The organism is Actinomadura sp. NPDC048021 (assembly GCF_040653135.1).
GTDB classification, from domain to species: domain Bacteria; phylum Actinomycetota; class Actinomycetes; order Streptosporangiales; family Streptosporangiaceae; genus Spirillospora; species Spirillospora verrucosospora.
In genome coordinates, this window is the sequence record NZ_JBEZJQ010000027.1 from 1 (window position 1) to 55,077 (window position 55,077).

54 protein-coding genes and 2 pseudogenes (1 of these 56 only partly in view) are annotated in these 55,077 nt (G+C 71.4%); 25 read left to right on the plus strand and 31 right to left on the minus strand.

All coding sequences use genetic code 11. The features are described from left to right. Positions 1-134 precede the first annotated feature (134 nt). Positions 135-1,172 carry a saccharopine dehydrogenase NADP-binding domain-containing protein gene (locus AB0C87_RS33745; RefSeq protein WP_360581230.1) on the minus strand — a complete coding sequence of 346 codons (1,038 nt, stop codon included), beginning with the start codon at positions 1,170-1,172 and terminating at the stop codon, positions 135-137. 98 nt (positions 1,173-1,270) lie between these two features. Between AB0C87_RS33745 and AB0C87_RS33750 the strand changes: the two genes are divergently transcribed. After that, entirely contained in the window at positions 1,271-2,272 is a 1,002-nt protein-coding gene (locus tag AB0C87_RS33750) for a helix-turn-helix domain-containing protein (RefSeq protein WP_345181970.1), read from the plus strand. A 174-nt stretch (positions 2,273-2,446) separates the two neighbouring features. Beyond that, on the plus strand, positions 2,447-3,988 hold the full coding sequence (locus tag AB0C87_RS33755) for an FAD-dependent monooxygenase (RefSeq protein WP_360581232.1): 1,542 nt from the start codon (positions 2,447-2,449) through the stop codon (positions 3,986-3,988). A 104-nt stretch (positions 3,989-4,092) separates the two neighbouring features. Here AB0C87_RS33755 and AB0C87_RS33760 read toward each other — a convergent pair whose 3' ends face one another. The 3 genes from AB0C87_RS33760 to AB0C87_RS33770 form a co-directional block, all read right to left on the minus strand. Then, positions 4,093-5,394, minus strand: a complete 1,302-nt coding sequence (locus AB0C87_RS33760) for an MFS transporter (RefSeq protein WP_360581234.1) — start codon at positions 5,392-5,394, stop codon at positions 4,093-4,095. Between the two features lie 123 nt (positions 5,395-5,517). Beyond that, positions 5,518-6,402 (minus strand): LLM class F420-dependent oxidoreductase, encoded by an 885-nt coding sequence (locus AB0C87_RS33765; protein WP_360581236.1) that lies wholly within the window; start codon positions 6,400-6,402, stop codon positions 5,518-5,520. A gap of 104 nt (positions 6,403-6,506) precedes the next feature. Then, positions 6,507-8,036 carry a carboxylesterase family protein gene (locus tag AB0C87_RS33770; RefSeq protein ID WP_360581238.1) on the minus strand — a complete coding sequence of 510 codons (1,530 nt, stop codon included), beginning with the start codon at positions 8,034-8,036 and terminating at the stop codon, positions 6,507-6,509. A gap of 249 nt (positions 8,037-8,285) precedes the next feature. On the opposite strand from AB0C87_RS33770, the gene AB0C87_RS33775 reads away from it, so the two are divergent. The 3 genes from AB0C87_RS33775 to AB0C87_RS33785 are packed head-to-tail and all read left to right on the plus strand — an operon-like array spanning position 8,286 to position 13,251. Continuing rightward, positions 8,286-9,068, plus strand: a complete 783-nt coding sequence (locus AB0C87_RS33775; protein WP_360581239.1) for an SDR family oxidoreductase — start codon at positions 8,286-8,288, stop codon at positions 9,066-9,068. 26 nt (positions 9,069-9,094) lie between these two features. Continuing rightward, complete coding sequence (locus AB0C87_RS33780; protein ID WP_360581241.1) at positions 9,095-12,019, plus strand: BTAD domain-containing putative transcriptional regulator; 2,925 nt, start codon at positions 9,095-9,097, stop codon at positions 12,017-12,019. A gap of 35 nt (positions 12,020-12,054) precedes the next feature. Next, complete coding sequence (locus AB0C87_RS33785; protein WP_360581243.1) at positions 12,055-13,251, plus strand: FAD-dependent monooxygenase; 1,197 nt, start codon at positions 12,055-12,057, stop codon at positions 13,249-13,251. Positions 13,252-13,268: 17 nt separating this feature from the next. On the opposite strand, the gene AB0C87_RS33790 is transcribed toward AB0C87_RS33785, so the two are convergent. After that, on the minus strand, positions 13,269-14,873 hold the full coding sequence (locus AB0C87_RS33790; protein WP_360581245.1) for an ATP-binding cassette domain-containing protein: 1,605 nt from the start codon (positions 14,871-14,873) through the stop codon (positions 13,269-13,271). 75 nt (positions 14,874-14,948) lie between these two features. Between AB0C87_RS33790 and AB0C87_RS33795 the strand changes: the two genes are divergently transcribed. Both AB0C87_RS33795 and AB0C87_RS33800 read left to right on the plus strand, forming a co-directional pair. After that, on the plus strand, positions 14,949-15,626 hold the full coding sequence (locus AB0C87_RS33795; RefSeq protein ID WP_345181948.1) for a TetR/AcrR family transcriptional regulator: 678 nt from the start codon (positions 14,949-14,951) through the stop codon (positions 15,624-15,626). A 74-nt stretch (positions 15,627-15,700) separates the two neighbouring features. Next, positions 15,701-16,096, plus strand: a complete 396-nt coding sequence (locus tag AB0C87_RS33800) for a hypothetical protein (RefSeq protein ID WP_360581246.1) — start codon at positions 15,701-15,703, stop codon at positions 16,094-16,096. An 85-nt stretch (positions 16,097-16,181) separates the two neighbouring features. On the opposite strand, the gene AB0C87_RS33805 is transcribed toward AB0C87_RS33800, so the two are convergent. The 3 genes from AB0C87_RS33805 to AB0C87_RS33815 all read right to left on the minus strand — a co-directional run bounded on the left by AB0C87_RS33805 (position 16,182) and on the right by AB0C87_RS33815 (position 19,520). Next, positions 16,182-17,735 (minus strand): FAD-binding protein, encoded by a 1,554-nt coding sequence (locus AB0C87_RS33805; RefSeq protein ID WP_360581247.1) that lies wholly within the window; start codon positions 17,733-17,735, stop codon positions 16,182-16,184. A gap of 60 nt (positions 17,736-17,795) precedes the next feature. Next, positions 17,796-18,344: a hypothetical protein gene (locus tag AB0C87_RS33810; protein WP_360581248.1), complete on the minus strand. Its 549-nt coding sequence runs from the start codon at positions 18,342-18,344 to the stop codon at positions 17,796-17,798. Between the two features lie 195 nt (positions 18,345-18,539). Then, positions 18,540-19,520, minus strand: a complete 981-nt coding sequence (locus AB0C87_RS33815; RefSeq protein ID WP_360581249.1) for a hypothetical protein — start codon at positions 19,518-19,520, stop codon at positions 18,540-18,542. 353 nt (positions 19,521-19,873) lie between these two features. Here AB0C87_RS33815 and AB0C87_RS33820 point away from each other — a divergent pair, with 353 nt between their 5' ends. From AB0C87_RS33820 to AB0C87_RS33830, 3 genes are read left to right on the plus strand one after another with little or no spacing between them, the layout of a single operon-like run. Further along, positions 19,874-20,128 carry a DUF4158 domain-containing protein gene (locus AB0C87_RS33820; protein WP_360581250.1) on the plus strand — a complete coding sequence of 85 codons (255 nt, stop codon included), beginning with the start codon at positions 19,874-19,876 and terminating at the stop codon, positions 20,126-20,128. A 19-nt stretch (positions 20,129-20,147) separates the two neighbouring features. Continuing rightward, a complete protein-coding gene (locus tag AB0C87_RS33825; RefSeq protein ID WP_360581319.1) occupies positions 20,148-20,990 on the plus strand; it encodes a hypothetical protein in 843 nt (280 codons plus the stop codon). Continuing rightward, positions 20,909-21,595: an RIO1 family regulatory kinase/ATPase gene (locus AB0C87_RS33830; protein ID WP_360581314.1), complete on the plus strand. Its 687-nt coding sequence runs from the start codon at positions 20,909-20,911 to the stop codon at positions 21,593-21,595. Before AB0C87_RS33825 ends, AB0C87_RS33830 begins: the two co-directional genes overlap by 82 nt. On the opposite strand, the gene AB0C87_RS33835 is transcribed toward AB0C87_RS33830, so the two are convergent. Next, positions 21,498-21,947, minus strand: coding sequence for a dihydrofolate reductase family protein (locus AB0C87_RS33835; RefSeq protein ID WP_360581251.1), 450 nt, complete (start codon positions 21,945-21,947; stop codon positions 21,498-21,500). The two genes, AB0C87_RS33830 and AB0C87_RS33835, sit on opposite strands and share 98 nt — an antisense overlap. A 231-nt stretch (positions 21,948-22,178) precedes the next feature. Between AB0C87_RS33835 and AB0C87_RS33840 the strand changes: the two genes are divergently transcribed. Together AB0C87_RS33840 and AB0C87_RS33845 are read left to right on the plus strand one after the other, a co-directional pair. After that, positions 22,179-22,274 (plus strand): helix-turn-helix transcriptional regulator, encoded by a 96-nt coding sequence (locus AB0C87_RS33840; protein ID WP_360581315.1) that lies wholly within the window; start codon positions 22,179-22,181, stop codon positions 22,272-22,274. Continuing rightward, positions 22,274-22,705: a cupin domain-containing protein gene (locus AB0C87_RS33845; protein ID WP_360581252.1), complete on the plus strand. Its 432-nt coding sequence runs from the start codon at positions 22,274-22,276 to the stop codon at positions 22,703-22,705. The genes AB0C87_RS33840 and AB0C87_RS33845 overlap by 1 nt, the downstream gene beginning before the upstream one ends. A gap of 416 nt (positions 22,706-23,121) precedes the next feature. Here the strand turns inward: AB0C87_RS33845 and AB0C87_RS33850 are convergent, their stop codons facing one another. The 5 genes from AB0C87_RS33850 to AB0C87_RS33870 form a co-directional block, all read right to left on the minus strand. After that, positions 23,122-23,679, minus strand: a complete 558-nt coding sequence (locus AB0C87_RS33850; protein ID WP_353833555.1) for a dihydrofolate reductase family protein — start codon at positions 23,677-23,679, stop codon at positions 23,122-23,124. A 444-nt stretch (positions 23,680-24,123) separates the two neighbouring features. Then, the gene (locus tag AB0C87_RS33855) at positions 24,124-24,774 is read right to left on the minus strand and encodes an SAM-dependent methyltransferase (protein WP_353833574.1); all 651 of its coding nucleotides are present in this window, start codon (positions 24,772-24,774) and stop codon (positions 24,124-24,126) included. After that, positions 24,693-25,064, minus strand: a complete 372-nt coding sequence (locus tag AB0C87_RS33860; RefSeq protein WP_353833556.1) for an SAM-dependent methyltransferase — start codon at positions 25,062-25,064, stop codon at positions 24,693-24,695. The genes AB0C87_RS33855 and AB0C87_RS33860 overlap by 82 nt, the downstream gene beginning before the upstream one ends. 389 nt (positions 25,065-25,453) lie before the next feature. Continuing rightward, entirely contained in the window at positions 25,454-26,347 is an 894-nt protein-coding gene (locus AB0C87_RS33865; RefSeq protein WP_360581253.1) for a nuclear transport factor 2 family protein, read from the minus strand. Positions 26,348-26,505: 158 nt separating this feature from the next. Further along, positions 26,506-27,084, minus strand: a complete 579-nt coding sequence (locus tag AB0C87_RS33870; protein ID WP_360581254.1) for an SDR family NAD(P)-dependent oxidoreductase — start codon at positions 27,082-27,084, stop codon at positions 26,506-26,508. Between the two features lie 107 nt (positions 27,085-27,191). Here AB0C87_RS33870 and AB0C87_RS33875 point away from each other — a divergent pair, with 107 nt between their 5' ends. Further along, complete coding sequence (locus tag AB0C87_RS33875; protein WP_345181923.1) at positions 27,192-27,434, plus strand: hypothetical protein; 243 nt, start codon at positions 27,192-27,194, stop codon at positions 27,432-27,434. A gap of 115 nt (positions 27,435-27,549) precedes the next feature. On the opposite strand, the gene AB0C87_RS33880 is transcribed toward AB0C87_RS33875, so the two are convergent. From AB0C87_RS33880 to AB0C87_RS33905, 6 genes are all read right to left on the minus strand, one after another. Beyond that, the gene (locus AB0C87_RS33880) at positions 27,550-28,488 is read right to left on the minus strand and encodes an RNA polymerase sigma-70 factor (protein WP_360581255.1); all 939 of its coding nucleotides are present in this window, start codon (positions 28,486-28,488) and stop codon (positions 27,550-27,552) included. 156 nt (positions 28,489-28,644) lie between these two features. Then, on the minus strand, positions 28,645-29,739 hold the full coding sequence (locus tag AB0C87_RS33885) for a ferritin-like protein (RefSeq protein ID WP_345181919.1): 1,095 nt from the start codon (positions 29,737-29,739) through the stop codon (positions 28,645-28,647). A 38-nt stretch (positions 29,740-29,777) separates the two neighbouring features. Then, positions 29,778-30,806 (minus strand): methyltransferase domain-containing protein, encoded by a 1,029-nt coding sequence (locus AB0C87_RS33890; RefSeq protein ID WP_360581256.1) that lies wholly within the window; start codon positions 30,804-30,806, stop codon positions 29,778-29,780. A 71-nt stretch (positions 30,807-30,877) separates the two neighbouring features. Then, entirely contained in the window at positions 30,878-31,315 is a 438-nt protein-coding gene (locus AB0C87_RS33895) for a cupin domain-containing protein (RefSeq protein WP_345181915.1), read from the minus strand. Positions 31,316-31,351: 36 nt separating this feature from the next. Further along, positions 31,352-32,110 (minus strand): SDR family oxidoreductase, encoded by a 759-nt coding sequence (locus tag AB0C87_RS33900; RefSeq protein WP_345181913.1) that lies wholly within the window; start codon positions 32,108-32,110, stop codon positions 31,352-31,354. Positions 32,111-32,487: 377 nt separating this feature from the next. After that, on the minus strand, positions 32,488-33,066 hold the full coding sequence (locus AB0C87_RS33905; protein WP_345181912.1) for a TetR/AcrR family transcriptional regulator: 579 nt from the start codon (positions 33,064-33,066) through the stop codon (positions 32,488-32,490). A 113-nt stretch (positions 33,067-33,179) separates the two neighbouring features. Here AB0C87_RS33905 and AB0C87_RS33910 point away from each other — a divergent pair, with 113 nt between their 5' ends. After that, complete coding sequence (locus AB0C87_RS33910; protein WP_360581257.1) at positions 33,180-34,259, plus strand: Gfo/Idh/MocA family oxidoreductase; 1,080 nt, start codon at positions 33,180-33,182, stop codon at positions 34,257-34,259. Between the two features lie 120 nt (positions 34,260-34,379). On the opposite strand, the gene AB0C87_RS33915 is transcribed toward AB0C87_RS33910, so the two are convergent. Both AB0C87_RS33915 and AB0C87_RS33920 read right to left on the minus strand, forming a co-directional pair. After that, complete coding sequence (locus AB0C87_RS33915) at positions 34,380-35,156, minus strand: recombinase family protein (RefSeq protein WP_353833568.1); 777 nt, start codon at positions 35,154-35,156, stop codon at positions 34,380-34,382. Between the two features lie 12 nt (positions 35,157-35,168). Next, positions 35,169-35,768 (minus strand): TetR/AcrR family transcriptional regulator, encoded by a 600-nt coding sequence (locus tag AB0C87_RS33920; protein ID WP_345181909.1) that lies wholly within the window; start codon positions 35,766-35,768, stop codon positions 35,169-35,171. Between the two features lie 15 nt (positions 35,769-35,783). On the opposite strand from AB0C87_RS33920, the gene AB0C87_RS33925 reads away from it, so the two are divergent. The 3 genes from AB0C87_RS33925 (at position 35,784) to AB0C87_RS33935 (ending at position 37,504) form a co-directional block, all read left to right on the plus strand. Beyond that, on the plus strand, positions 35,784-36,413 hold the full coding sequence (locus AB0C87_RS33925) for an MFS transporter (protein WP_345181907.1): 630 nt from the start codon (positions 35,784-35,786) through the stop codon (positions 36,411-36,413). Next, positions 36,359-37,114, plus strand: coding sequence for an MFS transporter (locus tag AB0C87_RS33930; RefSeq protein WP_360581258.1), 756 nt, complete (start codon positions 36,359-36,361; stop codon positions 37,112-37,114). Before AB0C87_RS33925 ends, AB0C87_RS33930 begins: the two co-directional genes overlap by 55 nt. A 222-nt stretch (positions 37,115-37,336) precedes the next feature. Beyond that, positions 37,337-37,504, plus strand: coding sequence for a hypothetical protein (locus AB0C87_RS33935; protein ID WP_258939711.1), 168 nt, complete (start codon positions 37,337-37,339; stop codon positions 37,502-37,504). 123 nt (positions 37,505-37,627) lie between these two features. On the opposite strand, the pseudogene AB0C87_RS33940 reads toward AB0C87_RS33935, so the two are convergent. Further along, positions 37,628-37,738 (minus strand): annotated as a pseudogene (locus AB0C87_RS33940) (type I methionyl aminopeptidase); the annotation flags it as partial. A 220-nt stretch (positions 37,739-37,958) separates the two neighbouring features. On the opposite strand from AB0C87_RS33940, the pseudogene AB0C87_RS33945 reads away from it, so the two are divergent. Both AB0C87_RS33945 and AB0C87_RS33950 read left to right on the plus strand, forming a co-directional pair. Continuing rightward, positions 37,959-38,238: pseudogene (locus AB0C87_RS33945) on the plus strand (glycosyltransferase family 2 protein); the annotation flags it as partial. 667 nt (positions 38,239-38,905) lie between these two features. Then, positions 38,906-39,289 carry a peptidase inhibitor family I36 protein gene (locus AB0C87_RS33950; RefSeq protein WP_345181903.1) on the plus strand — a complete coding sequence of 128 codons (384 nt, stop codon included), beginning with the start codon at positions 38,906-38,908 and terminating at the stop codon, positions 39,287-39,289. Positions 39,290-39,329: 40 nt separating this feature from the next. Here AB0C87_RS33950 and AB0C87_RS33955 read toward each other — a convergent pair whose 3' ends face one another. After that, a complete protein-coding gene (locus AB0C87_RS33955) occupies positions 39,330-39,635 on the minus strand; it encodes a hypothetical protein (protein WP_360581259.1) in 306 nt (101 codons plus the stop codon). A 459-nt stretch (positions 39,636-40,094) separates the two neighbouring features. Beyond that, positions 40,095-41,330: a hypothetical protein gene (locus AB0C87_RS33960; RefSeq protein WP_360581260.1), complete on the minus strand. Its 1,236-nt coding sequence runs from the start codon at positions 41,328-41,330 to the stop codon at positions 40,095-40,097. A gap of 339 nt (positions 41,331-41,669) precedes the next feature. Here AB0C87_RS33960 and AB0C87_RS33965 point away from each other — a divergent pair, with 339 nt between their 5' ends. The 3 genes from AB0C87_RS33965 to AB0C87_RS33975 all read left to right on the plus strand — a co-directional run bounded on the left by AB0C87_RS33965 (position 41,670) and on the right by AB0C87_RS33975 (position 44,147). Further along, positions 41,670-42,278, plus strand: coding sequence for a carboxylesterase family protein (locus AB0C87_RS33965; RefSeq protein ID WP_360581261.1), 609 nt, complete (start codon positions 41,670-41,672; stop codon positions 42,276-42,278). A gap of 346 nt (positions 42,279-42,624) precedes the next feature. Then, on the plus strand, positions 42,625-42,900 hold the full coding sequence (locus AB0C87_RS33970; protein ID WP_360581262.1) for a hypothetical protein: 276 nt from the start codon (positions 42,625-42,627) through the stop codon (positions 42,898-42,900). A gap of 224 nt (positions 42,901-43,124) precedes the next feature. Then, entirely contained in the window at positions 43,125-44,147 is a 1,023-nt protein-coding gene (locus AB0C87_RS33975) for a tyrosine-type recombinase/integrase (RefSeq protein WP_360581263.1), read from the plus strand. Between the two features lie 30 nt (positions 44,148-44,177). On the opposite strand, the gene AB0C87_RS33980 is transcribed toward AB0C87_RS33975, so the two are convergent. Continuing rightward, on the minus strand, positions 44,178-44,921 hold the full coding sequence (locus AB0C87_RS33980; RefSeq protein ID WP_360581264.1) for a hypothetical protein: 744 nt from the start codon (positions 44,919-44,921) through the stop codon (positions 44,178-44,180). 702 nt (positions 44,922-45,623) lie between these two features. On the opposite strand from AB0C87_RS33980, the gene AB0C87_RS33985 reads away from it, so the two are divergent. Continuing rightward, positions 45,624-46,325 carry a VOC family protein gene (locus AB0C87_RS33985; RefSeq protein ID WP_360581265.1) on the plus strand — a complete coding sequence of 234 codons (702 nt, stop codon included), beginning with the start codon at positions 45,624-45,626 and terminating at the stop codon, positions 46,323-46,325. A 160-nt stretch (positions 46,326-46,485) separates the two neighbouring features. Here the strand turns inward: AB0C87_RS33985 and AB0C87_RS33990 are convergent, their stop codons facing one another. Genes AB0C87_RS33990 through AB0C87_RS34005 form a run of 4 tightly spaced genes read right to left on the minus strand, consistent with a single transcriptional unit; the run spans position 46,486 to position 51,758 of the window. Then, a complete protein-coding gene (locus AB0C87_RS33990) occupies positions 46,486-47,919 on the minus strand; it encodes an aldehyde dehydrogenase (RefSeq protein WP_360581266.1) in 1,434 nt (477 codons plus the stop codon). Between the two features lie 44 nt (positions 47,920-47,963). Continuing rightward, entirely contained in the window at positions 47,964-49,421 is a 1,458-nt protein-coding gene (locus AB0C87_RS33995; RefSeq protein ID WP_360581267.1) for an oligopeptide:H+ symporter, read from the minus strand. 14 nt (positions 49,422-49,435) lie between these two features. Further along, on the minus strand, positions 49,436-50,503 hold the full coding sequence (locus AB0C87_RS34000; RefSeq protein WP_360581268.1) for a beta-eliminating lyase-related protein: 1,068 nt from the start codon (positions 50,501-50,503) through the stop codon (positions 49,436-49,438). After that, complete coding sequence (locus AB0C87_RS34005; RefSeq protein WP_360581269.1) at positions 50,496-51,758, minus strand: amidohydrolase; 1,263 nt, start codon at positions 51,756-51,758, stop codon at positions 50,496-50,498. Before AB0C87_RS34005 ends, AB0C87_RS34000 begins: the two co-directional genes overlap by 8 nt. 195 nt (positions 51,759-51,953) lie before the next feature. Here AB0C87_RS34005 and AB0C87_RS34010 point away from each other — a divergent pair, with 195 nt between their 5' ends. Both AB0C87_RS34010 and AB0C87_RS34015 read left to right on the plus strand, forming a co-directional pair. Continuing rightward, positions 51,954-53,519, plus strand: a complete 1,566-nt coding sequence (locus AB0C87_RS34010) for a GMC family oxidoreductase (RefSeq protein WP_360581270.1) — start codon at positions 51,954-51,956, stop codon at positions 53,517-53,519. Positions 53,520-53,535: 16 nt separating this feature from the next. Continuing rightward, positions 53,536-54,957, plus strand: a complete 1,422-nt coding sequence (locus AB0C87_RS34015) for an aldehyde dehydrogenase family protein (RefSeq protein ID WP_360581271.1) — start codon at positions 53,536-53,538, stop codon at positions 54,955-54,957. On the opposite strand, the gene AB0C87_RS34020 is transcribed toward AB0C87_RS34015, so the two are convergent. Continuing rightward, positions 54,945-55,077: the end of an IclR family transcriptional regulator C-terminal domain-containing protein gene (locus tag AB0C87_RS34020; RefSeq protein WP_353833197.1), read on the minus strand. 659 nt of this gene lie beyond the right edge of the window; only the last 133 of its 792 coding nucleotides appear in the window; the start codon falls outside the window, past its right edge; its stop codon occupies positions 54,945-54,947. The genes AB0C87_RS34015 and AB0C87_RS34020 overlap by 13 nt on opposite strands.

A 55,077-nucleotide genomic window follows, 5' to 3' on the forward strand; every position in this document is an offset into this window, starting at 1 on the left:
GTCCATCGAGATGCGCGACACCGACGAGGACGTCTTCCGCGCCGCGGAGGAGCTCGGCATCGACCTCTCCCGCCGTCCGAACGAGGGCGCGATGAACGTCGACGAGATCTGAGAGGCGGCGGCCCCGGGGACGGTCATCGGCGCAGGTCGACCGACAGGTGCGCGGACAGCGCGCGCAGGAGGTCGGCGGCGTCGAAGACCTCCCCGGCGGAGGCGGCGCCGGTCGCCCTGGTGCGGCCGCCGAGGATGCGGTCGACCGCCTCCACCGCCAGCGGCGCACTGACGGCGTAGATGTCCCGGCCGCTGGCCGTGGCGCGCCGCTCCTCGCCGCCGGAGCGCACGACGACGTCGACCAGGAACGTCTGGTCGGAGCGTCCGCGCTCGTCGGCCGCGGCCGACGCCGGCGTGCCGGGGGCCGACAGGTCCTCGGCCGCCTCGACGGTCATGTACGAGCGCACCTCGGGCACCGCCAGGTGGCTGGGGATCGTGACGACGTCGGCCATGCTGAACTCCCCGAGCACGGACCGGACGCCCATCGGCTCGGGGAACGTCCACTTCAACGAGGGGAGCGCGTCCTGGTGGTACTCCAGCTTCCCGCCGGTGTAGCGGACCCGCCGCCCGTCGCGCCGCTCGTGGGAGACCGTGCCCGAGGCGCGCGTGCCCGCGGTGGGGTGCCAGCTGCTCAGCCCGTAGGCGACGTGCACCTCGTCGGCGGCGGTCCAGTCGCCCATCGCCGCGGTGGCCAGCAGGTCGGCGAGCCCGCCGAAGAAGGCCATCGCGGGGACGACGGTGGCTCCCGCGTCGCGGGCGGTCCGGGCGAAGTGCGCGAGCGTGTCGGCGTTGGCCTCGATCTCGGCCGCCACGTCCACGTAGGGGACGCCGGCGCGCAGCGCCGCCTCGATCACCGGGGCGGCCGTCGCGGCGAAGGGCCCCGCGCAGTTGATCACCGCGGCGGCGCCGGCCAGCGCGCGGTCCAGCGACGCCGGGTCGTCGGCCGACGCGGGCCGGACGTCCAGCCCCGGAAAGGACTCCGCCAGTGCTCGAAGCCTCCCGGCGTCGCGGCCGGACGCCAGCGGGACGTACCCGCGGTCCCGCAGCTCCGCCACCACGAACCGCCCGGTGTGCCCGTACGCGCCGAACACCGCGACCGCCTGACCCGATCCCGTCATCATCTCTCCCGTTGCCCTCGGTCCGACCAGTGGATCGATCATGGCGGCGGCGGCCGTCCCGCACGAGCGTCTGGAACGCCATGCCTCGTACAATTCCGGACATGACGACGGTCGCGGTCGCGGTCACCGACGGGATGCTGCACTTCGAGCTGTCGGTGGCCTACGAGGTGTTCGGCAGCGCGCCGGCCGATGTGGCCGGGCCCTGGTACCGCCTCCTCGGCTGCGGAACGGGGACCGTGCGGGCCGGCGGCTTCCGGCTGGAGCCCGACCACGGGTTCGACCGGCTGCCGACCGCCGACACGGTGATCGTCCCAGGGTGGGCCGACGTCGACGTGGATCCGCCCGGCGACCTCGTCGACGCGGTGCGCGCCGCCCACCGGGCGGGCGCGCGCGTGGCCTCGCTCTGCACCGGCGCGTTCGTGCTGGCCGCCGCGGGACTGCTCGACGGGCGCCGCGCGACCACGCACTGGGCGCACACCGAGGCGCTGGCCGCGCGCTATCCCCGCGTGGAGGTCGATCCGGACGTCCTCTACGTGGACAACGGCAGCGTTCTCACCTCGGCCGGCAAGGCCGCCGCGATGGACCTGTGCCTGCACCTGGTCCGTCTCGACCGCGGCTCCGCGGTCGCGAACGCGGTCGCGCGCCGCCTGGTCGTGCCGCCGCACCGGGCCGGCGGCCAGGCCCAGTTCGTGCCCTCCCCGGTGCCCGCGCAGGAGGACCACCCGCTCGCGGAGCTGTTCCCGTGGGCGATCGAACGGCTGGAGCACCCGCTGACCGTGGAGGACCTGGCCCGCCGGGCCGCCATGAGTTCGCGCAACCTCGGCCGCCGGTTCAGGTCGGTGACCGGTACCACCCCGCTGCAGTGGCTGCTGACCCAGCGGATCCGCCGCGCGCAGGAACTGCTGGAGACCACCGACGACAGCGTCGAGGCGATCGCGGCCGCCACCGGCATGGGCACCGCAACGACGCTGCGCCGCCACTTCAACCGCACGGTCGGCGTCCCGCCCGACACCTACCGCCGCACCTTCCGCCGCTCCCACGCCGGGGGCGCTGCGGGCACGACCGCGATCAGCGAACGGCAGGACGCGCCATCCCAGACGTAGCGGCCCCCGTTCCTGGACGCCTCCCGGCGGACCCGCCCCGGAGGACCTTCTCGCGCCTGGGTTAGGCGATCCGCCTGCCCGGCTTCAACGCGGACCGTCTCACGGCCGCGATCAGGACACGACCCGGCTCGTGCCGCATGCGCGGCGCGATGCCGTTCAATCGAGGGAGAGCGCATGGACGCCGATGTGATCATCGTGGGCGCCGGTCCGACCGGCCTGATGCTGGCCTGCGAGCTGCGATCGGCGGGGGTGAGGCCGCTGGTCCTGGAGCGCCGGCCGCAGCGCCGCGACACCCCGAAGGCCGGGGGACTGGGCGGGCAGATCCTGGAGCTGCTGCGCTACCGGGGGCTGCTGGAACGCTTCGAAGAGGCCTGCACCGACCCTGTTCCGGCGCCCCGGTTCCCGTTCGGCGGAGTGCACCTGGACTTCACCCGCCTGCCGGACCCTCCGATGCACGCCCTGCCGCTGCCGCAGCAGCTGCTGGAGCGGCTGCTCGACGAGCGCGTGGAAGAGCTCGGCGCCGAGGTCCGCCGCGGGCACCCGGTGACCGGGGTGAGCCAGGACGACGCCGAGGTGACGGCGGAGGTGCGCGGCCCGGACGGGACCTACCAGGTGAGCGCCCGCTACCTGGTGGGGTGCGACGGTGCGCGCAGCCGCGTCCGCGACCTGGCCGGGATCGGCTTCCCCGGCACGACCTATCCGGAGGTCAACCGGCTGGCCCAGGTCACCTTGCCCGACACGGTGACCGTGCTGGGCGACGGCGGCCTCGACGTTCCCGGGTTCGGCACGATCCGTCCGGGGTTCACCCAGACCGACCGCGGCATGTTCGGGCTCGGTTCGTCCCCGGACTCCAGGATCGTCTCCCTCTACACCAACGAGGACGAGGCCACCGAGTACGACGACGACGCGCCGATGACCGTGGCCGAGCTCCAGGCCAGCCTCCGCCGCGTGCTCGGCGCGGACCTGCCCGTCGGAGAGGCGCACCGGCTGTCGCGGTTCACCTTCCAGGCGCGGCAGGCCGAGCGCTACCGCCACGGGCGGATCCTTCTGGCCGGTGACGCGGCGCACCTGTTCCCCGCCACCGGCGTCGCGATCAACGCGGGCATGCTGGACGCGGTCAACCTCGCCTGGAAGCTCGCCGCCGCCGTCCACGGCCGGGCGCCGTCCGGCCTGCTGGACACCTACCACCGCGAACGCCACCTCGCCGGCGCACGCACCCTGCTGCACACCCGCGCCCAGGTGGCGCTGCGGCGCGCGCACGATCCCGCCGCCGAGGCGCTGCGCGAGCTCTTCCAGGAACTGCTGACCGACGAGCAGCCGCTGCGCCGCATGGGGGCGCTCCTGTCCGGCGCCGACATCCGCTACCCGATGCCCGGCGCCGCCCCTCACCCGCTGGCCGGTGCTTTCGCGCCCGACCTCACCCTGCACACCGACCAGGGCATCACCAGCGTCGCCGAACTCATGCGCTCCGCACGGCCCGTCCTGCTCGACCTCGCCGACCGGTCGGACCTGCGCGAGGCGGCCCGCGGCTGGGAGGACCGCGTCGACGTCCGCACCGCCAAGGCCGGTGACCGCCCGGCCGACGTCCTCCTGATCCGCCCGGACGCCCACGTCGCCTGGGTCGCGGCCGTCGACGAACCCGCCGGTACTGCGGCGCCTGCGCTGCGCCAAGCGTTGTCCGACTGGTTCGGCGCCCCGGACGCCGACGGCGCCTGAGGCGGGAGCAGCAGGGACCTCGTGCGTTCACGTCGGGGACGGGGCATCGGGCCTGGTGGGGCGCCAGCTGGCGGGCCCCGTCGTCGACACCTTCACTGGCCTGCTCATCCACGGCCTTGCCGGCCTCGCGGGCCCCCGCCCCTGAACAACCCGGGTTTCGGCGCCGCCGAGGCCCGGCCGGGCACGCGACCTTCACGGGCTTCGCCCACGCGACCTTCACGGGCTTCGCCCGCCCAGGCGGCGAGCCCGGCGGCCATGAACGCCGCGCCGGTCGCCGAGACCGCGCCCCAGCCGCCGGAGCGGTAGGCGACCGCGCCCGCGGCGGAGCCCGCCACGCCACCGAGGGTGTAGAAGGTCATGTACACCGAGGCGACCCGCGACCGCGCCCCGTCGACGAGGCCGTAGACCACGCTCATGTTCAGCAGATGGGTGCCGTGGACCGCGACGTCCAGCACCAGGAGCCCCGCGATGAGCCATGCCAGGCCGTGGCTCCCGGCCGCCGTCGCGCCGAATGAGACCGCGCCCGCGACGAGGAGCACGCCGGTGGACGCGCGCTGCCGGCCCCGGTCCGCGGCCCGGCCCGCGACCTTCGCCGCGAACGCGCCCGCGACCCCGACCAGCGTGAACAGACCGATCTCCGCTTCGCCGAACCGGTACGGCGGCCCCGCCAGCATGAACGCCACGGTCGTCCAGAAGACCCCGAAGGCTCCGAAGACGCAGGCGCCGATCAGCGACCGGCGTCTCAGCATCGGCTCGCTCGTCGCCAGGCGGAGGGTCGCCCGCAGTTGCGCGGCATAGCCGATCGGAACCTCCGCGGCGGACGGCGGCATGACGCGCGCGAGCGCGGCGGTGAGCAGCAGCGTGCCCGCCGCGGCGGCCAGGTAGAGCGCGCGCCAGCCGAAGACCTCGGCGGTCAGACCGGCGACCGTGCGCGAGAGCAGGATGCCCGCCAGTCCGCCGCTGAGCATCGTCGCGACCGCCCGGCCGCGTTCGTGGTCGGCGGCGACGGTGGCCGCGTAGGGCACCAGGATGTTCACCACGCCCGCGCTCGCGAGGCCGATCACCGTCCCCGCGAGGAGGACTACCCCGGCCGTGGGCGCCGTCGCGGTCGCCGCCAGCGCCGCCGTCTCGGCGAGAAGCAGCAGGCAGACCAGCGGGCGCCTGCGGACGATGTCGCCGAGCGGCACGACCAGCACCAGCGCCAGCGCGTAGCCCACCTGCCCGACGGTGGGCAGGTACCCGACGGAGGAGGCCGCGTACGAGCGCGCCATCTGCGGAAGCAGCGGCTGGCAGTAGTACAGGTTGGCGATGGTGAGGCCGTAGACGACGGCCAGCAGCCAGACCGTGCGGCGCGGCGTGCGGCGCGCCCCGCCGGACCACCGTCCCAGCACCTCAGCAATGATCACGAGCGCGACGCTACGGCGGGTACGGGACGACGATAAGGTCCGCTTCCGTGTCAGGATCTTGGCCCACTTCGGGCGTCGGCCTGCATTCGGGTCTCGACCCAGCAACCGCCCGCGCGGGTGTCCTCAGCGCGTGTCCGGCGTGGCACCGTCGCCGGGGGAGAGGCCGAAGCGCCGGGCGAAGGCGGACATCTGCTCGCGCTGCTGCTCCGGCTCGGGCGCGGTGGCGCTGACGACGATGCGGGTCACGCCGTGCCGGGCGAACTCCTCGACCCGTTCCTCGGACATGTCCATCGATCCCCAGCGCGTGTACTCCAGGGCCGCCGGATCGCGGCCCGCTTCGCTCGCGGCCGACCGGGCGATGTCCAGCTGGGCGGCCCGCTGGTCCGGGGTGAGCGAACCGCCGGGGAAGAAGCCGTCCCCGTGGCGTCCGGCGCGGCGGGCGGCCGCCGGGCTCGAACCGCCGACATGGATCGGCAGACCGGCGCCGCCGAAGGGCTTGGGGAAGCTGCACAGGTTCTCGAAGGAGAAGAACTCCCCGTCGAAACCGACCCCGTCGCCGTCCCCGGCCCACAGCAGCCGCAGCACCTGGATGGCCTCGTCGGCGCGCCGGCCGCGGGTGCGGAAGTCGACCCCGACCGCCCGCGCCTCGCCGGGCAGCGAGCCGAGCCCCACGGTCAGCAGCCGCATCCGGCCCCTGGACAGCTGGTCGATCGTCGCCAGGCGCTTGGCGAGCGTCACCGGATGGTGGTACGGCAGCAGCAGGACGCCCGTGCCGAGGAGGATTCGCTCGGTCGCGGCCGCCGCGAAGTTCAGGCAGTCCAGCGGGTCGCCGTAGGGCAGCGTCGGAGGGAGGGCCGTCGCGCCCACCTGCGCGCCGGGGTAGAGGGCGATGTGCTCGGGCACGTAGAGCGCCTCGAAGCCGCACTCCTCGGCGTGCCGGGCGTAGGCGGTGATCCGGTCGGGATCCACCCCGAAGAAGGGCGTGCTGTAACTGATCGCGAATTTCACGTCGTCCCCGTCTTCCACTGCGACCAGGGCCAGGTCCCTGATCTCGGTGTGGGACGGTATCCGTTGACGTCAATGTCAAGGTCAACCCCGGCAGCCGGGGGACGCTACCGCGCGAGCAGGGGCAGCGCCGGGAAGGCGTGGTCCTGCCACAGCCGCCGCGAGGCCTCCTCGGGGTAGGCGCTGACCGTCGACGGGGTGTCGAAGATCTGGGCGAGGCGGCGCCGGGCGTCGTAGGCGGGCCAGCCCGGGTCGCCGTGGGCGGCGAACCCCGTCCACGCTCGCCGGATCCGCGCGGACAGCTCCTCCGCCGCGGGGGAGGGCGGTTCGCCGATCAGCATGGCGGGTTGTCCGCTGGTCAGGTTGCCGAAGACGAGCGGCACGTCCAGGCCGTGGCAGGCGCCGAGGCCGCCGCCGGCTCCCGGCGCGGGCCAGGTCAGCTCGTAGAGGTGGGCCCGCCCGCCCCCGGCGGTCTGCGCGACGGCGAGGTGGAGGCTCGGCATGCGGAACAGCCAGTCCGCGTTGACCAGCTCGTACAGCTCCTCGTCGGTCGCGGACGGGTAGGCCTCGCGGTACCCGCGTGCGCCGTCCTGGCCGGGGGCGAGCAGGCGGAGGGCGGTCTCGGCCTGCTCGCGCGTGACCTGGCCGAGCACGCCGTCGATCAGGCTGAACAGCCGGTGCTCGTCACGGGTGTGCCCGACGAGGAGCGCGACGTCGCGGGCGGCGCCGCCGGCCAGTGCCCGCCACGGCGTGTCCGGCAGGACGTCGCCGTCGACGACCGGCGCGAACGGGATCGGCCGGTGGGTGATCGGTCCCCACCGCTCCCGCCACCGGGCCATCTTCGCGGAGACCGCGTCGCCCGCGGCGGGCAGCCGTGCCGGGGCCACCGCCGACAGGTCGGACACCGTGGGACTCAGGCCCAGTTCGGCGGCGCAGGCGGCGGCGATGTCGGCGGCCAGTTCGGGGGAGAAGAACGTGCCCGGCACGCTCTGCGCGACCGTCCGGCGGAAGAGCCCGGCGGCGCGCGGCATGGCCAGCAGCGCGGCGACCGATCCGCCGCCCGCCGACTGCCCGAAGACCGTGACCCGGTCCGGGTCGCCGCCGAACACCCGGATGTTGTCCCGCACCCACTGCAATGCCGCGACCTGGTCGAGCAGCCCCCGGTTTGCCGGGGCTCCGTCGATCTGCGCGAAACCCTCGACACCGACGCGGTAACCGAGGGACACGACCACGGCGCCGCTTTCGGCCAGGTGCCCGGCGTCGTACTCCGGGAGGCCGGAGTCGCCCATGACGTAACCGCCGCCGGGGATCCAGACCATCACCGGGAGCCTCGCCGCGGCGTCCGGCTCCGGTGTCCAGACGTTGACCGTCAGCCAGTCGTCGCCGGCGGCGTCCTGGGACGCCCCGAGCATGCCGGACTGCGGGGGCGGCGGGCCGAACGCCGCCGCCGGGCGCACCCCGTCCCACCCGCGCACCGGCCGAGGGGCGGCGAAGCGGAGGTCGCCGACCGGCGGCTCGGCGAACGGGACGCCGCGGAAGACCGCCAGGCCCGCCTCCCGCCTGCCGCGCAGAACGCCTGCCGCCGTGCGGACTTCCGGCTCGGACCCCGAGGGCTTGCTGGACGCGGTGACGGCCATTTCGCGGCTTCCTTCCCTCCCGGTTCGGCAGAGCATCGCCATGCGCACTGTCGGCAGGCAAGCGATTTAGCCGTCCGGCGCTCGCGGGAGGTCCTCGGGATTCCTGGGCCGTCGCCTCCGCGGTGACGCCTCCGACCGGCGTCGACGCGCGCGCCGGTGAGCTCGCGGTGAGCATCCGGTGAGTCCCCTTCGCGACGGTTGGTCCATCGCCGGGTCCGCCGCGGACCGGCCGCTGAACAGGGAGCGACGATGAACGTTCTGACCGGCAAGACGGCACTGGTGACGGGCGGCTCGCGGGGGATCGGCCGTGCGGTCGCGCTGCGGCTGGCGGCCGAAGGCGCGCTGGTCGCCGTCCACTACGGCGGCGACGAGGAGGCGGCCGGGACGACCGTCGCGCGGATCGAGGAGGCGGGAGGCCGCGCGTTCGCGATCCGGGCGCGGTTCGGCGAGGACGGCGCGGTGGACCGGCTGTTCGACGAGCTGGCCGCGGGGCTGGCGCGGGCCGGGAGGGAAGGGGCCGGGCTGGACATCCTGGTCAACAACGCGGGCATCAGCTCGACCACCCCGATCTCGCAGGTCACCGCGGCGGAGCTCGGCCGGCTGCTGGAGATCAACGTCGCCGTCCCGTTCTTCGTGGTCCAGCGCGCGATGGCGCTGCTCAACGACGGCGGCCGCATCATCAACATGGGCTCGACGGCCAGCCGGTTCGCGGTCTCCACCCAGATCGGCTACACGATCAGCAAGGCGGCGCTGGCGTCGATGGCGCCGTCGCTGGCCAACGAGCTCGGCCGCCGCGGCATCACGGTGAACACCGTCGCGCCCGGCGCGGTGCGCACCGACATGACCGCGGGCTACACCTCCATCCCCGAAGTGGTCGCCGGGCTGGAGTCCATCACCGCGCTGGGGCGGCTGGGCGAGCCCGAGGACGTCGCCGACGTCGTCGGATTCCTGGCGGGCCCGCAGGGCCGGTGGGTGACCGGCCAGACCGTCGACGTCTCGGGCGGGACGTTCCTCGGCCCGATCGCTCCGTGATCGCGTGCCGGTGAATAATCGCCGGCATGCGGTTCGGAATCCTCGGCGAGACCAGGGCCTGGCACGGCGACGGCGGCGAGGTCCCGCTGGGCGGCCCGGCCCGCCGGGCGCTGCTGGCCCTGCTCCTGCTGCGTCCCGGAGAGGTCGTCTCCTCGGACCGGCTCGCCGACGAGATCGACCCCGCCGGGGCGCTCTCGGCGCACTCCCTGCAGTCCCAGGTGTCACGGCTCCGCGCGGCTCTGGGCGCCGGAGCCGTGATCGAACGGGCCGGAGCGGGATACCGGATCGCGGTCGACCCGGACGACGTGGACGCCTCCCGGTTCGAGCGGCTGGCCGCGGAGGGCCGGGCGGCGCTGGCCGGCGGCGACGCCGGGCGGGCGGCCGCCCTGCTGCGCGAGGCCCTGGAGCTGTGGCGGGGACCGGCGCTCGCCGACCTGCCCGACGGCGAGACGGCCCGGGCCGCCGCCGCACGGCTGGAAGAGCGCCGGCTCGATGCGCTCGAAGACCGCATCGAGGCCGCTCTCCGGCTCGGTGAGCACGGGACGGCCGTCCCCGAGCTGCGCGAGCTGGTCGGCCGCCATCCGCTCCGGGAACGGCTGGCCGGGCTGCTGATGCGGGCGCTGTTCGCCGCGGGCCGGCAGGCCGAGGCGCTCGTGGTGTTCGAGGAGACACGCCGGCGTCTGGCCGACGAGCTGGGCGCCGACCCGTCGGCCGAGCTGACCGGGCTGCACCGGGAACTGCTCAGTGCCGATCCGGCGCCCGCGCCCGCCGCGCCGCCCGCCCAGCTGACGAACGTCGTGGGCCGGGACGGCGAGGTGAGCGACGTCGCCGGGCTGCTCCGCGTGGCCCGGCTGGTCACCCTGACAGGCCCCGGCGGCGTCGGCAAGACCCGGCTCGCGGTCGAGGTCGCGGGCACCGCGACGGCGGAGGGCGCGGCCGGCGAGGTGTGCTTCGTGGAACTGGCGCCGCTGCGCGACGGAGCCGGGCTGCCGCAGGCGCTGCTGGGCGCCCTCGGCCTGCGCGAGAGCGGTCTCCAGATGGACGGCGGCGCGAGGACGCCGGTCGACCGCCTGATCGCGGCACTGTCGGACCGGGTGCTGCTGCTCGTCCTGGACAACTGCGAGCACGTCGTCGACGAGGTCGCGAGGCTGGCGGCGCGGCTTCTGGCGACGTGCCCGCGGCTGCGCGTGCTGGCGACGAGCCGGGAGCCGCTCGGCATCATCGGCGAGCACCTCTTCCAGGTGCGCCCGCTCGACGCCGACTCGGCCGTCCGGCTGTTCACCGAGCGGGCCGCCGCCGTGCGGCGGGGCTTCACCGCCGCCCCCGAGCTCCTGCGGCGGATCTGCGCGGCGCTCGACAACCTGCCGCTGGCCATCGAGCTCGCGGCGGCGCGGTCGCGCACCCTCGACATCGACGACCTCGCGGGACGCCTGGACGACCTGCTCGGCGTCGCCGCCCGCGGCAACCGCACGGCCGACGAGCGGCACCGCACGCTGCGCGCGGTGGTCGCGTGGAGCTGGGACCTGCTGTCCGAGCCCGAGCAGCGGGCGGCGCGGCGGTTCACGGTCTTCGCCGGGGGCGCGACCGCCGAGTCCGCGCTGCGGGTGTGCGGCACCGACGGTGAGACGCTGGAGTCGCTGGTCGACAAGTCGCTGCTGGAGTTCGCCGGCGGCCGCTACCGGATGCTGGAGACGATCCGCGCGTACGGCGCCGAACTGCTCGACGCGGCGGGCGAACGCACGTCCGTCCGGCGCGACCACGCCCGGCGCCTCCTGGAGCTGGTGCGGACGGCCGACCCGCATCTGCGGCGGGCCGAGCAGCTGGAGTGGCTGCCCGTCCTCGCCGCCGAGCATGGCGACCTCGTGGCCGCGCTGCACTGGGCGGTCGAGGAGCCGGAGGTGGAAACGGCCTTCGAGCTGCTCGCCTCGGCGTTCAACTACCTGTGGATCCGAGGCGCGTCCGCGTCGGCCGCGCCGCAGGCGACCGCGCTGCTCGCACGGACGGGCGAGGCGATCCCCGCCGGGCTCGGCGAGGAGTACGCGGCGTGCGCGCTGCTCGCCGCGTCGGCGCCGGCCTCGGGCGACGCGGGGCAGCGGATATGGCAGCGCCATCGCGCGTCGGCCGCGAAGGCGCTCGCGGCCGCGTGGCCCGGCGACCGGCCGGGCCGCTACCCGGTCGTCCTGCTGCTGTGGATGATGCGGAACGCGATGGGACCCGATCCGGAGGGCGCTTTCGCGCTCGTCTCGTCCCAGCGCGACTGCGGCGAGCCGTGGGCTCGGGCAGCCGCCCACTACGTTTCAGGGTTCGGGCACCTCGGCGAGGGGGACGCCGCGAGGGCCGAGGACGCCTTCGGTGAGGCCCTGCGGGGCTTCCGTTCCCTCGGTGACCGATGGGGCATCGCCCTCGCCCTGGACACGCTCGCCGGAGCGGCGGGCGCCCGCGGCGACCGCGGGCGGGCGGTCGCGTTGACCGACGAGGCGCTCGTCCTCACCGAACGGCTCGGCGCCCTGGAGGACAGCGCCGACCTGCTGGTCAACCGGGGCGACCACCTCGCCGCCGAGGACGCGGCCGCGGCCCGCGCCGACTACGCGCAGGCCGCCGAGCTCGCCCGCCGCACCGGCGGCTCCACCTACCTGGCGGCGGCCCTGCGCGGCCTCGGCGACATCGCCCTGCAGGAGGGCGGCCTGGCCGAGGCCGAACGGCTGTACGCGGAGGCGCTCGAACTGATCGACCCGCACTGGATCAAAAGCCTCGGTCCCCGGCTGCGAACGCTCATCGGGCTGGGGCGCGTCGCCGAAGCCCGTGGCCATGACGCCGAGGCACGCAGGCGCTACCGGGAGGCCGCCGCGGCCGCGGACGGGATGGGGGCGCCCGCGCGGGAGGTGCTGCGGATGCTGGGGCTGTCCGAGGACGTCGTGGACGCCGCCCTGAGCGCGGTGAGCGCACGGTGAGCCCGCGGTGAGCGCTCCCTTGGAGGCTCCGGGGCATGACGAACCTCAAGGTATTGATCTCCGGTGCCTCCGTCGCCGGCCCCGCGCTCGCCTACTGGCTCCACCGGCACGGCTTCCAGGCCACCATCGTGGAACGCGCCCCCGCCCTCCGCGACGGCGGCTACGCCGTCGACTTCCGCGGCGAGGCCCACCTGACGGTCCTGCGCCGCATGGGCATCCTGGCCGACATCGAGCGCGCCCGCACCGGCATGGGCTCCATGTCGTACGTCAACAGCGCGGGCAGGCAGCAGGCCAAGCTCCCCGCCGACCTGTTCGCCGGAGACGTCGAGATCCTCCGGGGCGACCTGGCCAGGATCCTGTACGACGCGACCAGGGAGCACACCGAGTACGTCTTCGGCGACTCCATCACCTCGCTCACCGAGGACTCCCACGGCGTGACGGCGACCTTCGAGCGGGGCGCGCCGCGCCGGTTCGACCTGGTGATCGGCGCGGACGGGCTGCACTCCACCACCCGCCGCCTGACGTTCGGGCCGGAGGAGCGTTTCGTGAAGCACCTCGGCGTCAACTGCGCGATCTTCACCACGGCCAACCATCTCGGCCTCGACCACACCGGGCACGCCTACCGCACCGCGGGCAAGCTCGTCGCGATGTACAGCGCCCGCCACAACACCGAGGCCAAGGCCGTCTTCTACTTCGCCTCGCCGCAGCTGGACCTGGACCGCGGCGACGTGGCGAGCCAGCAGGCCGTCCTCGCCGAGGCCTTCACCGGCAACGGCTGGCAGAGCGACCGGCTGCTGCACGACATGCGGTACGCGCCAGACTTCTACTTCGACTCGGTCGGCCAGGTGCACATGGACACCTGGTCGCGCGGCCGGGTCGCGCTGCTCGGCGACGCCGCCTACTGCCCCTCCTCCCTGTCCGGCATGGGGTCGGGACTCGCTCTGGTCGGCGCGTACGTGCTGGCGGGCGAACTGGCCGCGGCCCACGGTGACCACCACGTGGCGTTCGGCCGGTACGAGGAGGAGATGCGCGAGTACGCGGTGGGCTGCCAGAAGATGGGCGACGGCGTCGCCAAGCTCATGGTCCCCGGGAGCCGGGCCCTGGCCACGCTCCTCAACCGGTACTACAAGGTCATGCCGTACCTGCCGGGAAGGAACATGCCCGCCAAGATCGCCCGTAAGGCCGCCGAGAACATCACCTTGCGCGACTACCGCGAACTCGCCCGGCCCTGAACGCCCCGGCGGTGCTCCTACGGGCGGTTGCGGGGGAGCGGCCGGTTCTCCGCAGGCCATGTGGGGGCCGCACGGTGGTGGACGGTGCCGTCAGGATCGAAGACCAGGTAGCGGTCGAAGTCCTCGGCGAACCAGCGGTCGTGCGTCACGGCCAGGACGGTCCCCTGGTAGGCGTTCAGGCCGTCTTGGAGGGCCTGGGCGCTGGCGAGGTCGAGGTTGTCGGTCGGTTCGTCCAGCAGGAGAAGGGGGCAGCCGGACAGTTCGAGCAGCAGGATCTGCAGCCGTGCCTGCTGCCCGCCGGACAGGGTCTGGAAGGGCTGGTGCCGCGCGGGCGCGAGTTCGTAACGGGCCAGTGCGCGCATGGCGTCGTTGAGGGTCGTCCCGAAGTCGGTCGTGATGATCTCGTCAGGGTGGCGGTCGCGCAGGTCGGGGCGGGCGTGGGTCTGGACGAAGTGGCCGGGAGCGACGCGGGCGCCCAGGCGCACCGTGCCCTGGTGGGGGACCGAGGACGGGGCGGCGAGCAGCTTGAGGAACCGTGACTTGCCCGACCCGTTCGCGCCGAGGACCGCGATGCGTTCGCCGTACCAGACCTCCAGGTCGAACGGCTCGGTCAGGTCGGCGACGGCGAGCCCTTCGCAGATCACGGCGCGCTTCCCGGTGCGTCCGCCGCGCAGGCGGACCCGGATGTTCTGCTCGCGCGGCGGCGGCTCCGGCGGCCCCGCCGCCTCGAAGCGGGCCAGGCGGCTTCGGGCCGCCTGGTAGGACGAGGCGACGGCGTCGTTGGCGGCGGCACGCTGGCGCAGCGTGTGGACCAGGCGGCGCAGGCGCGCGTGCTCCTCGTCCCAGCGGCGGCGCAGTTCGTCCATGCGGGCGGCGCGGTCCCGGCGCGCGGCCGGGTAGGTGGCGAAGCCGCCGCCGTGCACCCAGACCGTGCCGGACTCGACGGTGATGATCCGGTCGGCGGCCCCGGCGAGCAGGCGGCGGTCGTGGGAGACCAGCAGCACGGTCTTGGTGCTGGCCCGCAGCCGCTCCTCCAGCCACTGCTTGCCGGGGATGTCCAGGTAGTTGTCGGGCTCGTCGAGCAGCAGGACCTCGTCGGGCCCGCGCAGAAGCGCCTCCAGCATGAGCCGCTTCTGCTCGCCGCCGGACAGGCTCCCCGCGGGCCGGTCGCGGACGTCCTCGTACGGCAGGCCGAGCGCCAGGGTCGTGCAGGCGTCCCAGACGACCTCCAGGTCGTAGCCGCCGGCGTCGGCGAAGTCGCTGATGGCCTGGGCGTAGGCCATCTGACTCTCCGCGGCGTCGCTCAGCGCGGCTTCGGCGCGTGCGAGCGCGTCGGCCGCCGCTCTGATCCGCGGCGGCGCCACCGACAGCAGGAGCCGGTGGACGGTGCGGTCCTCCGGAGTGAACTGACGCATCACGCCGAGGCCGCCCGTGCATGCGACCTTCCCCGCGGAAGGGGCCAGCTCCCCGGCGATGAGCCTGAGCAACGTCGTCTTGCCGCCGCCGTTCGGTCCGACCAGGGCCGCCTTGGCGCCCTGCCCCACGCGGAAAGAGACCTCGCGCAGCAAAGGCCGTCCATCGGGCAGCGCATAACTCAGGTCGGTCACATCGATGTGGCCCACGAACCACCCTTCCGAACACTGATCCGGTACTGGAACATTGATCCGGTCACCCGTCCACCGTACTAGAGTGGGCGCATGGGAACGAGTCGAGCGGGCGCCATCTGGTTGAGGGAGCCGCGCAGGCGGCGGGAAGGGCCGCCGCTGTCGCGGGAGCGCATCGTCGCCGGAGCGGTCGCCCTCCTCGACGAGGAGGGCGCGGACCGGCTGACCATGCGGCGGCTGGCCGAGCGGCTCGGCACCGGTTCGACCACCCTGTACTGGCACTTGGACACCAAGGACGACGTGCTCGACCTGGCCCTCGACACGGTCTTCGGCGAGGCCGAGGTGCCGCCGGCGACCGGCGACTGGCGCGCCGACGTCACCGCGATGGTGGAGCGGTGGCGCGCGGTGATGCTCCGCCATCCATGGACCGCGACGCTGATGGGCCGGCCGATGCTCGGCCCTAACGTCCTCGCGCGGACGGAGTTCCTGCACGCGGCGCTGCAACGCGCCGGGCTCACGGGCGCGCCGCTGACCGCCGCCGCCTACGGGCTGTCGCACTTCGTGATCGGGGCCACGATCAGCCAGCTGTCGTGGCGCCGGCGGGACGAGCCGTCCACCCGCGAAGCCGCGGACGAGATCCTCGCGGCGCGGCGCGAGGCGTACCCGACGCTGGCCGCGCACGGGCACCCCAGCGACAACGACTGGGACGACGCGTTCCACCGCGGCCTGGGATACCTGATCGACGGAATCCGCGCGAACACCCTCGGGTAGCCGGCTCCCGCCGGTGGAACCTGTCGGTCGCGGGCCCCGATGGATCTGCTCGCGGCGCATGACAAGATCGCACAATGGTTTTCGGTCGTGATTTCGAGCTGGAGGGGCGGGGTGCCTCGGAACGCTCCCTTGAACTGGGCGGCCACAGCGACAAGGACGGCCGTTCGAGCGCGCGCCTTTACCTGCTGCCGAACGGAGATCTGACGCTCTACCTCGTGGACAGCGGCTACGGCGTCACGATGCAGATCGGGGAAGCGGTGCTGGAGTGGCGGCGGTGGACGACGATCGCCGCCGCGGACGTCCCCCGCCTGGTCGGGGACGCCACCGATCCGCTGGAGGCCGCGCGCGCGGCCGTGGTGGCGAAGGGCCAGGAGAGGAACGACGCGTCCGCCATCGGGGGCCGGCTGGTCCGGTGGCTCGACGAGCGCGACGTGGCGTACGTGTTCCGGGAGTTCGACTACGACGGCTGACCGGCTCCCGCGCAGGTCTCCGCAGTGAGGCGTCCGTTAACGGCGCCACCACCGCGGACTGATCGAGCGCAGCCCTGATCTGAGCTCAGCCACGGACCGACAGCGTGTGGTGGAAGACGTTGCGCGGGTCCCAGCGGGCCTTGACGCGCTGAAGTCGCGCGTAGCCGTCGCCGTAGTAGAGCGTGTGCCACGGAACGTTCGACTGGTTCCACCGCGGGTCGGCCAGGTCGGCGTCCGGATAGTTGATGAACGTGCCGAAGCCGCCGTCCTCGGCCGGGACCCCGCCGCTCGCCGCGTAGATCTTCCGGTAGAACTCGCGGATCCACGTGAGGTTCCGGTCGTCGCCCTTCGCGTCCTCCCAGCCCGCCAGGTAGCCGATCTTGAAGATCGAGTCGCGGTGGGCCACGGCGGTCGCCCCCGGAGCCACCGCGTTGACCCGGCCTCCGTAGGTGTTGACGAAGAAGTGCCCGTTGTCGAAGTCGGTCCTGGCAAGCTGCTCGTACGCGACGGCGGCCTGCGCGTCGGTGAGGCGCCGCCGCCGGTAACCCGACTTGATCTTGATCCGGTAGAACGGCGCGGGGCCTCCGCCGAAGCCGTACCGTGTCGCGTGGAGCCACGGCATGGCGACCGTCTTCGGCTGGGGACGAAGGTCGAGCCCGCGGTGGAGGGCGCCCATCAGATCGGCCAGTATTCGTTCGGCGCCGCTGTCACTGACCACTTGTCCCGTCAGAGAGGCGTTCTCGGCGGGTCTGGAAAAGATGAACTCGCCGTACAGGGGCGCCATGGGCGAGCCGGGGGCCGAGTTGCGCTCACCCCATTCGCCGTAGTTGCGCAGGAGCCGTACGAAGGCCTCCCGGTCGAGCTTCTCCCACGGCCAGTCCACGGTGAACGTGAGGACGGTGCCGGGCGGCTTCGGCAGCGCCGCCTGCTCTCCCGGAGACCGGAACCAGTAGCGCGTGACAACACCGAAGTTGCCGCCGCCCCCTCCCGTGTGGGCCCACCACAGGTCACGGTCGGGATCCGAGGCCTCACGTGTGGCCACGACGCTCCTCGCCTTCCCCGCGCGGTCCAGGACGACCACCTCCACCGCATACAGGTGGTCCACGGAGAGACCGTCCCTTCTGCAGAGCACCCCGTAGCCGCCGCCCGCGACGTGCCCGCCCACCCCGACATCCGGATGGGTCCCGCCAGGAAGGGTCACGCCCCACCCCACGTACAACCGGCGGTAGACCTCGCCCAGCGTGGCGCCGGCCTCGACCATGAACGCCTTGCGCCGCCGGTCGTAGTCGACGGCCGTCATCCCGGACAGGTCGATGAGCACCCGGACCGACGGATCGTCCACGAAGTTCTCGAAGCAGTGGCCGCCGCTGCGCACGGCCACCCGCCGGCCCGTGCGCTCCGCCCTCTCGACGGCCCGGACGACGTCCTCGGTGGACGTCGCGACGCAGATCTCCTCGGGTCTGCCCTCGAAGCGGCGGTTGTAGCCCCGGAGCACCAGCGAGCGATAGCGCGGATCGCCGGGGCCGACCATGATCGGATCGGTCCCGGCCGCAGCCGGGCTGATCCGCCCGGCCAGCGGCACGGACGCCGCGGCGATGCCGCCGCTGCGCAAGACGGTCCTTCGGCTGTGCTCGACCACGTGGCCTCCTCATGTCAGGCCGCCCACGTAGGGGACGCTATTGAGGCCTGAGCACCGGGACTAGGGAGTTACCACCCCCAACCGGGTAGAGAAAACTCCACATGCGTAGCGGCGGTGACGACGGGCAGGTGCTCGGCTAGAGCGGAGAAGCAGGCGCGCCGACGGCCCTGATGCGTCGATGACGGGTGCGCAGGTCTTCACGTAGATCAGGCGGCTGACGCCGGCCGTCACCGCCATCGCCGCCACGAGGCCCGCCCAGTCCAGCCCGGGTGCGGTCAGCTTCTCGAACGTGATGGAGAAGGGGACCGTCGCGATGGCGAGGGCGATGGTGACGCCGAGCCACTGGACGCCGTGGCCGCCGTAGCTGTGCTCCCTGGTCCACCTCCGGCCCTCGGGCGTCCACGAACTGTTCATGCGGAAGCCGACGAGGAACACCACCGCCGCAGCGGCGACCTCGCCGATCAGGACGCCCGTGGCGGGCGGTCCGAAGACGTCCTCGACCTCCAGCCAGGCGCCGACCGCCATACCGAGCGAGGCTCCGAGGACCAAGGCGAGAAGGGGCAGCACCGAACCGACCCATCCGTAGCCGGTGGTCTTCGCGCGCCCCAAGGCTTCCTCCCGCTCGCCGATTCCGCAGAACGTTTGATCATGCTGGACGTCCGATCATGCCTACGGACCGTCACGTTCAGGTCACGGCGGCAGGGGCCCCGTCGCCAGCGGATCCTTCGCCTCAGCGTGGTCCGCACCCGAGCACACCCCGGCCCTTGATCATGTAGCTGCGTTCCTCGGCCGCCGCGTCCCGCACTAACCGGTGCCGACCGCAGCGGTCATCGCTCTGACCGCCTGTTCGGCCTCGTCGGGGGTGTGCCGGCCGAGACCGCAGGCCGTGGCTACCGCATACGCCTCGCGGCCCGCGGCGGCCTCGAACAGCCGCAGGCTCTCGACGCCGCCCGCCGGGTCGGCCGCCGCTGCGATCCCCGCGATGACCTGCCACTCCGGGGCGAGCCCGCTCAGCGGCCGGTAGAACGCCTCGGTACGCGGCGCAGGGTGCGCGCCGTAGGCCGCGGGGAGGTGCACCGGCGGCAGACGCCGGCCGCGGCGGCGCAGCGCGTCCGCGAGGAGGTTGAGGTATCGGACGGCCGAGCCGAGGTCGCGGGGCGCGAACATCTCGGTGTTCCGGTAGTTGCCGTAGCACAGATGCAAGATCACCTGAGCGTCGTCGGGGAAGCGCGCGATCAGGCTCGCGACCTGGCCGGCCATGAGCCGCGCGGCCAGGGCAGGGCCTCCGGGCACCCGCCTGGCCATGTCCATGCCTATCAGCACGGACGGCGTCTCGAGCTGCCAGACGACGTCCGGTCCGGCGAAGGCCGCCAGGTCCGCCACCTCGTCCACGACGGCCTGAGCGAACACCGGCAGGTATCGCAGCGACAACCACGGCCGGCCGGCGAACGCGAAGATCGCCAGGTCGAGCGGACTGGGGAGGCTGATCTGCAGACGGGTGTCGGCGACCCCTGGGCGCTCGGCGCGCAGCGCACGGAACTCGTCCACGATCTCGCGCAACCGGTCAGAGCGGCGCATCGACACGTCATCGGGCCGCAACCGCCGACCGCGCCGTACGCCGTAGGTGCGCATGTCGTCGTAGTCGGCGTACTCGCCGGCCCGCCTGATCTCGAACGCCTCCCGTTCGGCGAGATCCCGCAGGTAGGCGACGACCCAGTCCGGGTCGAGATCGCAGGGCAGGGAGATCAGCCGGTGGCCGCGGGCGTGATCGAGGACCCACTCCATGGCCTGGCGAGGGCTGGCGGAAAGCTCTGGAGGAAGACTGCCGACAAAGTGGATAGAACGGTGCACAGCCCATATTTCAGCACTGTGCTGGCTCCAAGGTGTCGAAAACGCATAATTGTGAAGCAGGATCGCCCCGCGTCACCAGCCGCCCGGCCCACAGCCCGGCACCCGAACCGGCTCGGCGGCCAGCCGCTCGAAGACGTCAGGAGGCGACGGTCATGCGTGATCGCCCTGGGGTCCGACCGGCAGACCGCATATGGGGGCGGCCGGACTACGCCAGAAAGGGATCACGGCCTGACGGTTGATCGTTAGGGTGATCGACGTCGGGTCGGCGGCGGTCCTGCGGGTTGTGGGTGACCTCGATCGAGCGGACCGTGTATCCGCAGTTTGCGCGGGTGTTGTCGGCGCGTGAGTTGGCGGAGGCGTGCACGCAGACCGGGGCCGAGGTGGAGTGGGCGCGGTCGTGCACCGATGATGAGCATCATCTGCTGACGCTGGTGGTGTGGCTGAAGTCCTTTCAGCGGTCGGGGTACTTCCCGAAGCTGGCGGAGGTCCCGGCGTCGGCCAAGCGACACCGCGCGCTGGTGCGCAAACGGCTGGGCTTATGAGGCGGCCCGGGTCCGGCAGGTGGCGGCGGCGTCGCTCTCCAAGTTCAAGCAGCGTTTGGCGCTAGTGGCCGACCTTGACGCGATCGGCCCGACCGGGGTGTGGCTGGAGGGCGTGCCGGCGGGGAAGGTCGCGCACTTCGCCGGGGAGGCGCGGGTCGCCGACGCCGCCGACATGCGCAAGGTCGGCACCGACAAGCAGCTGACGTTGCTGGCCGGTTTCGTGTACACGGTCGCGACCGGGGTCCGCGACGACGTGGTGACGATGTTCTACAAGCGGATCGCGGCGATTCACAAGAGGGGCCGCGACAATCTGGAGGCGCTGCGCGAGGCGCACCGCGCCGAGTCCGAGCGCCTGCTGGGGGAGTTCGGCGAGGTGCTGGCAGCGGCCCGGGAGGTGGGCTCTGACGCAGCGCCGCCGGACGCCGCGGTGCCGGGTGCGGCGGTGCCGGGTGCGGGGGTCGATGAGCGGCAGGCCGGCTGGTGCTCAAGACGCTGGAGCAGGCGGGTGGGGTGGAGGCGTGTGGGCGTAACGGGAGTTCACCTCCGGCCGGTAGAAGACCCGAGCGGATCCGGCCGGCGCGTTCGCCTTCGAATTCCATTCGGGTCAGCGAGGAGGTGGGCCCGGATTAACGATGGTCCACGTGGCTGGACGTCGAGCGAAGCTCGCGTGGCCCCGAACCACGCCCGTCGTGGGTCGTCACGGAGCAGGCTGCAATCGATACGGAATTCGGCATCCTCAAAGAGCTGCTCGGCGTGTACTTCGAGCAGCTCCGCGACGGAATGCGTGAACTGGCCCGCGCTGGGCTCGCGCACGGCGACCTCTCGCCCTACAACGTCCTCGCCCAGGCCGAGCGGATCGTGATGATCGACCTGCCCCAGGTCGTCGACATCGTCGGCAACCCGAAAGGCATGGGCTTCCTGATGCGGGACTGCGCAACATGGCCACATGGTTCACGAACCGCGGGCTCGAAATCGACGAACAAGAGTTGTTCGCACCCCTGCTCACAATGGTGTTCTGATCGCCCTCTGAAGAAGGCGGCCCCGCAACAACACCCGGATCGGGCCGCCCGCCTGGCTGCCGGCGCGGACGAGTACCTTGCCGACAGCGGGTGCGGCCTTGGTGACGTTCACGCCCTCGTCGACGAGGCGCCGCGCCGTGGCGACTCGGCAGGGCCGATCGCGCGGGGATCCCGGTCTGCTTACGTCGGCCGCGCCGGGTGGAACTCCGGTTGTCCGGCCGGCCGGTACACGTGCACCCCGACGCCCCTTGCGTCGGTGTGGGAGCTGATGACCTCGAGCGCGGCGGCGGGCCCATCGTCTGGGAACAGCCGCATGCCCTGTCCGAGAAGCACGGGAACGACCAGAAGCGTCAGTTCGTCGACGAGGCGGCGGCGAGTAGCGAGCGGATCAGCTTCGCGCTCCCGTGCACCTGGATCTCGCCGGACGACGATTCCTTCAGTTCCCTGATCGCCGCGGTCGCATCCCCGGACAGCGGCGTGACGGGTCCCCACGACGGTCGCTCGAGACTGTTGGATGCGACGTACTTCTGCGCTCCGTTGAGCGCGACCCCGATGGGGTGCGCCTGCATCTCCGGCCGAGTGCCCCAGGTCTCGGCGAACATCTCGTACGTGCGCCGCCCGAACAGGAACGCATCCGCCCGCTGATAGGTCCCGGTGATCATCTCGCCGGTGTCATCGGCGAATGCCCCGAGCGCCCAGCCGTCCCGGTTGAACCCGCTCGCCAGCTCCTCGGGAGTCGCGTGACCGTTGCCCTGCATCACACCGTCCACGGTGATCTGCGTCATCGTCGTCAGCCTCATGTGTCCATCCTGGACGCGCCGGGCGTTTTGCAGCAACCATGCGTGCCGAAACGGCAACAGCAACGCACCCGACTGGCCTTCTCCGAATGGCACAGAGAGGGTCGATCCTGTCCGTCCGGAAGACCAAGCTGTTCTAGCAACATCGTGAGACGGAAGGGCAAGAGGTCGAGCATGGGGGACGATCTGTCCGCGATCGGCCCCCGGTTGCGTGCGATCCGGGAGTCGCGGCGCATGACCATCAGGTCGGTGTCGGACGCCACGGGCATCTCGGTCAGCACGCTCTCGCGGCTCGAGTCGGGGAACAGGCGCCCCAGCTTGAGCTGCTGATGCCGCTGGCGAGACTCTACCGGCTGCCGCTCGACGGCCTCGTCGGCGCACCTGCCCTCGGGGCCCCCCGGATCCATCCGCGTCCGCGAGTCCGGGACGGCGTCGTCACGATGCCGCTGTCCAGCGGCACAGGGGCGTGGGAGGCCTTCAAGCAGGTGTATCCGCCTGCGCCGGGGAAGCCGATAAAGCGATGGGTCCACCCGGGATGGGACTGGATCTACGTGATCGCCGGACGGATGCGGCTCCTCATCGGCGAGGACGAACTCATCGTCGCCGCAGGCGACGCCGTCGAGTTCGACACGCGCGTGCCGCACGGCTTCGGCAACCCCGGGCCCGAGGTCCTCGAAGTGCTGTGCATGTTCAACCCCGACGGAGCGAAGCTGCACAGCCGGGCAGTCGAGATGGGAGAGGCGCCGGACGATGCCGGCTGAACGTCCGGCCGAGCAGGTCGGGCGGTCTCAGAAATGCCGCGTCGGGCGGCCCATGCGCTGGTGCGGATGCGAATTGAGCAATAACCGCGACCGTTCGAGTTGAAGCAAATGAGAGGGCCCTCACGGCACCGACACTACGCATCCGGCACAGCGCCGGCCGGTGAGCCCCGCGGCGAGCAGAACCGTGCCGGAGTCACCGAGCCTTCACCATTGCCAACGAGCCACCCCACCACGATGTCCGCCGACCGAATGCTCTGACCGCAGGAACTACAGCAATCGAGCAGACCGCGGTTGCGCAGCGACCGCGCATGCCGGCGCGATGGCGCTGTTCGTGGACCGAACCCGGTCACGGACCAAGAACAGAGTTCTCGTTGAGTATCTCCGGCGCCACCGCATCCGCGCGCCGCTTGCCGGGTTTACTGGTCGGCTGGCGTGTACACCAGTTCGAGGATTCCGGACGGGAATGCGGTGCTGTTGACCAAGCACAGCTTTACGGCCTGATCCAACTCGGGGAACAGTGGGGCGCCCTTGCCGGTGACGGCGGGCAGCACCCACAGCCGATACTCGTCGACGACGCCGAGCTTGATCAGGGAGTGCATGAACCCGGTGCCGCCTGCGGCGACGAGGTCCTTGCCGGGCTCGGCCTTGAGCTTGGCGATCTCTTCCGCCGTGTCCCCGCCGGCGATCCGGGTCTCGGGCCAGTCGTCGGCGGTTTCGAGGGTGCGGGAGAACACGACCTTGGGGATCTCGTTCATCGCCTTGGCGGACGGGTGGTCGGAGTTGGGCCAGAATCCGGCCATGATCTCGTAGGTGTTCCGGCCCATGAGGAAGGCCCCAGCCTCCCACAGCCGGTCGACGAAATACTTCTCCTGCTCAGGGTCGTCGATGCTCATCATGACATCACGGATTCCGTTGTCCCCGTCGGCGCTCTTGCCGTCCAGCGAGACGTAGAAACCCAGAATCAACTTCCGCATCCGATGCCTCCATGTGTTCCTCCCCGCGCCAGGACGGACCCTACGCGGGCCAAATCAGCTCGTGCTCAGTGGTCGACCACTCGCACGTAAGACTGACGGTTCGCCCAGACTCATCGCACTCCGCACCATCGACACACCCAGGGCAGTAAGTCATGTGCCGTCCTGCTCTTCGTCGTGTGGCTGTGGCCAGGCTAAAGAAGCGCGAAGCCCTGGGGCATCAGCCGCGTGACGGGCCTTGCGGATGCGACTTCAGGCTGAAGGACGGTCCGGACGATACCGAGGTCGTAGACCATCATCACGGAGTGAACGCGGTCGCACCCGCCGGGCTCGCACGGGACTACCGATGAAGGACTCCACGCGGCCTGGCCGGCATCCTCGCGGGTGCGCGGAGCCGGTCATGCGGTACCGGAGGGTTGCAGCGGCTCATCGAGTTGCTACTGGACGTCATCGACTCGCGCGCGGCGGAGGCTGGCAGTGCGAGCTGGCGAAGGTGCACGCGGCTGTAGCGAACGCGCCGTCCCCCGTCCGCCTGAAGACTGCTGGCTGACGACGCGCGCGCTGCGCAAGCGGGTGGTGTGGACTACTGCTGTACGAGACCGCCGCCAGTGCCGAAGCCCGCTGGCTGGTCTGGGTGGGGGCCCGATTCCCCAGCCCAGGAACGTGAGGACCCGGCCCCTCCGTCTTGGCAGGACGGATACATCCGACAACTGACGGGCCATGGGAGGGGTTGGGCCGCCATCGGGAGCAGGACACCACTCCGCGTTCCAGGAGGTCGGCTCCGCTGAACAGTTCCTGGATCTGCTCGGGCGAGCGGGCACGGATGGGAGTGCCGCCGCGGTCCATGACCTCCTGGACGGCGCGGCGCATCGCTTGGCCGTCGAGTGCGTCGGTGGTGGCGTCGCAGGTGTGGGAGATGACCAGGTAACTGCCAGGTGCCAGGCCCGCCAGCAGGTCGGCGACCAGTTGGCGGGCCTGGTGGTCGTCGACGATGTGGTTGAGGACTCCCAGCAGCATCAGCGCGACCGGCTGGTCGAAGTCCAGGGTGGCGGCGGCGCCGGCCAGGACGGCGCGGGTGTCGCGGATGTCGGCCTGGATGTAGTCGCAGACCCCCTGCCGGGGGTGCTGGTCAACAGGGCGCGGGCGTGGGTGAGGACCAGCGGGCCGTTGTCGACGTAGCCGATCCGGGACTCGGGCGCGGCGCGCTGGGCGACTTCGTGTGTGTTGTCGACGGTCGGCAGCCCGGTTCCCAGGTCCAGGTATTGCCGGATGCCCTGGGAAGCCAGAAAACGCACTGCCCGGCCCAGGAACGCGCGGTCCTGCCGGGCCGAGGGCGCGACCGACGTCGAGGTGCACGACACGGTCCTCATCGCCGCCGCGTTCTGCATGTTCAACCGCTACGTGGACGGCCTGGGCAACGACCCTGCCCGACGACCCCGCGGAATACGCGGCGTCCGCCGACGCGATCGTCACCGGCGGATACCTGGCCATACTCGGCCGCCCGGAGGCGCGCGCCGAAAGGTGAGTCGGCCATTGCGCCGGTGAGCACCTGGGAGGAGCCACCCGCGCCCTCACACCGCCCCTTCCGGCGACGAATCGGCCAGCGGTCGGAGCCCGCGATCTGACCCCCAGATGACCGCCGCCGAGCAGGCACCGGCGGCGGTCAACCTGGTCAACTGCGGGGGTGGGTCGCCTTTCCGGCACCAGCCCGTGCGGCCCGCCATCGCGGTCCGCGTGCCTACGTGAAGGTCAGGTCACGTCTGGCCAGGCCCGCAGATCAGGGACGATGCCGGCCTTCCAGCTTGGCGGGGTTCAGCACGATCCAGACCGCGATGACCTCGTCGCCCGCCGTGCTCACGATGACCACCGCCACCCTCCGCCCTTCGCGGCGCAGGACGAGGCCGGTGCGGCCGTTGACGGACCCGACGGTCACGGCGGTACGGGGGCTGCCCGACAGCAGAGCCGTGATGAACCGGGCCACGGCGTCCGCGCCGTGGGTGGGATGGACCGCGGCGCGCAGCTTGCCGCCGCCGTCGCTGACCACGATCGCGTCGGCGGCGAGGACGGCCATCAGCGCGGCCGTGTCCCCGGCGCCGCAAGCCGCCGCGAACCGTCGCGCGATCCGATCATGCCTCCGCAGCATCGCACGGTCGGGGACGTCCCGTACGGGCCGCGCCCAGCCCTCGGCGAGGTCGGGCGTGCTGGACGGGGCCGGACGGCGACCATCGACGGAGGCATCCCGGTCCTCGGCCGTGGAACCGAAGGAGGTCGAGGCAGTGGGGAGGGCCGCGGCGTTGGAGGCGATCAGTTCCAGGTAGATGCCTCCCGCCACCCGCGTCAGCCAGGCCCGTGGCAACGCGATGGCGGCGCGTTCGCCGTCGTCGAGGACGTACCAGCGACGGTAGGTCTCCTGGACGATCTCCTCGGCCGCGGCGGCGGAGCCGAACATCCAGGTGGCGATGTCCACCAGGTGCCGCCGCTCGTCGAGCATCTCCGCGAGCGAGGCGAGGGCGCCGGCGTCCGGCCCGGTCATGGCCCCGTCGTCAACGCCGCGGCCACCGCTCTCAGCACCGCGGCGGGACGAGGGCTCCGGGGAGCGGGAGGCGTCCTTGGGCCGTTCCCCGGTGGGGGAGCGGTCCGCGTGACCGCCGGGCGTCCGGATCGTGGGCATGTCGTCCTCACCTCTTCACCGTTGCCGGCTAAGACCGGACGGCTCACCGATTCGTGACCCCTTCGGCTGACACCGGCGGCATCGCGGATGGAGGCGCCCACCGCCCCAGGTCCTTGGTGCGGCACCCAGGGGCCCGGGCCCGTTCTGAGATCGCTCTCCTACCTGGTCTGGTCGGTCGGCCGGACGAGGATCTCGTTGACGGCGACGTGCTCGGGCTGGGTGACCGCGTACACGACGGCGTTGGCGATGTCCTCGGGCTGCAGGCTGCGCATGGCGGCGGCCATGTCCCGGGCGAGGGCCCGCATCGTGGGATCCGTGTTGTGGTTGATCAGTTCGCTCGCGACGAAACCGGGTTCGACGACCACCACGCGAACGCCCTGGGCCGTGACCTCCTGCCGCAGCGCCTCGGAGAAGGCGGTGACCGACTCCTGGTCGGTCACGTCCAGGTTGAGGGGCAGAATCTCGCCCGGCGCCTTGCGCGCGAGAGACTCCAGCCGATCCGCGCGCCGGGCTCCGGCGGCGACGCGGGCCCCCTCCGCCGAGAAGGCCAGCGCTGTGGCCTCGCCGATGCCCGAGGACGCTCCAGTGACGAGGACGACCCTGCCGTTGAACTCGCGGTGCAGTTTCAGCCTTCCCGTAGATTCACGGCGACCGCCGGAGCACAGACCCGCCGCGCCCCGGGCGCCGCCCGGTCGCCAGCTAAGACAGGCGACCCGCCCGGGCTGTGACAGCCCCATCGAAAGTGCGTGCTCACTCTCGTCGGCGCGGAGCCTGTCACGGATCAGGGGGCTGTCCGGTCTATCCAGGGGACCGATGCCGCCATTCCATGCAAGGAGAGCAAGACGTGCCATTCGCAACTGAGGGCGACGAACTCAGCTTCGAGCAGGACATCAGGCCCCTGTTCCGGACGAAGGACCGCGCCGCGATGCTGACCCGATTCGACCTGTTCGATCATGCTGACGTCTCCGAGCACGCCGACGCCATCATCGGTTCCCTGCTGAGTGGGCGAATGCCGTGCGACGGCGCATGGCCCGAGGCGGACCTGGAGAAGCTCCAGCGGTGGATCGACATCGGCAAACCGGCTTGAGGGACGGCAGCCCGACGGGGCCTCCGCCCATGACCGGCAGCGGCAGGTTGTGGGCGGACGGCTCCCGCCCGGCCTTGGTGCGGCCATCCAACGGGGTGGCGGGTCGCGCGGGCGGTCAGGTGACGACCGTCGCGGCGGTGATCTTGGCGGGGTTCATCATCCACAGCACCTGGCCGATGCCCTGGTCGGTGCCGTCGACGGTGAGGACGGTGAAGGTTTGGCCGTCGCGCTGGAGCAGGGCGGCCCACTGACCGTTAACGATGGCCCACTCCACGTCGACCCCGTCCCAGAAGTGGTTCGCGAACGCCCGGACGTACTTGGCGACGCGGACCCCGCCCACCACGGGGAAACGGGACGCCCGGACGGCGCCCCCGCCGTCGGAGTAGCTGACCGCGTCCGCGGCGAGGAGCTCCTCCAGAGCGGCCATGTCGCCGGCGCGGGCAGCGGCGACGAAAGCGGTCAGCAGCCTGCGCTGCTCGGCGCCGGTCACCGGTGCCCGCCGCTCGGACCGCAGGTGCTTGCGGGCCCTGCTGACCAGCTGCCGGACCGCCGCCTCCCCGGCCTGGAGGATCTCGGCGATCTGCGGATAGGGATAGTCGAACGCCTCCCGTAGGACATAGGCGGCGCGTTCGGTGGGCGACAGCCGTTCCAGGAGCATCAGGACCGCGAAACTGAGCGCTTCGCCGCGTTCGGCTCCCAGGTACGGATCGGAGCCGGTGTCGACGGGTTCGGGCAGCCAGGGACCGATGTAGCTCTCCCTGCGGACCCGGGCGGACTGCAGGACGTTGATCGCCAGCCGGGTGGTGGTCGTCGCCAGGAACGCGGCGGGATCGGCCACGGCGGCGCGGTCGTAGGTCTGCCACCGCAGCCAGACGTCCTGCACCAGGTCCTCGGCCTCGGTGACGCTGCCCAGCATCCGGTAGGCGATCCCGAACAGCCGTCGCCGCACCTCGGCGAAGACCGCCGCGGCGTGGTCGAGATCGCCCGCCGTCTCCGGAACGGCGGCGGCCGGCCCGTCCGCCGCCGGGTCGCCGCCCGGTCCGCCGTCCGCCACCAAGATCGCCCCCGTTCGGATCGCCGGCCTGTCCGGTCTCACCTGCCCTCGGACAGCTCAGACAAGGCAGGCCTCACTTCTGTGACAGTAACCGCTACCAGTCCGAGATGGCGGAGCGCCTCCAAAAGGAGGCCGCGCGCGGGGTGCGTTGATGCGTTACGGCTCGTCGCCGGCGCTCCCACCGCGCTCATCCGGCGGGACGTACTCGAACGTGGGGCCGGCCGTGGTGCCGTCGCCGTCGGGCGTGCGCATCAGCGCCTGGGCCTGCGCCTTGAGCCTGTACATGGTGGTGACTGCGACCCCGAGCAGCTGCGGGCAGCCGTTGAACGCCTGCTCCAGCAGGTGCAGGAGAGTGCAGTACGTCCGGTTGAACTCCTCCTGGGCCGCGCGGATCGCACTGCCCGGGGGATGGTCGGCGATCTTGGGGTTGGGCCGCATCGGCAGGACGCCGGCGAAGTCCACGCCGACCGGCTCGCCGGTGGGCCCGGACCGCGGGGTGTCGCCGCGGCGGTAGCGGCGGCCGACTCTGAGCTCCTGGAAGCGGTAGTAGTGGGCGACCTCGTCCCGGCCGGGGTGGTGGACGTCGGGGTCGCCGTCCCAGACCGCGCCGCGGGACGTGCCCTCGCCCTCCTCGACGATCTCCTCCAGCGCGGCCAGCGCCGAGGCCAGATCGGTGACCGCGATCATCTGTCCGGCGGTGTGCTGGAAGTGCCCGGCGTGGACCTGGCGGGACGGGTCGCCCGAGAAGACCTCCGCCTCGCCGAGCCGGTCGCACAGGCCGCTCAGCCCGGCCTCGATCGCTTCGTAGAACTGCCCGATCGTCTCGTAGCCGTCGCCTTCGGCGGGAGCGCCGGGCGGCGCCGGCCGCTCCAGGCGGAGGAACATGTCGAGCGCCGCATCGCCGAACGGGAGCAGCGACAGCTCCAGCGAGGGGTCGCCGTGCGGCAGCCGCCGGGGGTGCGGCGGCAGCAGCTCCGGCGCGTCCAGCCGCGGGCTCCCGCCGACGGCGTTGAGCAGGTTCGCCGCCAGCACCAGGTGCAGCATCTCCTCGATGAAGACGCCCGCCACCGCCTCCGCGCCATCGGGGTTGCGTTCCGGGTCGAGCGAGTAGAGCGCGCACAGGTACGGCGGCAGGGTCGCGTGCTCCAGCTCGATCGCCCACTGCAGGTGCTCGCGGAGATCGTCGAGCGTGGCGATTCCGGTCGACGGGACGGGAACGGGGGCATGCTGCCGCCCGAGTGGGTGGTTCATGAGTGTCTCGCTTCGGATGTCGTGAGGTGGGGCAGGGGTCAGGCGCCTTCGCCGGGGCCGTGCCCCCAGGACCGGAAACCGGACTCCAGTTCCTCGGCCGCGCCGAGCAGGTTGCGGAGCTCGACCTCCTCCGCCTCGGCCTCGGCTGGGTCGAACAGCCACTCGGAGACCGGCTGCGCCGCGACCCGCGCCGGGTCGCTCGCCTTGGCCAGCTCCAGTTCGGCCTCGACCTCCGCCTCGAACTCGATCTCGAACTCGTCGCCGGTCGGGGTGCTCATCGGTCCTCCATGCGCGGATCGTTCGGATGGCCGCCCGGCCGGACGCCTGGTCGCGTGGACCAGCCGCACGGAGATCTGCCCGGAGGCGAACAGGCGGGTGAAGGTCTCGCTCTGGCGGGCGGCCAGAGCGTGGGCGCGGTCGGCTCGGTGCCGGCCCGCGACGGCGGCGGCGACCCGCTCGACGCGTCGCGTCCACGACAGCGGCGCGTCGCCTGGCCGGTCGGTCTGCTCGACCACCTCGAAGCCCGCGGCGTCGAGCAGACCGGCGAGCGCCCGCCGGGTCGGGAAGAGGTTGCCCTCCGGGCCCGGGACCCTGGGGTCCCGGGCGACGATGACCAGGAGCCCCAGCGGCGCACCGGGCGGCAGCACCCGGTGGATCTCGCGGAGGACCGCGGCCTTGTCCCGGACGGTGTCCAGCACCCCCAGACACCAGGCGGCGTCGATCGACCCGGCCCGCAGAGGGATCCGGGCGCCGTCCGCCGTGACGACCGGCAGCCCGAACAGCCGGGCCGCGGCGCGGCACGCGGCCGGCATCGGCTCCAGCAGGATCGGCCGGACGCCGAACCGCTCCGCCGCCCAGGCCGCCGGGCCGCCGACGCCGGCGCCCACGTCCAGCAGAACCGATCCGGGCTTCAGCTCGCACGCCTCCGCCAGCCAGGCCAACGCCGTCGGGTTCGCGCTGCCGCGGCACGCGGCCGGGATCGCGTACCGCTCCCCGAGCCGCTCGATGGCGTCGGCGGTCCACCCGGCGACCTCATCGAACTCGGCGACCATCGCCGATGCGGTCATGAGGAGTCTCCCAAGTACGGATCGGACGCGGCGGTTCTCCGACGGCCCGACGACAGGCATCTCGCGGATGGTCAGGAATCTTCGGAGACCCGCAGGTGTGCGCGTTCGGCGAGCTCGGTCTCGTCCACGAGGGTCAGCATCGGCTTGCCGGGCTCGCAGAACATGGTGACGACGAACCGGACCGGCATGTCGTCGCGGTTGTTGCCGTCCTGGTAGTGGATGACGTCGCCGCCGGGCTCCCAGAACGCCTCACCGGCCGGGACGGGCCGGGGCGCCTGCCCTTCGAGCTCCATCAGCATCTCGCCCTCCAGCACGTAGCCGAACGCCGGGCCGGGATGCCGGTGCGGCGGCGCGCCGGGGTCGCCGGGCGGGTACTCGATGACCACGGTCATGGCGTGCGCGCCGGCCGGGATGAAGGGCGACTCGACCTCCTGGACGGTGGTGAGCGCGGTCTGCCACGCGGTCGATCTGGGCTTCGGCTCGGCGGCGGTGGCGTCAGGGCCGGGCATGGTGGTGCCTCCTAGTCTCGTCGGTGCGGACGGGGGTCACTTGACGGGGTTCGCGGCCAGCCAGTCGACGTATGTGATCTCGCCGAGGGTCGCGGCGCCCTCGTCCGGAACGAGGTCGCGCTCGTGCATCTCGGCGCCGAAGTAGTGCGCGTGCGGGTCGGTGACGACCTCGCGCGGGTCGCCCCACGCGGCCAGCGCCTTGCGGAAGAACTCGTCCATCCGCGACACCTCGGGGCCGGCGATCTGGAGGCGGCCGTTCAGCGGCGCGCCCGCCGCGGTCCGCGCGACCGTCCGGGACACCTCCTCGCCCGCGATGGGCTGGAACAGCACCGGCGGCATCGGGACCGTGTCGCCGCCGGCGGCGGCCTCGTCGGCGATCCGGCGGCCGAACTCGAAGAACTGCGTCGCGTGGATCAGCGAGAACGGGATCGGCGACTCCTCGATCAGCTTCTCCTGCGCGACCTTCGCCCGGAAGTAGCCGATGTCGGGCCGCCGGTCGGTGTTCACGATCGTCAGCGCGACGTGGTGGCCCACGCCCGCCTTCTTCTCCGCCTCAAGCAGGTTGCCGGTCGAGGTCGTGAAGAAGTTCAGCACCGCCGCGTCCTCGAAGGACGGCGAGTTGGACACGTCGATGACCACGGACGCGCCCTCCAGCACCTCGGCCAGTCCCTCGCCCGTGAGCGTGTCCACGCCCGTGTTCGGCGCGGCCGGCACCGCCTCGTGCCCGTGCTGGCGGAGCATCTCCACGGCCTTCGAACCGATCAGGCCGGTGCCGCCGATAACCACGATCTTCATGAGTGCCCTCCTGTCCGCCGGGCCGTCGGTCACAGCCCGGTCGACAGCTAAGACAGGGCACTCACCCGGGCTGTGACAGCTCCCGCGAAGATTTCCGGAGCCCGCCCGACGCGGCCGTCACAAGCCCGGTCCCTCGCTCGCCTCCGCAGCCGGACGAGCCCATGCGACGACGGAAGCGAGACCGTGCCACGAGCAGGCGCCGCATGCCGTATCCGGATAACCGCGCGGTCGACGAGCCGCACAGCAGGCACGCCCCGTCTGGGCTCGTCCCGTTCCTACAGGTCTTCCCCTGGTCGTCGACGCGCCGGCCGGTGCGGGTGACGAACAGGTGAGCGGAGCGAGGCCTCGAGACGTGGAGCGGCGGCGTCTGAGGGCTCTCAGTCCAACAGGGCGCGCAGCGCCAGGTCGCCGATCTGCTGTAGCTCGTCGTGGCTGCGGCCGGCTGCCGCCTGGACGGCGATGCCGTCGGAGATCGTGTGGACGAGGGCGGCCAGGGTGGCCGGTTCGTAGTGGGAGGGCAGGTCGGCGGCCTGCTCCAGCCGCTTGCGCAGCGCCGCCTCACCGGCTTTGCGCGCCGCGACGGCGTCCTGGCGTACGGTGTGCGCCTCCGGGCCGCGGGCGTGCACGCTGTTGACGCACAGGCAGCCGTGGGGCGTGTGCTCGCCCGCGGTCAGTTTCACCGCCCCGCGGATCAGCCGCTCGACGACCTCGCGGCCGGTGGGAGCGTCCAGCGCGTCGGCGGTGTAGGCGCCGGGGCCGCCGAGGTAACGGGCCAGGACCTTGGCGAACAGTTCTTCCTTGTTGCCGAAGGCGGCATAGAGGCTGGGCTTGTTGATGCCCATCGCGGCGGTCAGGTCGGTCAGCGAGGTGCCCTCGTAGCCATGCCGCCAGAACACCTCCAGCGCGCGGTCAAGTGCGGCGTCTGCGTCGAACGAGCGTGGGCGTCCGCCGGGCATGCCGTCCTCCCTACTCTCACCCAGTTCTATACCTTTCGGTACGTTACCTCTTGCGTGAGAGCGTCGCACTGTTCTAGTTTCATACCGCAAGGTACATAACTGAAGGGTGACGCATGATCCGAGTCGGAGTTGTCGGGGCCAGCGGTTGGGCGGACGGCTCGCACCTACCCGCACTGGCCGCGCTTGAGGAGTTCGAGGTGACCGCGGTCGCGACCACCAATCAGGCCAGCGCGGACCGGGCGGCCGCCGCCCATGGCGTGCGGCACGCCTTCGCCGACGCGGGCGAGCTCGCCGAGCACCCCGAGGTCGACCTGGTCGTCGTCTCGGTGAAGGCGTCCGGGCATGCCGCCGTGATCAGGGCCGCGCTCAAGGCCGGCAAGCACGTCGTGTCCGAGTGGCCGTTGGGTGTCGACGCCGACGAAGCGAGCGAGTTGACCGAGGCCGCCACTGCCGCAGGCGTTATCCATGCGGTCGTCCTCCAGGGGCACCACTCGCCGAGCGTGCGCTTTGCCGCCGACCTGTTGGCCGAAGGCCGGATCGGCACGCTCGAATCGGTCGCACTGGTGGCCGAGGGTGCACCCTGGGGCGGCAGTCAAATCTGGCCGAACCTGGTGTTCGGCCTCGACCCCTCAGAGGGAACCAACATCCTGACCATCATGGCCGGCCACTTTCTGGCCACACTCGAACGGGTCGCGGGACCGCTGGCCGAGGTCTCGGCGCGGCTGCCCCGCACGCACGACCGCGTGCGGGTCGCCGGGACGGAACAGACCGCGCCCAACGCCACGCCCAGCCACGTGCTGCTGCACGGACTGCTGACCAGCGGCGCCACCGCCTCCGTCGCCATTCACGGCGGCAACGGACCCGTCCAAGACGCGTTCGCGCTCAAACTCGTCGGCAGCGACGCAACACTGACCGCCACTCCGGCCCAGCGCGAGACGTACATCCACTGGAACGACTGGAACATCAGGATCGGGGACGACGTACTCGCGGTGCCCGACACCTATCGCACTGTCCCCGCCAGCATCCGGTCCGGCCCGCCGGCCAACATCGCGGCCCTCTACCAGGAAGTCGCCCGGGCCATCGAAGAAGACCGGCAGCCACACTCCAATTTCGAGACAGCCCTGCGGCACCACCGGCTCCTCGCCGCCATCGAACGGTCCGCAGCCGATGGAACCGCCCAGGAAATCTCCTAACTCACCCGGCACTGGCAACGGCGGCTGGGCGCTGATGCCCGATCCCGACGGCGCGGAGTTTTTCGTAGGGGCGGGACCGGAATACGCCAGAAACCTGCCGTGGTCTCTCGTAGATGCCGGTCAGGTGTGGGCTTGTAGGGCGGTGAAGTCGGCGCGGGCTTGTTCCACCGTCTCGGGGTGGCGCTGGCGCTTGTCGTGTTCGGCCAGCGCTCGGTAGATGCTGGCAGGGCTCGGGCTTTGCCCTTTGCGTTTGCCGGTGGGGATGATCAGGTCTGACCGAATGTCTTCGACGGATTCGCCGCGGAAGCGGCGGCGGAGCACGGTGTGCAGCATGTCCTCTTCGGCCATCGCGGCGAAGAACGCGAACAGAACCCGGCCGGTGCCGGATGGGTCGTAGGTCCCGGTCAGTGGGCCGGCGAGCATTTCCAGGGCGATGCCGTGTGCGGTGAGGTGGTCGGCGAGTGCGGTCAGTTCGGCGGAGTCGCGGCCGAGCCGCTTCATCTCGTACACGGTGAGGATGACCCGGCAGTGTGGGGCGCGCGCCTTGATCTGCCGGCACGCTTCCAGGGCGTTTTCGAACTCGGGGCGGATCCGCACGCGGGTGGAGACTTTCTCGGCGAAGACCTTCTCGCGCGCGTTCCCGGCACCAACCGCGTGAGAACGAATTCTGAGACGAGATCCGCCCCGCGTTGCGCTCTGTCGGCCTGCTGAGCGGGCGCTTCTCAGAATTCGACCATTTGTGAGAGCCGCGGCGCGTACCGAAAGTTGCGCCTGAATACGCTTGTCCTTGTGCAGGGTGGGGTCGTGGGACGAGCCTCCCTCCAGGAGGGTTGAGTCGCACCGTTGGTATCCGTCGAGATCCGGGGGCACGGGCGAGATCTGCACCGCGCGTGTCACTACTGCATCTAATTAGTGCCGATGCGCGTCGCCGGTCACCACTCCCTCCAGCATCAGCTGTAGGAGCCGGACGCTCGCGTCCCTGCCCGGCGTCGAGTTCTCGCGCACCCAACCGGCCGCAGTCAGGAGATCGAACAGTTCGTCGGGCGTGAGGTCGGCTCGCACTCGGCCCGCGTCCTGAGCGGCGCGTAGTAGATCGGTGCCGCAACGGTGCATCGCCGTACACGCCACGTGCGACGGGGTGCCCTCGTCGTACATCGCCTCGGTGAGGATGCCGACCAGGCCACGGAAGGTGCTGATGTGGACCACGGCACTGCGCATCCAGTGGGTGAGGGCATCCAGCGGATCCCTCGCGTCGGCGAGCGTGCGGGCCTCGGCGATGAGCGCATCGAGGCCGTCCCTGGTGGCGGCCTCGACGAGGGAGGCCCGCGTGGGGAAGTGCCGGTAGAGCGTGCCGATCGCCACGCCTGCCTGCGCCGCGATGTCCTCGAGGAAGGCGTCGGACCCGGAGGCCGCGAAGGCCTTGCGGGCGGCGGCGAGGATCGCGTCGTAATTGCGCCGACCATCCGCGCGCTTGGGGCGCTGGGCGATGTAGGGCGCCGTCGGCTCCATGACCGTTCCGAGTTCATGCTCCAGCTCGACGGCACGATCATGAACGTCGGGCTGCCCGGCGCCCAGACCGACCTGGACCTCGGCGTCACCAGCGCCTCTTGGGTGCTCAACAGCTTCTTCCTCGCCTTCGGCGGCCTGCTCCTACTCGCCGGACGCCTCGGTGACGTACTCGGACACCGCCGAGTCTTCCTGTTCGGGGTCAGTCTGGTCGGCGCCTCGTCGTTGCTCGCCGGGCTCGCACCCAACTTCCCTGTACTGCTCGTCGGACGCGCCCTGCAAGGAGCAGGGGCCGCCATCGCAGGACCCACCGGTCTCGCCCTGTTGACCATCGAGTTCGAGGGGGAACGACAGCAGAAGGCGTTCGGCCTGTACGCCACCGTCAGCAGCCTCGGCGCCGCCGCCGGCATGATCCTCGGCAGCGTCCTGACCTGGGCGGGAGACTGGCGGTGGACGCTCCTGGTGAACGTCCCCGTCGCCTTGGCCATCGTCCTGATCGCCGCCAAGGTCCTCGCCCGCAGCGAGGCCCCGCCACCCGCCGCTCCTTCGGAGCGCCCAGCGCCCTCCTGGTCACCGGAGCGCTCGTCGCCCTGGTGTACGGACTCGTCCGGACCGCGGAGCGCGGCTGGGACGACGTTGGGACGCTGATCTCGCTAGGCGCCACCGTCGTGCCTGTCCTGGCGCTGCTCGCCGTCGACTCCCGGTCCGGCGAACCTCTGTTGCCCCTGCGGGTATTCGCACACCGCGAGCGCGTCGGCGGTTTCCTCGGCCTGATCCTGCTCGCCGCCGTCCTGACCGCCTTCCTCTTCTACGAGGTCCAGTATCTGAACGTCGTTCTCGGCTTCGGCCCCCTGGAACGCGGCCTTGCGATCTTGCCGTTCGGGCTGGGTATTCTGCTCACCGTGCAGGTGTTCACCAAATACCTGTCCGGCATACCCCTCAAGATCCGCGGAGTGCTCGGCCTCGTGGTGGTCCTGGCCGCCGTTCTGTGGCTCACCCGTTTGGACGCCGGCAGTTCGTACGCGGCCGACGTTCTGCCCCCGATTGTCGTGCTCGGCGTCGGCGTCGGCCTGGCGATCGTCCCGGTCAACATGACGATCCTGTCGACGACCCGTCCCGAGGACGCGGGCGTCACCGCGGGCATCTTGCAGGCCGCGCTGACCGTTGGCGGCACTATCGGGCTCGCCGTGCTGCTCATTCCGTTCACCTCAGGCAACGGACGCCCGGGCGACACCATCTCGTCGCTGTTCTGGTGGGCGACGGGAATCGCGGCGGCAGCCGTACTCATAGCCAGCGGGTTCTGGTTCACGTCGGGATCCGTTGAACCGGCCACCGATCAGGAGAAGTAGGGAACAGGGCGCGGGGGTCCAAGTCCAGCCGGGTGGTCGGGATCGCGTCGGAACACGGGCAGGGGTGACGCGCGGGGCGCACGGTCGCCCGGAGCCGCTCGGCCATGCCCTCGGGCGCGATGCCGTTGCCGGTCCCGGTCAGCCGTGCACGGTGTAAGAGGCCGGTGCTCGGCATCGGGTCGCGTCAACGCGCGGCAAAGCAGAACCTCCAGGAGGAACATCATGACGCGTAGGGAACCTGTCCAGCCGCTGGATGAGGCCGGAGCCCTGGCCGCCGCCAGTGGTGAAGTGGTGGTGACGGGAGTCACCGTCGGTGAGGACGGTGTCACCCGGGCCATCGTGGGCGACCCCACGACCGGCACGGGACGCGCCGTCGACCTCGGCCGGTAGACCCGCTGAGGTCGGAGCTCTCCGAACACAGGGCTGGTCCGCACCCTCGAAGCTTTCGAGGGTGCGGACCGGCCATCTGCAGTGGACTGCTCGCCCGGTGCCGGTCTCCGTCGGCGGCACCCCCTACTTCGGGAGGGCGAGGATCTCGGCGCCGTCGTCGGTGATGGCGATCGTGTGCTCGCTGTGGGCCGTGCGGCAGCCCGTCGCGCTCCGGAGCGTCCACCCGTCGACCTCGTCCGGCCGGACCTGCACCTGCCTCGACACCGACAGCGGCATGTTCTCCCCCGACGGCAGAGTGCGGCGTCGCAGGCGCGGTGTCGGCGTTCTTCCGCGGTCAGCCGCGCGTCCTGCCCGGCGATCCCCATCAGCGCCGCCTGGCACGGATCCAGGGCGGCGAACGCGTCCACGTACCGGCCGGCGAGATCACCAGAGCGGCTACCGCCCCAGGCTAAGGCCCCGCCACCTGCTCTTCCTGGACGCCGACCTCGCCGAGACCGCGCGAGGCCGCGCCGCTGGTCGAGCTGGTCCCGGCGGGCGAGGCCGTCATGACGATCGCCGTATTCAGCGCGACCGTGAAGCTCGGCGGGCACGGGTTCGTGGTGCGACTGTCGCGCGACGGGATCCGCCGCGCCGCCAGCTGGGAGGCCACCACGCCCCTGAACGGGCAGCTCTGCCTGACCCACGCCGCGTTCGACGCCACGCTCCCGCTCGCCGCGGGTTTCGGGGCGAAGACCGCGAGTCATTCCCGAGAAGAGGGACCAGGCCGCCAACGGAAAAAGAAGGCCCCTCAGGCGGCCGGCCCGTCAACCCCGTCACGGTGGTGGACGGCCTGCCCCAAGGGTTCGAGGCAAGAGGCGGGTCAGCGGTCGAAGACGTTCCCGGCGAGCTCGGCGAGGACGCGGTTTTCGGCCCGGGTGGGGGCCGCTCGACCAGCGAGGGGATGCGGCGCCGGGACCAGCTCGTCACAGCTCACGGGCCTATGACCTGGCTTTATAGTGTGACCGTCGACATGGGGGCGGCGTGCCATCGCTCGCGCGCAGCGGCAGGGCCGAGAAGCTCGTACAGCCCTGACCGGCGAGAACTTCTTGATCCTTTGTGGCTCACTATTGACAGTGCAGTGTGGCGTGTCTCAAAATCCACAGCAGTCGCAACCGAAATCCCCCTTCTCGCTCAGCGTGAATCCGTTCCTCCGCCTGCCCCGTCACGGCATGGACCAGCCCCGACAGACCGGTTGCCGCCCCGCCGGGCAGGGACCACGAACGGACTCATCACCTCTGGTCGGACAACGCCCACCAATCCATTTGTGATCTAGCAGTTCGTGTCGACGCGTACGCGATGTCCCCGAGCAAGACCCGGCCCGATCCGATTCCACGAACATCCACGCCCGAAAGAAGGAAACCCATGCGCATGCGCAGCATGGCCGCGGTAGGAGTGCTCGCCGGCGCTCTTACGGTCGGCGTCACCGGAACCGCCCAAGCAGCAGCCCAGAACGGCGTCTGCGAACCCGGCGAAGTCTGCTTCTTCTGGGGGAGCAACCTGTGGGGATCCCTGTCGGACTTCTCCGCCCCGGTCGGCGACTTCGCGCCCTACAGATTCATCTCGCCCGCTCCCGGCCAGGGACAAGGGGTCAAGAACAACGCCGCTTCCGTGTGGAACAGAACCGGCCTGAACGTGCACGTCTGCTACAGCGAGTGGTACAACGGCTCGTGCGACTGGGTCGGATACCAGAGCTGGCGCAACCTGAACTACACGTTGAACGACAACGCATCGTTCCGTTTCGTCTAGGAATCATGCGGCCCGCTGACGTCCGGCGTCTCCGGGCCGCTCAGACGAACAAGCAGAACGCGCACCAGGGGACGACGGCCCGGAACACGACAACCAGCCCCCACCCCAAGCCTCGGCGGTCCAACCACAGAACGATCATGCCGACCACGGCGAGCGGGACGCCGAAGCTGCCCAGCGTCAGCCAGAACGCGGCCATGGCCGAGCTCATGCCGGCGATTCCCTCCTCCGGCCGCCACAGCCGACCGGTGAACCACGAGTCGGCATGGCGTCCCGCCGTCAGTAGCAGCCCGCCGAGTGTGTGCCCGGCACCCAGCAGGATGAGAAGCAGACCTGCCCACCTGATCATGTGCGTCTCCCTGAGATATGGAACTCTCAGGCCCAGGGCATGGCCGTGTAGATCAGCGGTACGGCGATCGCGACATACGTGGCGTAGACGCCCCAGCGGGCTGCGTCCCCCGCGGGCGAGTCACCGCAGTGCGCGCACCGCCGGTCCGCCGTACGGCGATGGGCCAGCGCGGCCGCCCCCACAGCAGCCCGCCGGTCACGCACACGAGCTGGTTGGCCGCCGACCACGTGCAGCAAACCGGGTTCCCGCAGGCCAGCCATCCCCTGGCCACGTCCAGCAGGCGCGGCTCACCGCAGGACCGGCAGCGCAGGACCGGGCAGGGCACCTCCGGTACTCCGGCCGTCCCGGTCAGCGCGCCGAGCGGCGGGTCGGTGGGAGGCGGGGACGATCCGGGGGTAAGGGAGAGGGCCATCGGGCCTCCGCTTGTCTCTGTGCGGGCTTACGGGGGGTAGTCAGCCATCATCGGCCGTCGGGCGCCGCGCGCGCGGCCTGTTCGGCGGCGTGCTCGGCGGTCTGGGCGCGTTGCTCGGCGGCGGCCGCGCGTTCGCGCTGCGTGCGGGCCTCGGCGCGCGCTTCCTCCAGCTGGCGCCGCACCTCGTTCATCGCCGCGTCGGCGGCCGCGCGGGCGGCCTGCAGGTCGGCGCGGGCCTGCGCGGCGTCCTGTAGCGCGGCGTCGGCCGCCGCGGCGGCTTCCTCGGCCGCGCGCTCGTTGCGCGCGGCGCTCTCCTGCGCGGTCCGCTCTTGCCGCTGGGCGTCGGTGAGCTGGTCGCGGGTCTCGGCGAGGGCCGTCTCGGCGGTATCGGCGCGGTCGGCGGTGGCGGCGTGCCGCGCCTGCTCCTCGGCGAGCTGGGCGCGTGCGGCCTGCAGCTCCTCCAGCAGTCGCGCGGTCTCCTGGTGCGCCGCGTCCAACTGCGCGGCGGTCTCGGCACACTCCCGCCCGGCCTCGGCGGCCTGCTGCTGGGCCTCGACGGCCTGCTGCTGGGCGACCTCGCGCAGGTGCCGTTCCGCGGCGGTCTCCTCCTCGGCTGCCTGCTGGGCGCGCTGGGCCTGCCCCTGCTGTCGCCACGCCCGCTCGGCGTCGGCTCGCGCGTCGGCGACCTGCTCGCGCGCGTCGCGGCGCGCGGCGGCGACCTTCTCATCCCGGTCAGCGCGCGCCTCCTTCGCCGCGGCGTCGGCCTCGTCGGCGCGGGCCTCGGCGAGCCCAGCGCGGGTCTCGGCCTCACCGGCGCGGCGACGCGCAGCCTGTGACTCGCGGCGCGCCTCCTCGGCGTCGTTGGTCGCGTCGGCAACCGCGCCGTTAAGCAGCGCGGTCAGCGCGCCGGCGTGCTCGCCGAGTTGGGCGACCAGCGGGGCCAGTAGCGCGGCTTCGGCGCGCAGCGTGCGCGCGGGCCCGAGCTCGGCGGTCTCCTGGCGGCGCACCTGCCTGCCGTTGTCGTTGCGGTGCTTGGTGCTGCAGAACCGGGCGTCTCGGCGGGCGCCGCGCGGGATCGGGCGGCCGCAGTGCTCGCACGGGCGGCGGCCTGCCGCTTCGGTGCGGGCGGTGCGCTCGGCGACCGCCGCGGCGGACAGGTCGTCACCGTCGACCGGACCGTCCAGGAGCGGCTCGGTGGGAGCGTCAGCGAGCGCGTCGGGCGGATCGAGCGGCTCGGGACTGCCAGCTGCGGCGCGCTCGCGGTCAGCATGATCGTTTGTCATCTTCTCAGACTATCAGCCAATCCGATCCGATTCGGATCCGATCTCTTTCGGATCGGATCGTGTAGTGTCTCGCTCAAATCACATCACACAATGCTGATTGTGTGGAACGGTGCGCTGCGAGATCCTGCTGTGTGGCCGCGACGACTGTCCCGGCTCACCGGACCTGATGCGGGCTCGTCGCATCAGATAGCGGCTGGGCCGCTATCTGATGTCGGCGGTGGGCCACCCGGCTGCCCGCCTTGCGGTCGACCGGGGTGGTCACGTGCAGCTTTGGTGAAGCGGCCGGTGTGGCCACCACGCCCGAACGGGACCGACACGGCGAGCCCGGCTCGACGCCGCATGGGTGCGCTCGGTGTTCGCCGGGGGCGCGGCGCCGGTACTGGCCGCGGTCTCGGCCGCCGGGCCCGCCCAGGCGGTTCCGCCGCGCGGCCAGATGCCTGGGGGACTGGTGGTCACCACCGCCGCTGGGCCGGTGACCGGCATCCTCGAACAGGGCCTGTCGGTTTCAAAGGCATCCCGTACGCGGCGCCGCCCGTCGACCCCCGGCGATTCCTGCCGCCCGCCCCACCGGCCACATGGACCCAACCGCGCGACGCCACCGTATTCGGGTCGGCGTACGTCCAGGAGCCCGACGACCACGAGATGGCCAAGGGCACCCCGACCTCCGAGGACTGCCTGACCCTGAACGTGTGGACGCCCTCCACCCGGGGCGACAAGCCCGTGATCGTGTTCGTCCACGGCGGCGGCTTCACCTCCGGCTCTGCCCGCGACCCCTGGTACAACGGCGCCACCCTCGCCCGCCGCGACGCCGTGGTGATCACCATCCAGTACCGGGCCGGGCCGTTCGGCTGGCTGGATGTGTCCTCGCTCGGCAGTGCTTACGCCCAGAGCATGAACAACGGGCTGCTGGACCAGATGGCCGCTCTACGCGGGGCGTCCTCGCCCTGACCGGCCAGCTCACCGGCGCCGTCCTCGGAGCCCGGCGGCTGTTGCGCCGACACACAGCCCGCAGACCGTGCCCCAGGCCGCCATGCCGAGACCGAGGTGGGTGTCCATTCACGGCTAAGAAGTTCCGGGTTGGCTGCGGGAGCCGCCCGCCCGGCCAAGGGTGAGGTGCATCCTCTAGGAGTCGGGTGCCGGATAACTCGTTGGTATCCGGCAAGATGCTGCCTGCGGGTGCGGGCCGGATTGGTCTCGGCACGCCGCCGCTTGTCGCTTTCAACCAAGGGGGACCCGGATGGCTTGGCCCCGTCGTGCCACGACCGGCGACCGGAGCGCTGGCTACGCCGCCGCGGTGGTCGTGTCGCTGACACCCGAGTTCGCCGACTTTGCCGATGAAAACGTCGCCGATGTCGTGCGCGAGGCCGTGATGGCGCACGCCACCGAACCCGATCCCGCCTTCGAGGTAATCCTGAACATGGCCGCCGTGGCGAACTGGCGGCTGCGCGACCACCCCAGCGAGCGGCGCCGCGTCCGGGGGGCGTGCTACCGCTTCACCCCGACGGCGGCCGCCATCGCCCGCGCGACGAGATTCAAGCAGCTCCTCGGCGCTGTCACGGTCACCCGATGAGCCGGTCCAGCGAGGTCGACGGCGGGCGGACGCTGGAGCCCACCGCGATCCACCCGCCCGGTTTCACACCGCCTGGCACGCCCGACCCGGGCGCTGGATCGGGCTCCGGGCCGAGCTCAGCGCCGCCGTCCACGCCGGATCGACGACACCACGCGGGTACGTCGCCGCCGGCACCGGGGGCCAGGCCCCGGCAGGCGCCCGCACCGGCGCCGAGACTGATCACGGTGGGGGACATCCCCGGCTTGTCGCCGCGGCGTCGCCGCGGTGAGGGGGAGGTCCCGGCGGCGAACGTCGACCTGGTCGACCGGCTGTCCCGGCCGCCTGCCGGGCAGGAGTGGCCGACCGTCGCGGCGTGGCTTCAGTCCCGCAACACCGTCGCCACCCGCCGCGGCTACCTGCACTGCCTGGCGGCGTTCCTGCGGTGGCTGGAGATCGCGGTGCCCGGCGCCGGGCTGTGGGAGGTCACCGAGGACGTCCTGGTCGCCTACAAGGACCAGATCCTCACCGGCACCGGTCATGCCGCGCAGCTGCTGAAGGGCGGGCGCCCGCTCGGCGCGGCCACCGCCGCGCAGCGCATCTCGGCGCTACGGTCGCTGTACGCCTACGCGTTGCGCCGGCACGTCATCGACTACGACCCGGCCGTGTTCGTCGACCCGCCGGAGACTCCCAGGATCGGGATGACGCCCGCGTTGGCCGAGCACGAGGCCGCCGACCTGATGGACGGCGCCGAGGCGATCGCCGGAGACCGCCCCTTGGACGCCGCCGCGGTCGCGCTGCTGTTGAACATCGGGCTGCGCACGGGGGAACTCGAGGCCATGCCGGTGTCTGCGTTCACCTGGGACGGGGGGCATTTCGTCGCCCGGTTCCGTGTCAAAGGAGGAAGGGTCCTCCCGGTGCCGGTCGTGCCTCGGGTGCGGCTGCTGGTCGAGCCGCTCCTGCACGGCCGCGCCGACCACGAGTTCCTGTTGCAGCACCCCGACGGGCGGCCGTGGAACCGGGGCCGGGTCACCACCGCGCTGCGCCGCGCCGCCCGCGCCGTCGACCTGCGCCCCGGGCAGTTGACCCCGCACGTACTCCGCGCGACCGTCGTCACCCTGCTCAGCGCCGCCGGTGTCCCCCCGAACAAGATCCAGGAGTTGACCGGGCACGCGTCCCTGGCCACCCTTCAGCGCTACGACCACGCCGGGGTCCAGATGGACGGGCACGCCGCCTACCTGGCCAGCGGCCTGCTGTCCCGCCGCCGATGACGTCTGGTTCACGATTCGCCGTCACGAGGCTCATTCCTCGATCGGGACGAGGTTGCCGTCGGGGCCGTAGGTGTAGCGCGTTCGGGTGTGGGTGCGCATGAACTCCTGAATGTCGGCTTGAGTGATCGGGTTGGTGACAGGGATCGGGAATCCCAGCAGGTGGATGGCTTGAGCGTCGATGTCGGTGTCTCGACGGCGGCCTTCGATGATGAAGCCCAGCAGGGCGCGCAGTGCTGCCTCGCCGCCCAGCTCTACAGGGTGGAAGGGCAGCGCATAGGGCGTCTTGTCAGGTCGGCCGGTGATGCGGCGGACGGGGTGTTCGCCTGCCCAGTAGGGGTGTTCGAATTCCAAGGGCGTCCCGATGTTCTCGGTGACTCCGGTGGCGGGTGACAGGCTGAGTGATCGCAGCAGGGCGCCGTTTTCCCAGATCGCGTAGGCGAACCAGTCGGTGCCGCTGTGCATGGCGTGCAGGATCACCTGGCCGCTGTGGGTGCCGGCGCGTAGGAGATGGGCGGGGACTTGGGACGGGCGGCCCACCATCACCTGCTGGTCGCAGAGCACGTCGATGCCGGGGAAGCTGCCTGCGTAGGCGACCCCTTGATCGGGATAGATGTAGTCGTCCAGGTTCCCCGGGGAGGTGGTGGATCCGTCCCAGGCGGGGTTGGTCCGACTGATCAGCGCCGCGGTGGCCGCCGGGTCGGGCTCGGGCGTGCTGCGCAGTAGGTCGGCGGGGTGGCCGTCGGTGTAGATGAGGACGGCCGTTTTGGCGCCCATGATTGATCACCTTCCGTTGTCCACCAGCCCATCTGGTCACAACTGGAGGGAACTTACATGGTCATTCAGACATCGGGACGGGGAGATCCTCGCCCTCCCGCAACGAAAGGAGGTGGGTGCTCCACCTTCCGGGAGTACAGGTATGCAGCGGCCGCGCGTAGGTACCGAAAGCCGGGCGTGGACCGCTTCAGTCCGCCGGGAGGCGGACGCTGAAGACGTCCGGGTAGTAATGCACCACGGCGGACTCCACCGCGGCGCGCAGCGCCGCAACACGATCCCCGTGAGCCGCCCGTCGCTGACGCCAGCGACCAGTTTGGCAGTGACGAGGCACCCCTAAGGCTGGCTGGCATGTACGCCTGGAACGCCTCAACCAGAACAATTCTGCCCGGCGAGAGATCATCGTCAACGTCATCCGTACCTGCCTGGGCATGCCGCCGTGGTCCACATCGCGATGACCGAACTCACGACCCGCCGCTCACCGGCGAGAGCAACCCCACCTGGCGCGGCACCTGCCCGAACCAGGCAGAAACCGCAGGACGGAACAGCCATTAATTAGTCAAGGGGAGTCCTTCTATGTACAAGGCGATTACTACCTGGGCGATAGCCTGGAGATCTCTTGTATGGGGGGGTCTCGTGAACGAGGTAGTGGCATACGAGGTAGGAGAGCCCTGTTGGGCTGGCTTGTACAGTCCGAATACCGAGGTGTCGACGGCCTTCTATGAAGGTTTGTTCAATTGGAATTCGTACACGATCTCCTATGAACGGCTCGGCGACTGCACCACTTTCACCATGGGGCCGGACTCTGTCGAGACAGCGGGGATGACGAAGCTCCAGGACGACACTGAGGCACCTGGCTGGACCTGTTTCTTCAGCGTCACCGACACCGATGCGGCCGTCGGTACGGTCGAGGGGGCGGGCGGGCGTGCCTACTCGGACCCGTACGACAACGCCCATCTCGGCCGGGCGGCGCTGTGCGCGGATCCGCTGGGCGCCGGGTTCGGCCTCTGGCAGGCGTACATCTGGCGCGGCGCGTTGAAGAGCGGAGAGCACGGGACGCTTGCGTGGATCGAGTTGCTCTGCCCGGACGTCGAAGCGGCGAAGCGCTTCTACGCGGACGTGTTCGGCTGGACGTTCACCACCGAGGACCACGGCTCCGGCGCATACACCTTGTGCCGTCTCGGGGACCGCTATGTCGCGGGCATGTCCCAGGCAGACCGCCTCCAATACGGGGACGCGCCCGCCTGGGCTCCTTACTTCACGGTCACCGACTGCGATGCCTCTGCGGGCCGGGCCGTCGAGTTGGGAGGTAGCGTCGAGGTACCGCCGATGGAGGGCCCGGCGGGCCGCGTCGTCGTCATCGCCGATCCCACTGGAGCACAGGCTGGACTCGTTCAAGGCGGTTGACTGGGCCGCGTGAACTCCTTCTGCGTTCTGCTGCCATCGCGTTCGCTTGGCACGGCGCCAGGACCGCCAGGCAGTGCTACACCTGACGGTCCCGTGTCGAGTTTCCTGCCGCGGTAGTCGTCTGGCCGGTGTTCGCCCGGTCGGAGCGGTGCTCACACTGTCAGCAGTAGACGGACTTGAGTTGCTGGTAGCCGGCCATGCCCTCAGGGCCGAGTTCGCGGCCGATACCGCTGGCCTTGACGCCGCCGAAGGGCGCGGCCGGGTCGGGCATGTACCTGTTGATGCCGATCGTTCCCGTGCGGACCCTGCGGGCCAGGCGCAGGGCCCGGTCGGTGTCGGTAGACCAGACGGTGCCGCCCAGGCCGTAGTCGGAGTCGTTGGCGATTCGCACGGCATCCTCGTCGTCGCGGTAGGGGATGACGGTAAGGACCGGCCCGAAGATCTCCTCCCGGCTGATCGCGGCATCGTTGTCGACGTCGGCGAACACCGTCGGGTCGACGAACCAGCCGCGGTCGTGGTCGGCGGGGCGGCCGCCGCCCGTCGTGACGCGGCCGCCCTCGGCCCGGCCCTTGGCGATGAAGGACTCCACGCGGTCCCGTTGGCGGGCTGTGGCCATCGGCCCAATCTGTGTGCCCGGATCGAGTGAGTCGCCGACGCTCATCGAGCGGGCGAACTCGGTGAAGACGTCCACGACCTCGGTGTACCGGTGCCGCGGCGCGAGCACCCGGGTTCCGAGGAAGCAGGTCTGGCCGTTGTTCGCCAGGGTGGCGACGAAAAGGTCGGCGCCGATGGTGCCCAGGTCCAGGTCGGCATCGTCCAGGACGATCGCGGCCGATTTGCCGCCCAGCTCCAGTGTGACCGGGCGCAGCAGCCGCCCGCAGGTCTGGGCGATCTCTCGGCCGGCGGCGGTCGACCCGGTGAAGGCGACCTTGTCGACACCCGGGTGGGCGACGAGATGGGCGCCGAGGTCACGGCCGCCGGGGACGATGGTGAGGACGCCCGGTGGCAGGCCGGCGTCGATCGCTGTCCGGGCCAGGAGGAAGGCGTCCAGGACGGTCTCGGGGGACGGCTTGACGACGACGGTGCAGCCGGCGGCCAGCGCGGGGGCGATCTTCATGAAGCCGAGCGTCTGAGGGAAGTTCCACGGCACGATCGCCGCGACGACCCCTACGGGTTCTCTGAGTACCTTGATGCTCCCGCCCAGAATGCCTGGGCGGTTCTCCTCCCGCTGCGCTTCGGCGAGATCGGCGTAGTAGCGCAGCAGGAGGGCCGGGTAGAGGGCTTCCAACTGGGATGCGACCGCCACCGGCATCCCGTTCTGGGAAGAGACGAGCTCGGCGAACCGGTCCTTGCGGGCTTCGATCAGGTCGGCGAAGCGGCGCAGCGTTGCGGCCCGCTCGGCGGGGTTGAGGTCCCGCCATGCGGGGAACGCGGCGCGGGCGGCTGCCACGGCGGCGTCGGCGTCGGCCGGCCCGGCGGCCGGCACCTCACCGATCGGCTCCTCGGTGTTCGGTGACACGACGCGGATCGTCATTCGGGTTGTCGGGGCCACCCAGTCGCCGCCGATAGGCAGCGAATCGTATCGCTTGATCATTGGTTTCCTTCCTTCTGTGCCTTGCGGAGGCTGTGCTCGCCGATTCACCGGGAGCCGTTCAGCATGGTTTTGATCCAGGGAATGGTCATCGCGAAGAGTGCGGCCGCCCCGAGCGAGGCGAGGCCGAGGACGGAGAAGTAGGCGCCCTCGCGTGCGGGGGAATAGAAGCCTGCCAGCGTGCCCGAGGCGGCTGATCCCGCCGCTGTGGACAAGAACAGCAGGGCGACTGTCTGGGTCTGGAACGCCTTCGGTGCGAGTTGGGTCGACAGCGCCAATTGCACGGGGGACACGAAGAGTTCCGCCAGCGTGAAGACCAGGAGGATCCCGGCCAGCGCGAGCGGCGGGTTGACCGCGCCGTCGTTTCCGGCCATGGGGAGAAAGAGCAGGAACGACAGGCCGATCAGGACGACTCCGACGAGGAACTTCGTCGGCGTGGACGGCTCGTGGGACCCGGCGCGGGCCCACAGCGACACGAGAATCGGGATGAGGAGGATGACGAAGAACGGTACTGCTGAGCTGAAGAACTCCGGCGGCATGGCAAAGCCGAGGACGTGGAGGTCGAGGCGGGTCGCCGCGTAGACCTGCACGACCGTGAACTGCTGCTGGTAGAGCGCCCAGAAGACGCAGTTGATGAGGAACATCGGGATGAGCCCGTACACGCGGCGCCGTTCCGCGGCCGATACCTTCGCGCTGCGCAGCATGGTCGTGAAATAGCCGACGATGACCGCCACCACGACGACGGTGATCGCGGTCGCCAGATGACGGATCGACAGCGCACCCACCGCGGCCGCCGGCACGAGGAGGAGGACGCCGGCCGCTGCGGCGGCCGCCTTCACCATCGCGGACCGGGGCAGCTGGTCCGGCACGGTACGCCCGCGCGGGGCCAGGTGCCGACGTCCTCCGTAGAGCAGGACCAGGCCGATGGCCATGCCGATCGCCGCGATCCCGAAGCCGTAGTGGAATCCCAGGCGGGTGCGTGCGAGCCCGGTCAGAAGGGGGCCCGCCAGGGCTCCGATGTTGAGGCCCATGTAGAAGAGCAAGAATCCGTTGTCGCGGCGCCGGTCCCCTTCGCCGTACAGGTGCCCGAGCGAGGAGGTCAGGTTGCCGATCTGGCCACCGCTTCCCACCACGAGCAGGGCGAGCCCGATCCAGACGCCGGCGAATCCCGGAACGATGGCGAGTGCGACGTGACCGAGCATGATGAGCGTGACGCTGCAGAAGAGCGTCCGCTCCGAGCCCAGGAGCCGGTCGGCGACCCAGCCGCCGATCACCGTGCAGAGGTAGACCAGGCCGCCGTACGCGCCGATGACCGACGTGGCCTCTGCCTTGGACAGGCCCAGCCCGCCTTCCGACACCGGGAAGAACAGGTAGTACAGAAGGACGACCTGCATGCCGTAGAAGGAGAATCGCTCCCAGAGGCCGATTCCCGCTAGCGTCACCAGTCCTCGCGGCTGGCCCACGATCGTTGTCGGTCTCGCCGGGTCCGCATTCGTTGTGGTCATGGTGGCGCCCTTCTCTAGGCGGTCATCAAGGTCCGTGCCGTGGTGATGAAGTGGTCGATATCGGTGGTCTCGGTGTCGAAGGAGCAGACGAACCGAACGGTGCCGGCCGCCGCGTCCCAGGTGTGGAAGGAGAATTCGTCCGCCAGGCGTGCCGTCATGGTCGGCGGCATCCTCGCGAACACCGCGTTCGCCTGAACCGGATGGAGGACCTCGACGCTCGGGACGGTGCTGAGGCTCGAGGCGAGGTAGGAGGCGGCGGAATTGGCCGCCATGGCGTTGCGACGCCACAGCCCGTCGGTGAGCAGGGCCACGAACTGCGCGCTCAGGAATCGCATCTTCGAGGCCAACTGCGTCACCTGCTTGCGGGTGTGCAAGTAGTGCTGCGCGGCGGCGACTCCTCCGGCGCTCCCCGCGAAGACGACGGCCTCCCCGAAAAGCAGCCCGTTCTTGGTGCCACCGAACGAGAGGATGTCGACGCCCGCCGCTGTGCTGACCTCGGCGAGCGAGCTTCCGACCGACACGGCCGCGTTGGCCAGCCGGGCGCCGTCCATGTGCACCAGCAGGCCCCGCTCGCGGGCCCAGGCAGCCAGCTCTGCCACCTGGGCCGGCCGGTACACCGTGCCGAGTTCGGAGGCGTTGGTGAGCGACAGGACCGCGGGGACGACCTGATGCTCGCCGCGACCGACGGGCGGCATGGCTGCTTCCAGCCGCTCGGGGGTGAGCAGACCGCGCTCTGCGGGCACAGGGATCACGGTGCTTCCGATGAGGCGGGCCGGTGCCCCGCACTCGTCGGTGTGCAGGTGCGCGTCGGCTGAGCAGATCACCGCCTGGTAGGGCCGCAGCGCCGCGGCGAGCGCGGACACGTTCGCGCCCGTACCGTTGAAAACCAGGAACGTCTGGCTGCCAGCCCCGAACTCCGCGGAGAGCAGGTCTTGCGCGCACACGGTCCAGGAGTCCGCGCCGTAGCTCGGTGCGTGGCCGACGTTGGCCTCTGCCACCCTCGCCAGCACCTCGGGATGCACGCCGGACGCGTTGTCGCTGGTGAAGCCCCGCCGTGGCGGCGGGGGCCGCCTGTCAGCCATGGGAGGTCCCCAGCCATTCCATGGCGGCGGCGACCAGCGCGCTCACCCCGGTGGTGAGCGTGGGCTGCACAATCGGCGCGAAGAGCGGGGAATGATTGGACGGGATGTCCTCGTCCACCGTGCCCGCCTTCAACGCGGTGGCGTACGCCTCGGGATCGGTGCCGCCCAGCGACCAGAACACCGAGGGGGCACTGGCGGCCTCGCCGAACTCGCCGAAGTCCTCGCTGCCCATGATGGGCGCGATCTCGGTGGCCGCGTCGTCTCCCAGCAGCGCCCGCAGGGCGCCGGCGACCCGCTCGGTCGCCACCGGGTCGTTCACCGTGGGGGAGAACCGGGCCAGCTCGTCGAACCGCGGTGGCCGGGGTGAACCAGAAGCGGCGCACTCGGCCTCGATGATGCGCCGCACTGAGGACACCATGCGCGCGCTGACCTCCCGGTCGAAGCTGCGGATGCTGAGGCTGAGGTCGGCGTGGTCGGCGATGATGTTGGCCTTGGCCCCGGCGCGCAGAGCGCCGACGGTCAGCACCGCCTGCTCGTCTGCGGCCACCTCACGCGAGACGATGGTCTGGAGCCGCATCACCGTCGAGGCCGCCAGAACCACCGGGTCCACCCCGGACTGCGGCCGCGAGCCATGCGCGCCCCTGCCGTACAACCGCACGTCGAAGCCGTCGGAGGCCGCCAGGAACGGCCCGCTCCGATATCCCACGGTCCCCGCGGCGTGGGGGAAGACGTGCTGGCCCAGCACGACGTCGGGCTTCCCAGTGATCTCGAAGAGACCGTCGGCGAGCATGCGCTGGGCGCCGCCGCGTCCTTCCTCAGCGGGCTGGAACACCGCGATGAGCGTGCCGGACCAGAGGCCGGCCGACGCCGCCATCAGCCGCGCTGCACCCAGCAGGCAGGTCACGTGGACGTCGTGGCCGCATGCGTGCATGAGCGGGACGATCTCGCCCGTATCTTCCGTCGCGGTCGCCGTGCTCGCGTAGTCGAGTCCCGTCTGCTCCTTGACCGGCAGAGCGTCCATGTCCGCGCGGAGCATGACGGCAGGGCCCTCGCCGTTGCGCAGAACGCCGACCACGCCGGTGGCGCCGATCCCATCGGTCACCGCGAACCCGTCCATCTGAAGCCGGGCGGCCACGATGGCCGCCGTCCGGTGTTCGGCGTAGGCGAGCTCGGGATGCGCATGCAGATCCCGATAGACGGCCTCCAGATCCGGCATGGCCTCGGAGAGGGAGCGCAGCACGTCCGGTGTGGGCATCGACACGACTCCAAAGTTCGATTAACGCACGTTTGTTCGCTAGTGGAGGCATCGTAAAGCGACCTGGGCGTGCTGGCAATGGTTGATTTCGGCGGAACCGCCACGTCAGGGCGTTGCGTCGACCGCCCGGACGTCGTAGCGTTGAGCCCGAGCGAAAGACGAACATCTGTGCGTTAATCGAACATGGAGGGTGCTGTGAGCGGGAACGGCTGGGATCTGATCGTCGTGGGGGCGGGTTCGGCGGGGGCCCCGCTCGCCGCCCGGGCAGCCGAGAAGGGCGCGCGGGTACTGCTCCTGGAGGCCGGCCCGGACTACACCGCCGCCGAGATGCCGGAGGTGTGGCGGTCGCCGAACCCGATGCGTGCTCTCCTCGATCCCACCGCCTCCGAACGCCTCATCTGGCAGGGCCTCGATGCGACCAGGACCGACCGGCAGGCCCCGGCGCCCTTCTGGCGGGGCCGCGGGGTCGGCGGCAGCTCTGCGGTCAACGGGCAGATCGCGATCCGGCCGCCGATGGAGGACTTCGATGACTGGGCCGGCGCCGGATGCACCGGCTGGTCCCCGCGGGATGTGCTGCCCTACTTCGCCAGGCTGGAGGACGACGAGCAGTTCGGCGACGAGCGGTACCACGGGCGCGGCGGCCCCATCCCCATCCACCGGACGCCCCAGGACCGATGGGGTGCAGTCGACGCCGCGCTGCACCGCGCGGCCACCGCGGCGGGCCACCCTTGGGCGCCGGACGTCAACGCACCCGGCGCGACGGGGCTCTCGCCCTACCCGATCAACTCTCGCGGCGGGCGCCGGGTCACCACGAACGACGCCTACCTCGAACCGGCCCGGAGAGGGACTGGACTGACCGTCCGGGGGGACTCTCTCGTGGATCGCATCCTCGTCGCCGACGGCCGGGCCGTCGGCGTCCGCGTCGTCACCGGCGGCACCGCGACCAGCGAATACGCGGATCTCGTCGTGCTGAGCGCCGGAGCAATCCACAGCCCGGCGATCCTGATGCGGTCGGGCATAGGCCCGGCCGGCGACCTGCGAGCGCTGGGCATCGAGGTGCTGCGTGACCTGCCGGTCGGCCAGGGGCTCCAGGACCACCCTGTGGTCTTCTTCGGCATCCCGCTGAACGCCGAGTCGGCGGTACGCACGCCCGACGACCGGCATACCAACGTGTGCGTCCGGTATTCCAGCGGCGATCCTGAGGGGCAGCCGAACGACATGCTGCTCTCATCCGGCAACCAGAACGTGCTGGCGATGGAGTTCGCCGACCTGCGTTTCGGCGCCGGAGCCTTCGGGGTCTGGGTCAACCAGGTCTACTCCCGGGGGACGGTACGGCTGGCCTCACCCGACCCGACCGTCCAACCCGAAGTGCACGAGCGGATGCTCGCCGACCCCCGCGACCTCGCCCGGCTGCGAGCCGGCATACGGCACGTCGTCGACCTGGCCCGCAGTGACGACGTCGCGCCGATCACCGCCCACTCTCCCGACCGGCTCAACGAAGACCTGCTCAAGGTCATCGATGACGACACGGCACTGGACGGCTACCTGCTCGCCACCGCCTACGACGCCCAGCACGCGACCAGCACCTGCGCCATGGGCGACCCGTCGGCCCCGGCCACGGTGGTCGACCCGGACTGTCGCGTCCTCGGGCTGGACGGGCTCCGCGTCGTGGACGCCTCGATCCTGCCGACCGTGCCGCGCGCCAACACCAACCTCGTGGCGATCATGGCCGGCGAACTGATGGCGGACCGGATCGGCTGACGAGAAGGGAACGACCATGCGTACACTGCGCAACCTGGTCGGCGGAGCCTGGACCCCGTCCGCCGACCCCTCACTTCTCGACCTGGTGGACCCCGCCACCGAAGAGACCTTCGCCTGCCTCCCTGGCGGCTCTCCGCACGACGTGGACCGCGCCGTCGCCGCGGCGGCCAAGGCGCAACCCGGGTGGCGGGCGCTGGGCGTCGCCGAACGGGTGCGGCGGATCGGCGCGTACGCCGACGTCGTCGGCGCCCACGCGGACGAACTGGCGCGGCTCCAGTGCCAGGAGATGGGGCAGCCGGTCGTACTCGGCCGCTCCTTCGTCGAGGCCGGCGCGGCGGCACTGCGAAACGACGCCGAAGCCGCCCTGGACTACCCGTTTGCGACCTCGGTCGCCCATGACGGGGGCGCGACCGAGATCGTCCGGCATCCGCTGGGGGTGGCGGCGGTCATCACACCCTGGAACTTCCCCGTCGCCACCCTGCTGTCGATCATCGGACCGCTGCTGGCCGCGGGCAACACCGTGGTCGTCAAACCCTCAGAGCGCTCGCCGCTGTCGGCGGCCCGCCTGTGCGAACTGCTCTCGCTCCCGGACGGAGTCGTGAACCTCGTTCTCGGAGACGCGCGCGCGGGTGCACCCCTGGCCGAGCATCCCGGGATAGGCCTCGTCCATTTCACCGGATCCGTCCCGGCGGGCCGGGCGGTCGGCGCCGGTGCCGGCCGCCGGCTGCACCGCGCGATCCTGGAACTCGGCGGCAAGGACCCCGTGATCATCGACTCGGACGTCGATCCGATCGGTGCGGCCGCGGCGGTCGCGCACGGCGCCTTCGTCAATTCGGGCCAGATCTGCACCTCGATGGAACGCGTCTACGTCCACCGCGCCATCGCCGACCGGTTCGTCGACGCGCTGGTGGACGCCGCGCGCGGGTACACCTACGGCGACGGGCGCGACGCGTCGACGGTCCTCGGGCCGCTGGTCGACCGGCGCCAGCGCGATCTGGTCCACGGGCACGTCCTCGACGCCGCCGCCAAGGGGGCGAGGATCCGCATCGGCGGGGAGGTGCCGGCCGGGCCGGGCTTCTTCTACCCGGCCACGGTCCTGACCGGTGTGGACGACTCGATGGCGGTCATGACCGAGGAGACGTTCGGCCCGGTCGCCCCGGTGCGGGTCGTCGACTCCTTCAAAGAGGGGGTGGAGCTCGCCTCGCGCTCACGCTTCGGCCTTGCCGCGACCGTGTACACCGGGAACCCCGACCACGTGACCGCGGCCCGCACGATCCCCGCCGGGTTGCTCTGGGTGAACGAATGGCAGGGCGGCGGCCCCGGGCGGCTCTTCGAGCCGGCGGGGGACAGCGGTATGGGCGCCTGGGGCGCGCAGGCCGCCTACGACGCCGCGACCCGACCGGCGGCGATCCACACCGCCCCGGTTCAGAGGAGCTGAGCGTGCAGTTCGTCAGCGGCGTCCCGCAGGAGCGACAGGACCTCGCCGTGCATGACCTCCGCGGAGAACCGCTCGATGTTGCAGCCGACGTGGATGGCCGCGATGACGCGGTCGTCCCAG

Excerpts from the sequence above, each read along its gene's own strand:
- AB0C87_RS33745 (WP_360581230.1), bottom strand. The coding sequence starts at position 1,172 with ATGATGACGGGATCGGGTCAGGCGGTCGCGGTGTTCGGCGCGTACGGG.
- AB0C87_RS33750 (WP_345181970.1), top strand. The coding sequence starts at position 1,271 with ATGACGACGGTCGCGGTCGCGGTCACCGACGGGATGCTGCACTTCGAG.
- AB0C87_RS33755 (WP_360581232.1), top strand. The coding sequence starts at position 2,447 with ATGGACGCCGATGTGATCATCGTGGGCGCCGGTCCGACCGGCCTGATG.
- AB0C87_RS33770 (WP_360581238.1), bottom strand. The coding sequence starts at position 8,036 with ATGGCCGTCACCGCGTCCAGCAAGCCCTCGGGGTCCGAGCCGGAAGTC.
- AB0C87_RS33775 (WP_360581239.1), top strand. The coding sequence starts at position 8,286 with ATGAACGTTCTGACCGGCAAGACGGCACTGGTGACGGGCGGCTCGCGG.
- AB0C87_RS33780 (WP_360581241.1), top strand. The coding sequence starts at position 9,095 with ATGCGGTTCGGAATCCTCGGCGAGACCAGGGCCTGGCACGGCGACGGC.
- AB0C87_RS33785 (WP_360581243.1), top strand. The coding sequence starts at position 12,055 with ATGACGAACCTCAAGGTATTGATCTCCGGTGCCTCCGTCGCCGGCCCC.
- AB0C87_RS33795 (WP_345181948.1), top strand. The coding sequence starts at position 14,949 with ATGGGAACGAGTCGAGCGGGCGCCATCTGGTTGAGGGAGCCGCGCAGG.
- AB0C87_RS33800 (WP_360581246.1), top strand. The coding sequence starts at position 15,701 with ATGGTTTTCGGTCGTGATTTCGAGCTGGAGGGGCGGGGTGCCTCGGAA.
- AB0C87_RS33815 (WP_360581249.1), bottom strand. The coding sequence starts at position 19,520 with ATGGAGTGGGTCCTCGATCACGCCCGCGGCCACCGGCTGATCTCCCTG.
- AB0C87_RS33830 (WP_360581314.1), top strand. The coding sequence starts at position 20,909 with ATGCGTGAACTGGCCCGCGCTGGGCTCGCGCACGGCGACCTCTCGCCC.
- AB0C87_RS33835 (WP_360581251.1), bottom strand. The coding sequence starts at position 21,947 with ATGAGGCTGACGACGATGACGCAGATCACCGTGGACGGTGTGATGCAG.
- AB0C87_RS33840 (WP_360581315.1), top strand. The coding sequence starts at position 22,179 with ATGACCATCAGGTCGGTGTCGGACGCCACGGGCATCTCGGTCAGCACG.
- AB0C87_RS33845 (WP_360581252.1), top strand. The coding sequence starts at position 22,274 with ATGCCGCTGGCGAGACTCTACCGGCTGCCGCTCGACGGCCTCGTCGGC.
- AB0C87_RS33850 (WP_353833555.1), bottom strand. The coding sequence starts at position 23,679 with ATGCGGAAGTTGATTCTGGGTTTCTACGTCTCGCTGGACGGCAAGAGC.
- AB0C87_RS33860 (WP_353833556.1), bottom strand. The coding sequence starts at position 25,064 with ATGCAGAACGCGGCGGCGATGAGGACCGTGTCGTGCACCTCGACGTCG.
- AB0C87_RS33865 (WP_360581253.1), bottom strand. The coding sequence starts at position 26,347 with ATGCCCACGATCCGGACGCCCGGCGGTCACGCGGACCGCTCCCCCACC.
- AB0C87_RS33870 (WP_360581254.1), bottom strand. The coding sequence starts at position 27,084 with ATGGGGCTGTCACAGCCCGGGCGGGTCGCCTGTCTTAGCTGGCGACCG.
- AB0C87_RS33885 (WP_345181919.1), bottom strand. The coding sequence starts at position 29,739 with ATGAACCACCCACTCGGGCGGCAGCATGCCCCCGTTCCCGTCCCGTCG.
- AB0C87_RS33890 (WP_360581256.1), bottom strand. The coding sequence starts at position 30,806 with ATGACCGCATCGGCGATGGTCGCCGAGTTCGATGAGGTCGCCGGGTGG.
- AB0C87_RS33895 (WP_345181915.1), bottom strand. The coding sequence starts at position 31,315 with ATGCCCGGCCCTGACGCCACCGCCGCCGAGCCGAAGCCCAGATCGACC.
- AB0C87_RS33900 (WP_345181913.1), bottom strand. The coding sequence starts at position 32,110 with ATGAAGATCGTGGTTATCGGCGGCACCGGCCTGATCGGTTCGAAGGCC.
- AB0C87_RS33905 (WP_345181912.1), bottom strand. The coding sequence starts at position 33,066 with ATGCCCGGCGGACGCCCACGCTCGTTCGACGCAGACGCCGCACTTGAC.
- AB0C87_RS33910 (WP_360581257.1), top strand. The coding sequence starts at position 33,180 with ATGATCCGAGTCGGAGTTGTCGGGGCCAGCGGTTGGGCGGACGGCTCG.
- AB0C87_RS33920 (WP_345181909.1), bottom strand. The coding sequence starts at position 35,768 with ATGGAGCCGACGGCGCCCTACATCGCCCAGCGCCCCAAGCGCGCGGAT.
- AB0C87_RS33925 (WP_345181907.1), top strand. The coding sequence starts at position 35,784 with ATGCTCCAGCTCGACGGCACGATCATGAACGTCGGGCTGCCCGGCGCC.
- AB0C87_RS33935 (WP_258939711.1), top strand. The coding sequence starts at position 37,337 with ATGACGCGTAGGGAACCTGTCCAGCCGCTGGATGAGGCCGGAGCCCTG.
- AB0C87_RS33950 (WP_345181903.1), top strand. The coding sequence starts at position 38,906 with ATGCGCATGCGCAGCATGGCCGCGGTAGGAGTGCTCGCCGGCGCTCTT.
- AB0C87_RS33955 (WP_360581259.1), bottom strand. The coding sequence starts at position 39,635 with ATGATCAGGTGGGCAGGTCTGCTTCTCATCCTGCTGGGTGCCGGGCAC.
- AB0C87_RS33960 (WP_360581260.1), bottom strand. The coding sequence starts at position 41,330 with ATGACAAACGATCATGCTGACCGCGAGCGCGCCGCAGCTGGCAGTCCC.
- AB0C87_RS33965 (WP_360581261.1), top strand. The coding sequence starts at position 41,670 with ATGGGTGCGCTCGGTGTTCGCCGGGGGCGCGGCGCCGGTACTGGCCGC.
- AB0C87_RS33980 (WP_360581264.1), bottom strand. The coding sequence starts at position 44,921 with ATGGGCGCCAAAACGGCCGTCCTCATCTACACCGACGGCCACCCCGCC.
- AB0C87_RS33990 (WP_360581266.1), bottom strand. The coding sequence starts at position 47,919 with ATGATCAAGCGATACGATTCGCTGCCTATCGGCGGCGACTGGGTGGCC.
- AB0C87_RS33995 (WP_360581267.1), bottom strand. The coding sequence starts at position 49,421 with ATGACCACAACGAATGCGGACCCGGCGAGACCGACAACGATCGTGGGC.
- AB0C87_RS34000 (WP_360581268.1), bottom strand. The coding sequence starts at position 50,503 with ATGGCTGACAGGCGGCCCCCGCCGCCACGGCGGGGCTTCACCAGCGAC.
- AB0C87_RS34005 (WP_360581269.1), bottom strand. The coding sequence starts at position 51,758 with ATGCCCACACCGGACGTGCTGCGCTCCCTCTCCGAGGCCATGCCGGAT.
- AB0C87_RS34015 (WP_360581271.1), top strand. The coding sequence starts at position 53,536 with ATGCGTACACTGCGCAACCTGGTCGGCGGAGCCTGGACCCCGTCCGCC.